Source organism: Desulfogranum mediterraneum DSM 13871 (assembly GCF_000429965.1).
GTDB classification, from domain to species: Bacteria; Desulfobacterota; Desulfobulbia; order Desulfobulbales; family Desulfobulbaceae; genus Desulfogranum; species Desulfogranum mediterraneum.
The window spans coordinates 115343-173013 of sequence record NZ_AUCW01000012.1 but is presented as its reverse complement, the minus strand read 5'-3'; the positions used below and the strand labels follow the sequence as shown (position 1 = coordinate 173013).

The following is a 57671-nucleotide window of genomic DNA, read 5'->3' as shown; positions in this document are numbered from 1 at the left end:
GGTGAAGAGGTGGCCCATGGCCACGATGGGCAGGGGGGCCTCGTTTTGGCGGCGGAGATCGAGCGCTGCCGCGCAGACCCGTTGGTAGTGGGCCTGGATCTCGTGGCGCAGGTTGGCGGCCTTGGTCTCCAGGTCCTCACCGGCCTGGGCGGTACGGATGTCACGGTCCCTTAGGAAGGGGATGGCGCAGACGATCATGGCTGGATCATCGTTTTGGTCCCTGAGCAGGAAGACCTGGTCCGCAGGTTCTTTTTCCGGGGAGCCGATCACCTGGATATTGAACTGGCGGAGGAGTTGGCTTGGGGCCTCCAGGAGGGTGGGGGAGTCGTGGTTGCCGGCAATGATCACCACCTGGCCGCAGCTGGTGGAGGCCAGCCGGTGGAGAAAGCCATAGTAGAGGGCCTGGGCTCGGTTTCCAGGGGTGGCGGTGTCAAAGATGTCGCCGGAGACCAGCAGGGCCTCGATGGCCTCTGCCTCGATGTAGTCGGCCAGCCAGTCGAGAAAGCGCTCAAATTCCTGGTAGCGTTTCTGGCCGTAGAGCCGTTGGCCGATGTGCCAGTCCGAGGTGTGGATGAATCGCATGGGTTGCTCCTGGAGCGGCTATGGCCGCCGGGTGCGGAAGGTGGTCATGACGATGCCGCTGAAGATCAGTACCATCCCCTGGAGGTGGTAGCTGGTCAGGGTCTCATCCAGAAAGAGTACTGCCAGGATGGTGCTGAATACCGGCATCAGGTGGACAAAGGGGCCGGCCTTGTTGGCGCCGATGGCGCGTACTGCCCGGTTCCAGAAGATAAAGGCCAGCACCGAGGCAAAGAGGGCCACGTAGCCCACGGTAATGACGGAGGTCTGGTTCAGGACCATGCTGCGGCCGCCGGCCAGCTCGGCCAGGTACAAGGGCAGGATCCCGACCAGGCCCACCATGACCATGGCCGAGAGGTAGGCAAGGGGGTGGAGCCCCTGGGGGTAGCGCTTGAGGTTGACAGAGTAGAGGGCCCAGAGCAGGGCAGCTGCCAGGACATAGAGGTCGCCCTGGTTGAAGTCGACCTGGAACAGGGTGACCAGCCGACCCCTGGCAATGATCAGCAGCACCCCGCAGAGGGAGAGGCCGACCCCCAGGATCTGGCGGAGAGTGAGCCTCTCCCGGTACATCAGCCAGGAGATGATCACGATCAGGATGGGCATGGAGGAGTTGACCAGCACCGCATTGATGGCCGTGGTGCTCTGCATGGCCAGGTAGATCAGGCTGTTGAAGCCGGTCACCCCCAGGAGTCCCTGGAGGGTGATGAAGCCGAGGTGTTCCCTGGCCAGCTCCCGCTGCCGCCAGAGGTGCTGGACCGCGAAGGGGGAGAGGATCAGCAGGGCCACGGCCCAGCGCCAGAACGACAACCCCATGGGCGGGATGGAGGCGTGCAGCCCCCGGCTGAGGACGAAGTTGCCCGACCAGAACAGGGTGGTGAGGATGAGGAGGAGGTAGGGCATGGAACTCGTCGCTGGTTGTGTTGGAGCCGGTGTGTGCAGCTGTGGCTGGTGCCGGAGGAAGCGCTCTCTGCCGGGCTGCCGGCCGGGATTCCATCGCCCTTGCTCGATTTTGCTCTTCTTGCTGCAAAAAGGGGGAGGGCGGAGACAGCGATTGATGCATAAGGTAATAGCACAGTGCAGAGCACAGTGCACAGTGCCATGGGCTTGCCAGTCCTGTTTAGCGCATATTGGTCTCTGCATCCACTCTTTTTCCAGCCAGGAGAGTGCCCGTGGAAGAAATTAGATTTGAACCCTTTATGGACCGGCTCAGTCGCGATATCCGCAACGATCTCTCCGAATCCCTGGTGGAGGTGCTCAGGCAGCGCCATCTCCGCCCGGCCCGGGAGGTGGCCCAGGGCTACCTGAGTCGCAACCTGGCCTCCTGCTACGGCGATTATATCATCAACCGCCTGTCCCAGTACCAGAGCTCTCTAAAGCAGATAGCCGCCGGAAATGATGACCCCCTCTGGCAGGGGCTGGTCCTCTGGGATCATGGCCTCTTCTTCGAGGTCCACGAGATCCTGGAGCATGCCTGGCTGGGGGCCGGCGGTGAGGAGAAACTCCTGCTCCAGGCCATGATCCGGGCCGCCGGGGTCTATATCAAGCTGGAGCATGGCTACGATGCTGCGGCCCGCAAGATCGCTGATAAGGCCTTGCCTGTATTAGCCCAGAACCGCGAACGCTTGGCCGCCTATATCGATCCGGAGCGTCTTCTGGAGGCCCTGGGGCGGCTTGCGCAGCCGGCCCCGAAACTGCTGCCACCTGCCTGAGAGGGTCCAGAAGGGTGGTCCTGAACCCGGGCTTCATTTTCTCGGCTGAGGATTCAAACAGGGTTGACTTCCGGTAGCTAAAAGGTAATATAGGCAGCCTGTGGAACCATGCACGAGCGACTGCTCAGTCGCCTGTTCTCTATTTTCACCGAAATCTCGCGCGCCCGTAGCTCAGCTGGATAGAGCATCGGACTTCGAATCCGAGAGTCGGGGGTTCGAATCCCTCCGGGCGTGCCAGTATTTAACGGTTTTCGAGGTTTGGAAGAAAATCGAGTTGACACAAATTGACACATATTTTTCGATAAGAGAAAAGCCCTTGACCACGACGGTCAAGGGCTTTTCTTTTGGTACCCTCAAAGATGAGGGTGCCTGCCGGAGAAAGGGGAAGCGCCGTTTACCAGCGGGCGTGACCCGATCTGGTATCGTTGTGGGCAACGGCAGGGTGCTTGCCCAGTGTCCAGGCCGTATTTCCCCTGTTTTTGCCATTAAGCAGCGTTAAGAAACAGTCAGCTGCGTCTAAAAAGTCCACCTAATCTTTGAACAAATTGTCCGGCGCTGGTATATTTAACATCTTGAACTTATAGGATAATTTCTTTTTGCCACAATGTGGCAGATTTGCTTGTGCTTTATTCGCTGGGTAAACGTGGCTTTGCAATGGCTTCAGGGCAACCATAGCTTTTTCATCCAGCGTAAATCGAAGTTCGGATTTAGTGGAAAGAGGTTGACTAGTGCAAATAAATCTGACCCCATTTTTCCTTTAAGAGTTGTCCTAAAATGTCAAAAAACTTTGAGGTGTCTATCGATCCAAGGAGCATTTAACAATAAATTCCAGGAGAGGTGTTATGACTGATGTGGCAATTTCGATTAAGGCGGCGCTCGAATCAATAAACGGGTCCAAACATATTTACCCTGCGACATTTGCAGACACAGGGCACAACCTCGTAGGCTACGACAAGGCGACCGGCAAGGCCGAGGCGGTGCAGGTAGACTCTGTCGGCTCCTTCGCGAATAGAATTGAGGCGGAACTTCATGGCCTTGATATTCTACCCTCAATCACCACCAGCGTCGGTGATCGAGTTCTCTCCGTACACGAGCTCCCACATCGGGTCTATGACGCTATCCTGAGAGACTCCCTCCTCGATGATACCTCTTGGCGACAGTCAGATATCGGTGCAAAAGTTCTGGCCAGTACGACCACTAACGCAACAGCCCTCTACAAACATGCCCCGTTGACACTGCTGCTTGGCGGATGGGATTCACACGGTGGCGACGCCGGCACTGGCTCTAAAATTGCAAGGTCGGTCTCCTGTGAGATCTGGGGCTACGGGGTCCAGACTGCAATGCATTGCACCCAGAGAATTGATCCACTTGGCATCACCGCAGATAACGAAAAACATGCGGTGATTGACGGTATACTGCAGCCTGACACTAGTGGGAAGAAACCCTCAGAACTTGGACATGGAGACGTGCCGAGTTCCGATAAGAAGGGGGTGTTCATTGACAGGATCGAGTTAAACGGGGCGATATCCCTGACTCGTCTCAGTCGGTATCACTTCCCTGACAACAACGGAGACATTGACCAGGAGAGGGATAAGGCAGGTTGTGAGGTGCTCTTCCAGTTGGCGTTGGTGGGAATCGCCAGAGTTATGGATCGGCTGGATCTCCGATCAGGCTGTGAATTGTATACCACCAGCAGGGATGCACAGCTGGTCTCTTCGGACGGCTCAAAAAAACCTGTAGATCTTGACACTGCTACAGACAAACTTCAGGGGGCCATCGCCAAGGCCGCAGAGAAGGGACTGGAGTTTGCAAGTGAACCTGTTCAGTTGAAGGCTGGACCAGCACTGGAGAGGTTGGCAGCAAAAGGAGGTGTCTGATGGATGTAGCGGTCCAGATCGAGTTTCTGGTCACACCTCAATTAGCCAGCCCTTCCGGCCCCAGATACGGTGAGTGGCCTCCAGCACCTGATCGGGTATTCCAAGCCCTTGTTGCAACTGCTGCCGAAACCGGCAAGGATATGGGTGTTCTTACCTGCCTGGAGTCTGCACCTGGGATACAGGCAAGTGAGGCTACCATGTATGCTGCCCCAGTCCGGTTCGTCCCGGAAAATTACCGGAGAAGTAACCGTTATCACCAAGGAGCCAGAAGATACCTGCCAACTGTCCACCCCCAATCCCCTGTGGTTACTTATGTCTGGAGTGACGTCCCTGCCGATGCGGTTGAGCCGTTGCGGGAAATAGTCGAACTCATTACCCACATAGGACGTGCTGCAAGTTTGGCCAGAGGGACACTAGTCGATGCCGAGTCAGTATATATTTCCTGGATCCCCGATGACCAGGGAGAGGTGCTGATGAGGGTACCGTACCAGGGTAGGCTCAACGATCTTGTAGAGTCATTCAACCGGGGAGTGAAAAGTACTCAAGCTCCTGTCTCAGGATACTCAAATACAGCAAATATCCACCCCTCGACAGAGTGGGGCGATTTAATGGTGCTTCGTCCGGAGTATCAGCTGGATCTCTCAAGGGCACCGCAATGGACAGATAAAATGCGCAGAGCAGTCATGAGCAAAGCCAGTGACGATATGCCTGCATTTATTCATGGACATGGTGATCATCGCCATGTTGCCTGGGCAGCGATCCCAGACGTCGGCCACAGGTTTGCCAGTGGCAGGATATTGGGGTTAGGGTGCTGGGTACCATCTGATGTCTCTTTGGAGGAGCGAGGTCTGCTGGGATCCTTACTGATGCGGGTCACCGAACTCAATGGTCTCAAACTCGAGATCGACCAAGTCGGCTTGAAGGGATTGAGAAGGTCTACATGGAGCCGCCCATCTCCCATCTGGTCCACGGTCACACCAATTGCCCTGGATCGATGGCCAAAGAAGACTTTTCCTCCGGAGATGGTCGTGGCGAACAGTCTGAGTGCCATGGGGTTGCCCAAGCCGGAAAGGATCATGTGCAGTAATCATTCTCAAGTAAAAGGTGCCGCCAATGCCAGGAAGTACCCATCACGACGTGGCAATCGATTCATCACCCATGCGCTGATCGAGTGGGCGGAACCGATAGTAGGTCCATTGTTGATCGGGGCCGATCGGTACTTCGGCGGTGGCCTATGTCGCCCGCTAAGTTAATTAAGGGAGGAGCAGACTTGGATTTTTTTAATTGGTATCAAGAGAATCATGGCTATCCTCCATTCCCCTGGCAGGCACATCTGGCTAATAAAATTGCCGATGGTCAATTTCCCTCATCCATATCGGTTCCCACTGGCTGTGGTAAAACGGCGATCATCGCGATATGGCATTGGGCCGCCCTGCATGAAATTGATGTGCCCAAGAGGCTGATATATATAGTCGACCGAAGACTGATTGTTGATAGTGTCACCGATTACGCTAAGGAGCTTGGGTGCAATGTGGTCAAGATGCGTGGCGGGGTGACGATCGACAACAGCTGGATGATGGAGCCGAACAAGCACTCGGTGATTGTCTCCACCGTTGATCAGGCTGGGTCGAGGTTGTTATGGCGGGGCTATGGGGTTAGCAGTCGAGTGGCGCCGATACATGCCGCCCTGATCGGGAACGATGCCCTTCTGGTCCTTGATGAAGCCCACATATCCACTCCATTTGCCAAGACGCTGGAGGCCATCATAAAGCTGCGAGTCGAAGAGGCACATTCTTGGCATGTAATTGCCATGACAGCGACGCCCATTGGAGAGGGAGAGACACTCTCTTTGTCTGATGAGGATCATGTTCATCCCGTCGTTAAGAAGCGTTTAGAGAGTAAAAAATGGGCCCGTCTCGTCAAGAGTGATAGGGCCGGTTTTGTTACCAAGATGGTAGCGGAAGCGAAAGGGCTCCAGCAGGACATTGAAGGGGTTGTGGGTGTCATCTGTAACACCACTAAATATGCTAGACAGGTGTTTGAGAGGCTGGGAGGTGATAAGGTGCTTCTCACCGGGAGAATCAGATTTGTTGATAAGGACAGGATCCTGGCTGAGTATTTGCCACGGATTTTGAGCGGTAGCCGGGAGGATCGCCGGCCCTTGTTTGTAGTTGCGACACAAACTATCGAGGTCGGAGCAGACCTGGACTTTGATGCTCTAGTTACTCAGAGTGCTACGATTGATGCCCTGAGGCAGAGATTTGGCCGTCTGGACCGGCTTGGGGAGCTTGGTAGTTCTAGTGCAGTGGTTGTTCATGAAAAACTGGCAAAGAGTGAAGAGTGTAGAGTTTATGGGAAATCCCTGCTCAACAAGACGATGGCGTGGCTGAATAAAGCTCAGACCGGCAAGGGCAAGAACAAAGGTGTCGACTTTGGTATTTCTGCTATGGACAAGGTCTTGGCGGAAACATCCCCACCGCAACGGGATGTCGAGGAGGTTAGACCTTTTACTGCTAGTGATTTGAGACAACTTCGGCAGACGAATCCACAGGTGGAAGTAGATATTGCCTCGTGGCTCCATGGTGAGAATTCGGACACGATCAGTGTCTCTGTAGTTTGGCGAGCTGATCTTGATGCTCCCGTCGACCAGTGGGTAGACATTGTCGACGCTGCCCCACCAGTCATGGCAGAGGTAATGCCTTGCCCCTATTATGAGGTCCGGCAGTGGCTAGGCAGGCGATATGTTGTGGTCGGCGAGAATGTTGTCAGAGGGCTGAATATCAAGCCAGGGGACCTGGTTGTGGTGCCTGCCGGGTATGGGGGCTATGGAGAGTGGGGGTGGAATCCTGGTAGTCGCGAACCAGTCGAGGACATTGGGAATCGAGTAGGAGCAAGGATCAGGCTCATCGGGGCAACAGAGGAGGACGATGTTGACTCCTTGCTCGACCAGTTAGATCTGGAAGTGAAGAATCCGGTAGCGACACCATACCCCAGAGGTTTGGTTATAACATCATCAAATCCACGAACCAATGGCCGGGAGGTTCAACTTGAAGAGCATCTGGCCGGTGTAGGAGATGTGGCTAGTGCACTGACGGATGAACCTGTAGTTCATGAAGCTTCTCGTCTCCACGACATCGGAAAGCAGGATCCAAGGTTTCAGGTGCTGTTAGGTTCCCGTGAGAAAGTGCTAGCTAAGTCGGGACATCCATCCCCCTGGGCAGCACGTATTGCTCGTGAGTGGTCTGGTTTACCCAAGGGGTGGCGTCATGAAGTAGCTTCGGTGACAATGTTGCCAGATAACTCTTCAGACCTGCTCAAGTACTTGGTAGCAACCCATCATGGATATGCCCGGGTAGTGTTGCCTATCGGCGGTGATGAGTCACTGTGGAATAAAGCTGGTGGACCAACCTGGGGAAACATGACGGACCGGCTAAACGAAGAATACGGTGCCTGGGGCTTGGCCTACCTCGAAGCCCTGGTTCGCCTTTCAGACTGGATTCAGAGTGAACAGGAGCAAAACAATGCAGTATGAGATGGTCGGGCTGAGAGAAGATAACACACAAGGGTGGCTGGCCGCAGTCGGGGTCATATACATACTCGACCGATCCGGTGTTGACGTCCAGATGTACTGGTGTGAAAAACATCCTATTATTCTTGGATATAATGAGCAGGAGGTGATCGACATCCTGGTTGAGTATCTAAATCAGGGTAGTGATATCTTGGATAATCTACCCACAGGGTTCAGGGGTGAAAAAGCAGCCCTTGATCGTACTGCTGGAAGGGTCAGCTTTACAGGAGTGATCAAGCAAATGCTGGGAAGCGTTGAACGGAACAATATCGAGGAGGGGCTCAATCACCCATGGGTGAACAAGGATAACGTGACCAGTCTGGGCTGGGATCCTATTTCGGTTAAATTATCTGCAAACTCTGGCGGCGATAAAGCCCCTGACTCGTCACCTCACCGTGGTGTTCTGGCTGGCCAATGGTTGGCGGCGGAGTCACTTCCGGTGACAGGGGCAGGTCCGCGCAGAGATTATTATAGCTGGGTAACGTGGTCCGTCCCATTGGATATGGGGGGAGTGAGGGCTGTGGCACAGGCCCAGACCACTGATTGGGGCGGGGTCCGCTATTCGGCCAATGTCGCTCGCAATGGCCAGATGGGCTACTTTGAACCTGCGCGAACCGATATTACCCATAAAATCCAGGGAGGATCGCGATGATGGAAAAACAACAAGTTATGTTGATATGAGCAATGGATAAGGAAATACCGAGAAGCTGTGAGATAGGTTCGCTTTCTTTCTGGTTAATTATTTGAAATAAAATACATTTATTTGATAGCAGTACCAACCACCTCGGAGGAGGTGGCTACATTGAAGCGATCCACTGCAGGGCACTGGGCGCCGTTGACGTATGTACCAACCACCTCGGAGGAGGTGGCTACATTGAAGCTTCGATCCGTAATAGCACCAACCGGTGTTTAGGGTACCAACCACCTCGGAGGAGGTGGCTACATTGAAGCAAGCAGGGCGGGATGGAGCCACCGTCGTTCACCAGTACCAACCACCTCGGAGGAGGTGGCTACATTGAAGCGAGATACTGTTTGAAGACAATACAGATACGCCCTAGTACCAACCACCTCGGAGGAGGTGGCTACATTGAAGCTTATCCGGAACGTCCATATACTTCGAGTCCCCGGTACCAACCACCTCGGAGGAGGTGGCTACATTGAAGCTGGACATCGATGCCGCAGGTGATGGCGATGGTGTTGTACCAACCACCTCGGAGGAGGTGGCACGCGAGACTGGCCACCGAGACGGGGCCGGACCATGCTATCTGTTCAATATTAAAGGGTAAAGACAGACGCGTCTTCGTGTAGCTGCTTAATTTCATTAGGGTGAGAGAGTCATTTTGGCAACAAGATAGTTTATCAACGGCCTTTACGGTTAGAATTTGGGGAAATGGTAGCGGGGAGGCAACACTTTTATACCACTGAACGTTACGGGGACAGGATACCTAACTCAACCGAATGAGGTATCCTGTCCCCGGAACTCACAAAGAGAACCCTCTATGCACCGCAAAGAGAACCTGCGTCAGAGGGTCTCCAGGCCCTGAAATAGTGCTCGGTTGAACGGTAGAAAATGTCCGGCTGTCGATTTGAGCCATGGATAAATAAGCCGAAAACGGCTAACTTTAACCCATTGCAGTCATATGCCTGGTGTCCTGAGGACCGGTAATCATAACCCCAGCCCGTAACCATTGATGAAAACCCTGGCAAGCCAACTTATCTTTTTCTTTCGCCATAAAACAGCACAGCGAAACTTTGCCGTGCTATGGAAATTTTTCACCTTTCTCTTTTTTGTCATCTGCCTCTACTCGGTACTGTTCCACGTACTGATGATCTATGAAGGTCGCGACTTCAGCTGGATCACCGGTGTCTATTGGACCATGACAGTCATGTCCACCCTCGGTTTCGGCGATATCACCTTCCACAGCGACCTTGGCCTCCTCTTTACAATGATCGTTCTTTTCTCCGGAGTGCTGTTCCTGCTGATCATGCTGCCGTTTATCTTTATCCAGTTTTTTTACACCCCTTGGCTGGAAGCCCAGGAGCGTGCAAAAATCCCCAGGGTTTTGCCGGAGCACATGAACAACCATGTCATCCTGACCAGCCATGATCCCATCTCCATAAGACTGATCGAGCGGCTGACTAAATATGAGATCCCATATGCCCTGGTGACGCCCGACCATCAGCTGGCCAACGAACTGCATGACCTTGGCTACATGGTGGTGATCGGCGAGCCCGATAAACCGAGCACCTACGAAGCGCTGCGTATCGCCGACGCCTCTCTCGTGGTGGTCACAAATGACGACCTCATCTCCACCAATATCTGTTTTACCATCAGAGAGGTGGACGGGGTGGTACCCATCGTTACCAACGCCGACAGGGAGCATTCAATCGATATCCTTGAATTTTCAGGGAACACGAGTGTTTTCCAGTTTACGAACATGCTTGGGACACAGCTGGCGAAACGAACCCAGGGCGTGAGCATGACCGCCAATATCATTGGTCGATTTGAAGAACTCATGATCACGGAAATGCCGGTCAAGGAGAGTGAGCTGGTCGGGAAGACCTTGCTTGAGGCAAACATCAGGAGCCTGACCGGCGTGACGGCGATCGGTTTAATGCAGAAAGGCATCTTCAGCCCATCGGCGCCCAACACGATCATGACAGGGGATACCATCCTGGTGCTATCCGGAACGGTACAACAACTCAAGACCTTTGAAGACCGTTTCGGCGTCGACTGCTGCGGGCCCGACGCAACCAATCATGTTCTGATCCTCGGCGGAGGACGGGTCGGGCTCTCTGCCGCCAAGACCCTGACCGAACACGGCATCAATTACCGGATAGTTGAAAAACGTCCCCTCAAGGTCACCTATCAGAACGAGGAACAGTTCACTATCGGCGATGCGGCGGACATCAACACCCTGGAAGCCGCAGGCATTAAAACAGCAAGGTCGGTTATCGTCACCACCCACAGTGATGACATGAATATCTACCTGACGTTTTATTGCCGACAGTTGCGGCCGGATATCCAGATCATCAGCCGTTCCATCCTCGAACGCAACGTCTCCAAGCTCCATTCAGCAGGTGCGGATCAGGTTATGTCCTATGCCTCCCTGGGGGCGGGAACCATCTTTCAGTTACTCAGACCAAATGAGGTCTCTCTGTTTACCGAAGGACTTATCGTGTTCAACAGGAAAGCCGGTACCTATTTCCATGGCCGTTCCATCATGGAGAGCGGGGTGAGGGACAAGACCGGCTGCAGCATCGTTGCCCTCAGGCGAAACGGCCGCCTCCAGGTCAGCCCCGAACCGGAAACCATCCTTGTTGCAAACGACGAGCTGATATTTATAGGCACTGCAGATAACGAGGAACTGTTCCTCAGGCTCACGCAATAGAGATGGGGTGGATCCTCGCTCAGCTGCCGCTTTCAGGTGGTTGGCTGACTGGGATGAACCTCGAACTGTTGAGCCAGTGCGGCCAGAGTCGTGTCACCAGCTATGGCGGCCAAGGCAACCTTTGCCTTAAAGGCTGCCGAGTGTTCCCTTTGGGTACGCTTTGTCATTGTGCTGATCCTTTTTGAGCCTGCTTCAGGGCTCTATAGGGAGCAGGTTTTCCACTTCAGGGCTTGGCCGGATTTTTGCCGCCACCTGCTTCTTTTGTAAGTGCGCACCGTTCAGCTTGCGAAGGCTGAGCAGCTAAGCGTCTTGGAGGACCGTTTTCTGAAAGCGTTTACAGATGGTGTTTTTCCGTGGCCGCCTTGCTTTCGTCCTGTTATGCCTCTATAATACGGATTGCAAGATAGAATTCGGCAAGGGCTGGCTTGGCAGGATCTATCGACGAGAAGTTGCGGCTGCCAGTTGTGGCTGCCAGTTGCTGTTGCCTTTCCCCGCTCCTTTCAGGGTGGTGAGATACAAGGTATCCTCTGATTCGAGAGAGCCAGGGTGCTGGGGGGCAACTTCTCCTGATACTTCCCTGTCAAGTTTCCTGCCTTCAGGGTAGCCTCAATGCCACCTTGAAAAATTGCTTTTTCTTCCAATCTCGGCGTTGCACTCAAAATTTTATCCTCGGAATATCAGATATATGCCTGTGGTGAAATTTATCGCGCGCCTTGACCTTGAGCGAAAAATCAAATTTTTCAGGGTAGCCTCAAGAGATTCCAGTTCAGCCTCCTTGAGAATCAGCGATTCCTGAGTCACTTTCTCTTTCATCCCGTACAACAGGGTCGACCCCGGGAAGGGGCCATAGCTTGTGGTGAAGCCATACGCTCGCACGCCGCTTATTGAGCTAAAAACGTTTTTTTAAGATGTTGTCCGGCCGGGTTTGACCTGGAGGGCCTTTTTTGCCGGTAGAGACAGGCAGAGCTGGTTTTGTGCTTTCCTCGGTCCGGTTTTTATGGTTTTGCCTGGTGTGCCATCCGCCAACAGGGGACTCGATGCCACCTCCTTTGATTGCTGTTTCAGATGGTACGCTGAACCCCGGAGAACCCTATGCTTTGGCAGGATTTGCCAACATTGCCAAGCTCTTCCGTCAGATGGAAAAGTCCAATCTTGTGTTTGATGATTCTTTCGTTACCATGTACCATGGGGGTTGGTGCCGTTAGTGTCGTCAGCGCCTAAGGTTTTATCTTATGGTTTTCCGCAGCTCCATAACTAGCATGAGGTCTTGTCCTTTCAAGAACACAACCTGCCGGGCCGGGTCTGAAGCAACCTGGATGATTCCTCCGGCGACCTTGCAAGTTGCTTTTTCTTCCAATCTCTGCGTTATGGTAAAGATTTTATCCTCGGAGTATCCGTTAGATGTCTGCGGTAAAAAAAAACATGCCTCGGCATGGCTGCGCTTATCTGATATTGATCGAAAAATTTCATTTTTCAAAGTACCCCTCTGTCTTTTTTGACATGCGGGGGTGAAGTCAACAAATTTTCAAGAGGCTGCAATGTCGGAATACCATTTGGGATTGAATTTGGGGCACGACCGGGCCGCGGCCCTGGTGCGAGACGGAAAGATTGTCGTCGCCATCCACCAGGAACGTCTGGATCGCCTTAAGCACAGCCTCGGCTTTTTACACCAGGATTGTCATGATCCGGCGAAGATTCAGTTGCCCCACGAAGCGATCCAGTACTGCCTGAAGAGTTGCGGCATTCAGCTGGCCGATGTCGCCACCATCAGCGCTAATATGCCCGGCGTTGACCAGGGTTCAGCGATTCTTCAGCGCAGCTTACCGCCTGAGTTCATGGAGAAGATCCTCACCCCGCCAAGCCATCATCGTATGCACGCCTATTCGGCCTACTGGCCTTCCGGATTTGAGGAGGCGCTGGTCTTTGTGGTGGATGCCTCTGGCAGCAGCCATGAAGGCATGACCGAATCCTACACCCTCTCCACTGCCTGCGGCGAGAAGATCAGGACCCTGCATGAGGAACGGGTACCGTCTCATCTGGCCACCCTCTCCACCCTTGGTTTCGTGTATGAGTATGTCAGCCGTAAGGCTGGTTTTGTGACCCAGGTCGGCTCCATCCATATCCCCGAGGCAGGCAAGCTGATGGGGCTGGCAGCCTACGGCGGTCCCCAGGACCACTGGCAGCGCTGGATACGACCCTGTCCCGAGAGTTATCATCTGGATATTTCGCCATACGAGATCTTTTTGGAGATCGCGGCACTGGAGAAACGCTACGACGACGGTCAGGGAGAACCCTACCTGCGACCCTACCTGGTCGATCTGGCCTGGAAGGTCCAGCACGAACTCGAGCAGGCCCTGCTGCACATTGTCGGCCGGGCCGTGAAGGAGACCGGTCTGCGCCGGCTCTGCCTCGCCGGTGGGGTCACCCTCAATTCGGTTGCCAACTATAAGCTGCTCCGCGAGCTGGACCTGGAAGACATCTTCATTTTCCCGGCAGCCGGGGATGCCGGTATCGCAGCCGGTTGCGCCCTCTGGGCCTATGCCGAGCACGAGGGGGGGCGGCGCCGCGAGCGTCTGCGCCATGCAGCCTTGGGTCATGCCTGGGACGAGGAATCCCTCGGGCAGGCGCTTGAACCTTACGCAGATCAGATCCAGGTCGAGCAGCTGCCCGAGGAGCAGGTGGTCGTCCAGACCGCAGAGGCCCTGGCCAAAGGCTACGTGGTCGCTCGGTTTGAGGGCGGCTCTGAATTCGGCCCCCGTGCCCTTGGGGCTCGCTCCATCCTTGCTGATCCGACCTTCAGACAGATGAAGGATATTCTCAATGCCCGGGTGAAGTTTCGTGAGCCTTTCCGTCCCTTTGCCCCGGTTATCCCTGCAGAAGAAATCGCCGAGGTCTTCGAGCAGGAGGTGCCTTCGCCTTTTATGCTGGTGGTCTCCCAGATCAAGTCTGAATACCATGAGCAGATTCCAGCGGTAACCCACTGTGACGGCTCGGGTCGAGTGCAGACCGTGACGGCAGAGGATAATCCTTTTTTTCATCGTCTCTGTCGGCAGATGGGTGTCTTGCGTGAAGGCCCGCCGATCATCCTGAACACGAGTTTCAATATCGCCGGCCAGCCCATTGTGGAAACCCCGGAAGAGGCCATCCAGACCTTCCTCGATACCAACATCGACTATCTTTTTCTCGAGAATTATCGGATCACCAAGCGGGATGTTCCTGTGCTCGATTACGAGCACCATCTGGCAAAGGTGAACGATGCTGTCCTTCCCCAGGGACTGCCGGGCGCCCAGGAAGCGGTCACCGGGTTGATGCGCCAGTTGGATCGAGCCCTGTTCTTTGGAGAAGCGGAGAGCTGTCCCTGGACCATGGAGGAGCTGCGTACCCTCTCCCGGGAGGGAGCCCTCTTCAAGGAAACGAGCCGAGAGTTCTCGGACAGCCCCTATGGCCGCCTCCTGCACAGCCGGCTCTCCCCGACGGTCGCGCTCCTGCTCGATCCTCTCAACGGTTCGCACCTGGTCGAGACCAGCGCCCATGACCAGGCTCTCCTCCTCTCCTGGCCCGAGGTGGGGCTCTTGCAGGCGCTGCTTAAGGGAGATCGTCCCCTGTTGGAACGTCTGCGTCTGGAGCGCCAGTGCACCACCCAGGCCTGGGCCAGGCAGATTGCCACCATGGCCGGGCAGCTGCGTGGTTTCAGCCTTGCCCCGCAGAAGGCTCATCCAGGCGATATCGGCCCGCCAGCCAGGGAGATGGAACTTCCCGGGCCGGTTCAACTGACGCTCGAACCTTTTGTTGACGAGGATTTTCAGCTCTGCTCCACCCTGGCCTTACTGCGCACCCTGCTCGATACGGCAGGATACGACGAGACCGCCATCTGCACCCTGCTCGGCCTGGACTCCCTCCAGTGCATCGAGCCCACTCATCTCCATTATTACGATCGATTCCAGCTGGCAGAGACACCTCTTGCAGACCTGGTTCGTCTCTTTCTGCTTCGGGTTGCCCTGCCAGGGGCCAGACTTCGCAGCCTGTTCGGGGAGGAACTGTTCAATACGCTTTCCAGTCTTGGTCTCTTCTATCCCTGCGGTGAACGCTGGGCCTCCCGTGTCGATCTCTACAGTGTCGAGGGGCTCTACCTGGTCACCGATCATCGCTACATGCTCGACGAGGAAGATCGCCTGACGGAAACCCCTGTGATGTACATCGGTCTGGATAGTCGAGGCCTGGTCCATGCGGCGCCGCGCAGGCCCTGCGCCAAACTGCTTGATCTCTGCACCGGTTCGGGGGTACAGGCCCTCTCGGGCAGTCGTTATGCCACAGAGGCGGTGGGGGTGGATCTGAACCCGCGTGCCGTGCGTTTCGCCCGCTTCAATGCCCAGCTCAACGGTATTCACAACGTGCGTTTTCTTCAGGGGGATCTCTACGATAGCTTCCAGCACGAGACCTTTGACATCATCCTGGCCAATCCACCCTTTGTGCCGAGCCCCTACAGTGAGCTGCGCTACCGTGACGGCGGCTGTACAGGGGAAAGGGTCCTCGGGCGGATCATCGGTGAAGCCGCCGCCTATATGAATCCCGGGGGGCAGCTGCACATCGTGAGCGACCTGGTGGATATCGATGGCTATGGGGCCAAGCTGCACCGCTGGTGGCAGGGCGGGCCAAGCCATCAGCTTGTTCTCGGCACCGCCGACCGTGATGAAATCCTGTTTTCTGTGCCGCACAGTCACGCCCCCTTTGGCCAGAGCTTTGCTGCCTACAATGCGGAGCTGGAGACATGGCTGCGCAACTACCAGGATGCAGGAATCAAGGCGGTAAATTTCGGCTATATCTTCATCAATACGCTGGCCAGCGGGGAGGATGGGAGCTACTTCTACCGGGTCATCCATAATCCCCTGCGTCCCATCCATCAGGAGGTGGCGAGTTATTTCAGACAGCGACAACGGTTTGCTGACTACAATACGGGAAAAAACACCCGGCTTTCCCTGCGACTCAGGCCCGGTCTCAGGTTTCGGGTCGAGTTCGATCCTGCCGGCGGCGGCCAACAGGTGGAGCTCTACGTCCCCGACAACCCCTATTTCACGACATACCTGGTGAACGAGGCCGTGTATCAGGAGTTACAGTACATCAATCATTACCAACCGTGTCTGGAGGTGTTCACGGACAAGGTCCAGCGTAGCCGGATCAGCGAGTTGGTTCTCAAGGGGGTGCTTGAGCTGGCAGAGCCCGGACTCCGGAGGGGGAACGTTTCGGGTGGCGGGCGAGGAATCTTTCCTGGGCCGGGCCTAGGACCCCGAGTGTTTGCTCAGCCCGATGGAGAACAGCCGCCACTGGATATCCGGGAGCTGGAGACCAAGACTACGCCGACCTGCCTGTCTTCCTATCTCACCTAATCCTTGCTCCGGAGCCTATCTCAATGATAAGCTGATTTTTTGGCGAGGCCCGGCAGGCGCCTGAAAAAATCTGGCCGAGAATAGATTCTTAAGGTATAGCAGTGGATAGCCGATAGTAAGGTACTTTTCTACAGTGTATCAAGATTGATTATGGCCTGGCAGGCCGCAGCCCTCGTCTTCTCCAGAGCTACGGGCCGCAAAGGGGCCGCAAAGGCAGGATAAACCGCCCCTGCGCTGGTAACGGGGAATAATTTTCCGGAAATGACATCGTCGTAGTTTGCGACAAAACCATCTGTTGAAAAATACAATATGGATTTAGAGAAGACGGCAATCATACTTATCGGCTATCAGAATGACTACTTTGCCGAGGACGGAATTCTTCGAGCCGTGATCGAGGAGTCCGAAAAGGCCTCGGCCGCGCTCGCAAACACCATCGCGCTGATCGAACGGCTCCGGCGCACAGCTGTGCATCTGATCTCGACACCGATCATCTTTACCCCGGAGTACAGCGAACTGGTCGATCCGGTGGGCATCCTTAAGGAGGTCCGGGAGGGTGGGGCGTTTAAGGCAGGGACCAAAGGGGCGAAAACGGTGCCTGAACTCGTACAGTTCAGCAACCGGATCATGGAGCTTCCGGGCAAGTCGGGGCTCAATGCCTTTTCCAATACCCACCTGAACGACGTGCTCCAGGCAAACGGGGTCACCGATGTGGTCTTGGCCGGAGTGGTGTCATCGATCTGCATCGATTCCACCGGTCGATCCGCGTTCGAGCGAGGGTACAGGGTCCACATCCTCAGCGACTGCACGGCCGGGCGAACAGTTGTCGAGCAATCGTTCTTTTGTGAAAAAATCTTTCCGCTCTACGCCAAGGTGATCGACAGCTCGATTTTTTTGGCGGGGATGGAGGATGGGTCGAACTCCAGCGCACAGGACCGTTATCCGGATCAACATGAACTTGATCTGCAGGCCCGCTACTGCCTTATCGAGGATCTCTCGCGTTCGAAGCAACGTTATCAAGCCCTGATCGAACGCCTGCACGAAATAGTCTTCCAGGCAGACGATTCCTTCTGCTTCACCTTTCTCAACCCCGCCTGGACCTCCCTGACAGATGTCCCGATAAGCGAGGCCACGGGCCGTTCCATGGCTGATTTTGTCGCCGAACCCAGCCGGGACGCCTGGAACGATTGTATCCGGGAACTGCAAGACGGCGCACAGAAACGTCTTATGTCGGAACTGTGCCTGCACCACCCTGACGGCGGCTATCGCTGGGTGACGCTTTTCATAGAAATGGACGAGCCGGAAAGTTGCTGGACAGGCTCGATGCACGACATAACCGACAGCAAGCGGGCAGAGGATGCACTTCGGGAAAGTGAGGAGCGCTTCCGGACTATTTTTGAAACTGCCCAGGATTCCATTTTCATCAAGGATTGCACCCTGAAGTACACCCAGGTCAATCCGGCCATGGAGAAAAGTTTCGGATTTTCCGCCTCCAGCATGATCGGAATGAGAGATGAGGAACTCTTTGGCGAGGAGAGCGCCTCAGATATCAGAGAGATAGATTCCCGTGTTTTGGAGGGCAGCATCATTGAGAGGGAGCACGCCATACCGGTGAACGGGGAGCTCTATATGTTCGACATCATCAAGGTGCCGATGAGGGACAGCTCTGGTGAGATCAGTGGTCTGTGTGGTATCGCCCGTAACATCTCCGAGCGCAAGAAGGCGGAAAAAGAACTGCTTAAGATACAGAAACTCAAGAGTATCGGTACCTTGGCCGGGGGGATTGCCCATGATTTCAACAACATCCTGACCGGGCTGTTTGGCAATATTTCCCTGGCAAAAAGCAAGCTCCTTATCAATCACCCCGCATTCCGGCCTCTTGAAAAAGCTGAAACCTCCATGAACAGGGCCTCCCATCTTGCCAGTCAGCTGCTGACCTTTGCAAAGGGCGGAGAGCCGGTCGTGGAGGATGTCAGCCTTGGCGAACTTGTAGAGGACGTCGTCCGCTTTGATCTGACAGGCAGCAACGTCATGCCCGTTTTCAAGCAGGATGAAGACCTTTGGCTGGCCAAGGTGGATAACGGTCAGATACAGCAGGTCATCTCAAATCTTACAACCAATGCCAACCAGGCAATGCCCGATGGCGGCCGCCTCTATATCACCCTGGAGAATGCAGCTCTCCAGGAGGATGCGTTATCGGGTCTGGAGCAGAGGAAATATATCAAGCTCACGGTGCAGGATGAAGGAACCGGTATCGTCCAGGAGGACCGTGAGCGGATTTTTGACCCCTACTTCAGCACCAAACAGACAGGCAGCGGCCTGGGACTGACCACGGTCTATTCCATCATCAATAAACATGGTGGCCGCATAAACGTTGAGTCAGAACCAGGAAAGGGAACAACCTTTACGCTCTATCTGCCTGTTTCAGATTTGAAACAGCTGCCCGAAGCAGAGCAGGCTGGAGCAGAGCCTTCAGCCTCAAGGCGAAGTGCCAGAATAGTCGTGATGGATGATGACCGGATGATCCGCGAAACTTCCGTCAACATGTTGCAGCTCATGGGATTTGAGGTTGAATCGGCTGTCGATGGTAATCAGTTGATAGAGATGTATAAACAGGAAATGGACATGGGCGAGTCTTTTGACGTCGTCATCATGGACCTTACCGTCCCCGGCGGGCTTGGCGGCAAGGAAGCGATCAAGGAGATTCTTGAGATTGACCCGGAAGTCAGGGCCATTGTCTCCAGTGGCTACGCCAATGATCCTGTTATGGCAAACTATTCTGAGTATGGCTTCAAAGATATCGTTGCAAAGCCCTACACCATCAGCGACCTGTCGGAGGTGTTGAATCGGGTCTTGAACAATGGGCCTTTTGCGAGCAATGAATTCTCTTGAGGCCCCAAAATGGCTTTTCCAATCCCGGAGCTGTGCTCAAGGTTTTATCCTTGGAATATCCGTTAACTGCCTGCGGTAAAATTCATCGCGCGCCTTGAGCTTGATCGAAAAAACTCATTTATCAAGGGGCCATTGAGTGATGGCCTATAGGGCTGTACGGGGCTGGCGAATATCCGGGAAATCTCTTCCAAAATACTCCGGTGCTCAAGGGAGCCATCAAGGTAGCCATCAAGGTAGCCATCAACTGATGGCGATTCCCTCTTCGATTCCCTCTTCTTTTGGCTGTACTCATAACAGCATAAGAAGAAAAAAAGCAGAGCCGGTAGGCCTCTCCTCTGCTATCCCGTTTCTCATCTGATGCGCAATTGCGACATGCTCCTTGACGCTGACCTAGCCTTGTCCTATTATACAGTTCGCGCAGGCGGAAAAGAGGCGCCAGGGGTCGCGATGAGCTGACGATGTGATCCCTGCCTTCAACGCCAACGAAAAGTGATCTTTCAGCTCAACCGGAGTAATAACATGTCAAGATACCCTACCATGGCTCTGCTCGTAGCCTCTGCCCTGCTCGTTCTTGCCGGTGCAGCCAATGCTCTCCCCATCTTTGTCGGTGATACCCAAGACCTTGTAAATGGTGGGCAGGGTAAAGCGCATCAAGACAAACTTGTGAATGTGAACTGGCTGGTGAGCGAGTACAACAGCGCCTCTGATCCTGACCTGCCCGCCCCCCTGATTTTTTTGGGGAAGTGGGAGGTTGACGAAGCTCGCTGGGATGGGGGCAAAAATCCCGGTTTCAGCGGTGACTTTTCAGGTGGTTCGGGAACCTGGTCGGCTCCCGCCGGCTGGACCGCTCCCATATACTACAGCATTAAGGCCGGGAGTTGGAAAAGCGGCGGCGGCTTTGAGTTGTACTATGCCAACGGCGACCTCTCCGGCTCCTGGAGCACCTCCGGTCTTGGGGGCAAAAAACTCTCACACATAAGTTTCTGGAGCGCTCCGGCCAGTGCTCCCTCACCCATCCCCGAACCCGGGACAAGCCTTCTCTTTGGAGTCGGCCTCGCGGTCCTTGCCGGAGTCGGCAGGAGAAAGAAGGGCTGAATCCCGCGACTGCGAAGTATCAAGGCAGGGCCAGCAGTGGTCCTGCCTTTTTTTTTGCCGGTTTACCCTTCAGCTTGGAGCCTGGGGCAAGATCCAGTCTTTCAAGGTCGTATCCTCTTGCTGTTCCACCTGAGTGATAGTTCTGCCAGGGCACAGTACAAAACCGGGACCACAAATATGGTCAGGATGGCCAGCATCATCCCGCCAAAGGTGGGGATAGCCATGGGCACCATCACATCCGAGCCGCGGCCGGTGGAGGTGAGCACCGGCAAGAGCGCAAGGATGGTGGTCGCGCTGGTCATCATGGCCGGCCGGACACGCCGCTCAGCTGCTTCCACGGTTGCCGCCCGGATGGCCGCAAGGGTGTCAGGGGTTTTATCTCTGAAGACCTGCTGCAGATAGGTACAGACAATCACGCCGTTGTCTGTGGCGATCCCAAAGAGGGCGAGAAAACCAACCCAGACCGCAACACTCAGGTTGATCGTCCCCATCTGGAACAGGGCGCGCAGGTTGTGACCGAACAGCTCAAGGTTGAGAAACCAGGGTTGCCCATAGAGCCAGATCATCACAAAGCCGCCTGACCAGGCAAAGAGGATTCCGGAAAAGACCAGCAGGGTGGTTGCATTCTGTTTGAACTGGAAATAGAGGATGAGCCAAATCGCCAACAGGGCAATGGGCAGCACCACGCGAAGTTTCTTTTCCGCACGCACCTGATTCTCATAACTGCCGGTAAAGGCGTAATTTACCCCTGCAGGAATGGAAAGCTCACCTGAGGCTATCTTTTCCCGGAGAAAGGCCTGGGCCTGCTCCACGACGTCGACTTCGGCGTAGCCGCTCTTCTTGTCAAAGATGACGTAGCCGACCAGGAAGGTATCCTCGCTTTTAATGACCTGCGGGCCGCGCAGATAGTTGATCGAGGCCAACTCGCGCAGGGGAATTTGGGTACCGTCGGGTGCGGCAACCAGAATCTCACCAATGGATTCGATGGAGTCTCTGAACTCCCTCATATAGCGTACCCGCACAGCGTATCGTTCACGTCCTTCCACGGTCTGGGTGATGGGTCTGCCGCCAATGGCAACCTCGATCACATCCTGTACCATCTTGACCTTGATCCCGTAACGGGCGATGGCATCGCGATTGATATCCACCTCCAGGTAGGGTTTGCCGACGATCCGATCGGCCAGTACGGCGTCGGCCTTGATGGAGGGAACCTGTTTCAGCAAGCCTTCGATTTCCAGGGCCGTCTTTTCGATGGTCTCCAGGTCCGGTCCGTACACCTTGAGGCCCATCGGCGCTCGCATGCCACTTTGCAGCATTACGATCCGGGCTGCAATGGGCTGCAGCTTTGGTGCAGAGGTGGTTCCCGGGATCGATGCCGCGGTGATGATAGCCTCCCAGATGTCGTCAGGGCTTTTGATCTGATCACGCCACTGGCGGAAGGGGCGACCATCCCTGTCCGGAATCAACTCCCCGGCCGCATCGCGCAAAAACACGCCCTCTGTCTGGTCGTAGGCAAAGCTCAGGATACGGCCCTTGTCGTCGGTCTTAAATTCCGAGGCATAGCTGATGATCGTCTCGATCATGGAAATGGGGGCAGGGTCCAGCGGGCTCTCCACCCGTCCGAGTTTGCCCACCGCCAATTCGACTTCAGGGATCGCATTGATCGCCATATCCTGTTTACGTAAGACATCCATGACCTCGCCGATGGAGGCATGGGGCATGGTGGTAGGCATCAAGAGGTAGGATCCTTCATCCAGGGCAGGCATGAACTCTTTTCCCAGCCCAGGGACCTGGTCCGCCATTACAGCATAGGGTCGGGAGTTTTTGACCGGCTCCGGCATCCAGGCGAAGAGCCTGTCTGCACCAAGCCAGATGGTAAAGCCAAAGAGCACCACGCAGCTGCTCAGCAGCAGGAAGACGGCCTTGAATCTGAGGATAATCGAGAGAATCCGTGCGTACCAGGAGATGAAGAGGTAGATGAACCCCAGGAGGCCGCCCACGGTGAGCAGGACAAAGATCATGTTATGAGATTGCTGTTCCGGCCCGAGCGGCTGCCAGTCTGCAGCCAGCCAGATGGCAACCAGGAGGGCGACGAGGGCGTTGAAGAGGAGCAGGAGCGTCCGCCGAAAGAGAGGCGGCAAGCTGTGCTCAAAGAGGTGAAATCCGGCAGCCGCGATCATCAGGGTGCCGAGCCACCAGGGGAACCAGGGGATGACAAGCGCTCCGCCCAGTCCGGCCAGGGCTATCCCGCCCCAAAGTCCCCGTTTTGACCAGCTGGAGGAGTGGCCACCGGCGATCAGCCAATGGGCCAGCGGAGGCAGAATGGTGAGGGCAACAACAATCGAACCGATCAGGGCAAAGGTCTTGGTATAGGCCAGCGGCCGGAACAACTTGCCCTCTGCCGCCTCCATGGTAAAGACCGGCAGAAAACTGATTACCGTGGTTAGGACCGCGGTGACCACCGCGCCGGCCACCTCGGTGCAGGAGCGGTAAACGACCTCCAGACGATCTTCGTCCGGGTGCGCCTCGTCAAGGTGCCTGAGGATGTTTTCCGTCAGGACGACCCCCATATCGACTATGGTGCCGATGGCAATGGCGATCCCGGAGAGGGCGACGACATTGGCATCAACCTTGAAAAGCCGCATGCCTATAAAGGCAAAGAGGACGGCCAGCGGCAGGACAGCTGAAATCAAGGAGGCGCTGCGCAGATGAAGGACCATGACCACCACCACGATGATGGTCACCAGGATCTGTTGACGAACGGCATCCTCCAGGGTTCCCAGGGTCTCATAGATCAAGCCGGTACGGTCATAGAAGGGGACGATCTCCAGCTGACTGACGGTGCCGTCTGCCAGGGTTTTCTTCGGCAGACCGGGAGAGATGGCTGCAACCTTCTCCTTTATCCGCTTGATCACCGCCAGCGGATTTTCGCCATACCGGGTGACCACAACCCCGCCGACCGCCTCAGCCCCTCCCTTATCAAGGGCGCCGCGCCGCAGGGCTGGCCCGTAGGCGATCTGGGCAACCTGATCAAGGGTTATCGGGATATTATCGCGCTGGGTGATAACCGTCTTGCGCAGATCATCGAGATTTTTGATGAAGCCCAGGCCGCGAATCACATACTCGGCACGGTTGACCTCGATGGTACGGGCGCCGACATCGAGATTGCTCGCGCGTACCGCATTGAAGACCTGGTGCAGGGGGATCTTGTAGGTGCGCAGGGCATCAGGGTCAACATCGACCTGATACTCTTTGACAAACCCGCCGATGGAGGCCACTTCGGCCACCCCGTCCACAGCCTGCAGCCCGTAACGGACGTACCAGTCCTGGGCGCTACGCAGTTCATCCAGGTCCCAGCCGCCGGTGGGCTTACCTGTACGATCCATGCCCTCCAGAGTATACCAGAATATCTGGCCCAGGGCCGTTGCATCCGGTCCCAACTGTGGTGTAACCCCCAGTGGCAGCGTACCGGAGGGCAAACTGTTGAGTTTTTCCAGGATACGGCTGCGTGTCCAGTAAAACTCGACCTCTTCTTTGAAGATGATGTAGATGGAAGAAAAACCAAACATGGAGTAGCTGCGTATGGTTTTCACCTGGGGCAGTCCGAGCAATGCTGTTGTCAGCGGATAGGTGATCTGGTCCTCGATATCCTGGGGCGAGCGGCCCATCCACTGGCTGAAGACAATCTGCTGATTCTCGCCAATATCCGGGATTGCGTCCACCGGTACCGGGTCACGGGGCAGGGTCTCAAATTCCCAGTCAAAGGGGGCGACCATGACGCCCCAGAGCAGCAGGGCAAGAGTGAACAGCAGTACTACAAGCTTGTTTTCCAGGCAAAAACGAACAAGCCTGTTGATGGGATTGGGGGAGTGGTCAGTGATCATGCCCTTGGTGTCCCGTTTGAGGTGGGGTCAAGCGTTCCTTTACATCGCCGCAACCAAGCATCACGCTGCCGAAATAGGGATTCTTGAGGGGTTCTGACAGCTGCAGCCAATCCGCGCCCCGGTCGCCAAATGCCATGGGGCAATGCATGATCAGGAGTTCGCCGTCATAGGAGTCCGGACTGGCCTTGAATGCCGCAATCAGGGCGTTGGAAAGCGTTTCGAAGTGAGGCCTGCGGAGGTCATCCAGCGATTCGGCGGCAAGCATGGTATGCAGCAGGTCCGGAAGCCCCCCGGCGTGAGCTGTTCGAGCGGTCATCGTCTTGAGGCTTGCCTTGGCTGCGTCCAGGTTATCTGCAGCCAGGGCCTCCTGGAGGGCGAGATAGGAGGGGATCAACTGGGCAGCAAGATTGCCGCTCACTTTAAGCTGGGCTGTTTGCTCCTCCTGGCTGGGCACCGCCGCTGCAGAACCCTTTGCCTGGCCGTGATCATGGCCAGGTGGAGCTCCGCCCCCTTCAGGGTTCATCATGCTTGGTCTGGCCTGAATCTGGAGGGCACTGTCAATCTTGAAGGCGCCGTTGCTCACCACTCGCTCGCCTTCTTCAAGACCACTTTTGACAATAAAAAAGTTACCGCTTCGGGGTCCGAGAATAATCTCTCTGCCCTCATAGGTTGGGCGTTTGGCATCCTGCTGCTCCACATAAACGACGGCGCGTTTTCCGGTGCGTAAGACCGCTGAACCCGGAATGATCAGGGGCATGGAGGTGTCGAGATCTTCCACATAACCGAGTTCTTCAGCAGGAACGAGATCCATGCCGCAGACATCGCACTTTCCCGGCCCATCTTTAACGACCTCAGGGTGCATGGGGCTGATCCATTTGCCGGCAAACTCTGGGGCATACACCTGGCCCTCTTCTGCCATCGTAACCACGACCTTGCCGCGTGCAAACATGCCCGGTTTGAGGCGGCCGTCCTGGTTGGGGACATTTACCCGGACAGCAACCGTGCGTGTCTTTCGGTTCACCTCCGGTTCAATAAAGGCAATCCGGCCCTGAAAGGGTTCTCCAGGCAGGGCCTCCACCGTGAAGTGTACCTCCTGGCCATAGCGGAGCCAGCTGAGATCTGATTCGTAGGCATCCAGAAAGAGCCACAGCTCGCTGAGATCGACAATCCGGAAGAATGGTTTGCCTATGGTTACGTAGTCCCCCTCTTTGACATTTTTAGAAACGACAATACCGCCTATCGGTGCCCGTAATACAAAGTGATCACGGGCTGTTCCCTTTTTGATGATACTCTCGATCTGAGCTGGCAACAGCCCCCAGAGGCGAAGCTTTTCACGGGCAATTCTGGTGATGGAGCTGTTCGGATCCCTCTTGTAGGCGGTCAACAACTCCCGCTGGGCAGTGAGCAGCTCCGGGCTGTAGACCTTGGCCAGGTGTTCGCCGGATTGTACCTGCACCCCGGTAAAGTTGACGTACAGCTCATCGATCCGGGCAGGAAAGCGAGCCGTGAGCGACTTGACTCGAGTTTCATCGTAGTCCAGCTTGCCGACCAGGCGCACCTGCACTTCAGGAAACGCCCGCTGCACAGGGCTTGTCTGGATCTCGGCGAGCGCTCGTGAACTTTCACTCATGCTCATGGTGCGAGGGGTGTCCTCATCACCGTTATCCCTTACCAGCGGTATCAAGGCCATGCCGCAGATCGGACAGTTACCAGGCTCTGGTTGTTGAATCTGTGGGTGCATGGAGCAGGTCCAGATCCTTGCCTCCTCTCCTTCACGGTCGTCACTCAGGGTAAACTGAAGCTGAGCCGGGGCTTCCTGAACAGGGCTTGAGGGGATAAGGTAGCGTCCTATGCCCAGGCCGGCAAGAAAGAGAGCTCCGCAGAGCAGAATCGCTGCTGTCTTATTCATTGTTGTTCTCCGCAGTGGCGAGGTCGAGGAGCGACTGATTGGCCAGCGTCTGGATGATTACCCGTTGTTTCCAGGCATCGGCTGCCGCCCGCCAGGAAAGAAGCTGCAGGTCAAGCAGTGATCGTTCACTGTCGATCACTTCCAGTATACCTGTTCGGCCGGTCTCATAGCTGGCCTGGCTGTTTTCAACAGCCTGTTCAGCCAAGCCAAGCAGTTCATCTCCATACAGCTTTAACCGACGCGTTGCATCTTCTAAAAGGGCTATGCTTGCACGCATGTCGGCTTTAAGTGCATTCGCCCGATGTTCATATTCCTTGACAGTAGCCAATCTGCCTGCAAGCGCCTCTGCCCGGGCAGCCTTATTTTTATCAAACCAGAGAGGGATCTTGAGCGATGCCGTGATCCCCCAGGGGTCGTTACCTGCATCAGGTGTTGTTGGATTGACTGCGGGGTCGCCGATCTGGATGTAATTGATCCCCAGGGTGAGATCAGGGTAGCTCACCAGTCTGGCAACTTCTTGACGTGCTTCGGCGCTCTCTATCCTGCGGCTAAGCATTTGCAGCTCGGGGTTGTTTTGGTCGATGGCATCCATGAGTGCATCGTCGTTGAAGGTGAGCGGCGGAGTAGGGGCAAGTGTCGGCAGCGGCAGGATGGTGTCGTCAGGGAGGGCAAGCAATGCATTGAGCCGGGCAGACTGGGCACGTCTTCTCTGTTTGAGCGACGCCAGTCTGTCAGCAACCCTGCCCACCTCAACCTTGAGCCGCAGCAGTGGGTTTATGTCGCCGCCTCCCCGAACTTTTTCCTCAATGATGGGTTCCAGGTTTACAAGCCAGTCGAGGTTTTTAGCGGTTAAGGTGATCGCCTCTCCGGTAAATCCGTAGTCAAAAAAATGGACTGCCACCGTCTTTGCCAAGAGGAGTTCTCGGTCCTGGTAGGTGTACCAGAGTGCTTCCGCCTCTGCAGAGGCAAGGTCCTCTCGACTGCGTAACTTTCCGAACCAGGGGATCCGCTGGCTGAGCATAAAAATATTTTCCTGGGGCCCGGTTCGTGTCTGCACAGACTCTACAAAATGGGTGACCTGCAACATCGGCTCAGGCAGTGAGGCTGCCTGGGGGATCCGTTGAATTGCCGCTTCGTACCGTGCCTTAAAGGCCTTCAGCTCAGGGTTGGCTGTTTGGGCCTGGCGAAGATAGACATCCAGGGTGGTTGCTGCGAAAACCGTCTCCTCGGCCTCTGCGTTCATGCAGGCGGCAGAGAAATGAAACATGAAGCAAAGTGTAACAATGACAGCATGTTTACGCTTCAGCACCTTCATATACACCTCATGGATTGGGTTTGAGGAAAGAGTCTGCCAAGGCTCACCTGTTCATTGTACCCGTGTATACTCATTTGAATTGATAGCAGAAAGTTGCATTTCTCTGCCGCTAACGAACAGGTTCCCTTAACAGTTCACTGTAATTATATTTTACCCTTATTCATCATTTTCTTTAAAGAATTTTCAAATCAACAGCTAGGGGCAATAACGGGGAAAATAGTTGGAAGTACGCTGTGTTTAATAGATTGACTTAGATAACAGGCAGTTGTCTGCCTGAGCGTTCGTGAGGCGCTTCTCTCCGCTCCTTGACGGAATATTTGTCCGGATTTCCATGTTGCAATATTCTGTTATTGTTGAAAATGGTGTTTGCGCCCACGTGGAATCTATCCAGCGAACTGGCCCTGTGGAATGATCGTCACTATTGTTAACTGAGTTGCTCGTGTTTTTCCGGAGAGATCCAAGGGGCGAATAGTCACCTCAGGCTGTTCATTCTTGAGGCTACCTTGAGGGGGTAACAGGTTGTTTGCCAAGCTGCAGCAACAGGCAGAGATGGCAACGTCGGTCATTTTTTTTAAAATATTATCAAAAAATCGATGATGGAGTGTTTGAAGCAAGGGATAGGGAAAAGAGAATGTAAAGGGTGCTACATTATGGGGAGCAAGCTGGTCTGGTAAAGAGTCATAAGCCGGTAGGTATGTGAGCCGGATAGGATCCTAAAAAAGAAATGTAAAAAATGAAGGGAGAACGATAATGGCAACTATCACAACGCTATATAGAGTACTCGTATGTTGCAGTGTGGTCCTGATTGCAACCTCATCCATGGCCATGAAAGGGGGCGGGCACGAAGGGCATGGTATCTCAGAGGGGAAAATGGGTCATTCCTCCATGACGCATGGTGATCAAGCCGGAAAAGATCATTTTGTTCATTCAACAGGGGCAGCTGGGGTTCAGGCAACCTTTCAGGTGATGAGTCTTGCCAGTATGAAAATGAAAGATCCTCACGGTAACACCCATCACATAATGGTGTCCTTTTCTCGAAACGAAAAGAAGATGAAACAGGTTGTGGGGCGCATTGAGGCGATTTCACCAAGCGGCAAAAAACAGAGTGGGGCCTTGCAGCATTTTGGCGGCGGTCTCTATGCCGCCAACTTCAGCTTTAACGAGTCCGGGCCGTGGGAGATTGTCTGTCTGTTTAAGGAACAGGGAGCCGAGCAAAAGATGAGTTTTGTCTACCCCCATCACGAGATGTAAGCGGCAACATCTCTTCGGCAAGGGAGCATGCCTGTCACCCCTGTTCGCCATGGGCGAACCTGCCCTGCAGAAGATTGGGGCCAATCCTGAAGATGCCCTAAGGTTGAGGCCGTACATTGGGGCGGGATAGGCTGAAAAACGGCAATAGCCCTGAGCGTAGATTGCGCTCAGGGCTATTGCCGTTTTAGGGGCAGAGGAGGGAATGTTTTTCCGGATTTCAGAAGATTATTTACCGTTTTTCCGGATAAAACCCAGCAGGCCGACCAGTCCGGTGGAAAAAAGCAACATGGTGGTCGGCTCGGGTATCGGGATGCCGGGGCTTCCGCCTATGGTCTCGGAATCGTCCCCAAAGATCGCTGTCTCCTGAAAGTGGACGGCCATGGTCACAGGTCCGGTGTTGTTGGGATCAGAGGTCTCCAGCAGGTGGCTGATGAACAGGTCGACGCTGGCAGATAAGGTAAAGGCCACTGAGGTGAAGCGGTAGGCTGGGCCGCCACCATTGCCAAAGTTGATTCCGTATTCAAACAGGTCATTTGGCGCACCGGCGATGGTCAGCGGAGTCTCTACGGAAGATATCGGCCCAAGGGTCGTGGGCGTGAAATCCGAAACCAGCAGATCTGTGGCTGGGACGTCATTGAGCAGGTTGAAATAGAGCTCATGGATATCTGCCAGTGGGCTTCCCAGGGCAGTGGGTTCTGCAGTGATCTCAAAGCGTAAGTCTCCTCCACCGATCTCGGTGACTGTGATGGTGCCATAACTGACCGAACCATCGGAGTTGCCATCGAGTTCATGGACCAAGTCGATGAAGAGGGCATGGGAGATACTGCTACCGATCAGGACAAGAAGAAGGGGGAGAAAAATTTTTTTAATCATGATCTCACCTTTTTGTTGCTAGGGGTGTCATTTAAAAACTATGCAACAATTATTCCTATTTATGTTAACAGTAAAAGTGCCTTGGATGGGGCCAGCTTGTCCTGGCGGGAGGATGAGAGTTGGTTTTTTCCGAGTTGTATCTTCCGGAAGAGAAGGCGGGAATCTGTGGGATGCCTGGGAACCCCGGCAGTTTGCCGGGAAGGCCTACCTTGACTCATCGTTTTTTCGCTTAATCCAGAGGGGTATACGGCCTGGGATTTATGGTTCCTGGCTTCAATTTCGCTGAAGCCATTGTTTTTGTTTGCTGACATGCCTACATTCTTATGAGTCGTAATGCCTCGATAGTAGGTTGTTATGGCGGGTATTTGCTCTTTGTCTTGGCAGCGCCTGGGGGGCTAAGATACTGGTGATGTTGCACCTCTTCCCCCACAGAGGAGTGCTGTTTCAGGCCCAGGTTGAATTCGTCATTCAGGTGTTCATTATGATCCATGATATAGCAAGATATGCTCTTCTCCGGGATAAACGTAAGGTTGCTGAAGGGTTGAAAGACTATTTCGTCCAAAAGAATAAGCAGGAGAGGGTGTCCTCCGTCGTATCAGCTTTCCTCAACAGGCTGCGGCAGAGAGACTTTGCCGACAGCGAAGCCAGAGATATGGTCACCTTTCTCTCCAGAACGTTTGAGATCAGGCGTCCCGGCGTGGAGTATGCGCAAGCCTTTCAGTTTTCCAGGTCACCTGCCGGGTCCACGTCCACGCCAAGGGTAGTCTCAAGGGCCAGAGGGGGGAGAGAACTCTTCAGTCAGCTCTTCCTCAGGCTGCAGGCAACGGTCCAGGATAAACTGCTGGAGTATCATCAGGCCCGCTCTCTGGTTCAGGAAGCTGTTCTCAGCTATCCGCAGCTGATACAACATCTCCCGCGGTAAAGGTTCATCCGGTTCATCCGGCTCCCCCTCCAGCGCCGATACGCTGCGACCCGGGCAGGGGCAAGAGAAAGAAATGGAGAAAAAGAATGTGGTGAGTGGGGGCCGGGAAGCACCCTCTTGTCTCTTTTCAATCCACGGAAAAACAGGCGGCTGACCTGCAAGGATCTCTGCTTGAGCTACAGGAGGTGTATCCATGTCGGGAGTAAGGTCTCATCAGATAGATGCATTGAGGGAGCGTTTCAGAGGGACACTCATAACCCCGGAGGACAGCAGTTATGAAGATTGTCGAAAAGTATGGAACGGTATCTTTGATAAATGCCCTGCGCTGATAGCACGGTGTATCAGCACCGGTGACGTTATCCAGGCCGTCAACTTTGCCAGAGAGAACGGGTTGCTCGTAGCCGTTCGTGGGGGGGGGCATAACTCTGCCGGCAAAGCCACCTGCGACCATGGAATCATGATCGATCTCTCTCTCATGAGAAGGGTCCATGTGGATAGGGAGAGGCAGTTGGCCCGTGTCGATGGCGGGGCTCTGCTTGGTGATGTTGACAGTGAGACCCAACTCCATGGCTTAGCCGTGCCAGCGGGTATTGTTTCCCACACAGGCCTTGGCGGCTTAGCCCTTGGCGGTGGTTTTGGCTGGATCAGTCGCAAGTATGGTTTAACCGTAGATAATCTGGTCTCTGCCGAGGTGGTAACAGCAGATGGAGCCTTGCTCACTGCGAGCCAGGATGAAAACCAAGACCTCTTTTGGGGGATTCGGGGAGGGGGAGGCAACTTTGGGATTGTCACCTCTTTTGAATTGAGATGTGCTGAAATAGGCACAGAGGTCTTTGCCGGTGTTATTGCCAAAAAATTTGAGCATGCCGAGCAATATATCCGGTTCCATCAAGAGTATGTAAGAACCTTGCCCGATGAAATGACCGTGTGGATGGTTATCAGGAAAGCCCCGCCACTTCCCTTTCTGGCAAAAGAGGTGCATGGGCAGACCGTAATCCTCATCCCTTTTGTCTGGCTTGGCGACCAGGCTGAAGGAGAGCGGCTGATTAAACCAATACGAAATGCCGCAGAATCTCACGGTGCCTTCAGCGGCATGACCCCGTGGTCTTCCTGGCAGGCAGGATTTGACGGCTTGGTTGCTCACGGTGCCAGGAATTATTGGAAATCGCATTATTTAAAAGAACTTTCCAGCGATTGCATTGCCCAGATTACAGCATTTGCCCGGACTTTGCCCAGCGATGAGTGCGAAATTTTTATTCCCCATATGGAGGGTGCTCCGAGCCGTATTGCAGGAGATGCGACCGCATTTGCGCATCGGACTCCCCCTTTTGTCCTCAATATTCACACCCGCTGGCAGGATCCTGCTGACGACCAGCGCTGCTTAGGATGGGTAAAGGCGTTTCATCGGGCAACAGAACCTTTTGCACAGGGGGTTTATGTCAACTTTCTCAGTGATGAAGGCGCTGCCCGGGTCAGGGATGCCTATACAGAGGAGGTCTGGGACAGACTGGTCCAACTTAAAAACAGGTATGATCCGAAAAACCTGTTCAGCCTGAATCAGAATATTGCACCCACCGTACCTTAAGCCTAGATATCTGGAGATCCTGTATGGACGATCCGAAACGTGCCACCCAGCGACTTGCCAAGCGCTATGCCGACAAGGGGGACCCGGATGGATGGTTTGACGAGTTTTACACCCGTGCAGGGGGTGATGTCAGCAAGATATATTGGGCTGACCTCAAGCCGAACCCCCTGCTCTTGGCCTGGATTCAGGCGCATCCCTCATCGGCAGAGTGCAGTGCGCTGACCATTGGTTGTGGCCTGGGTGACGATGCAGAGGCCTTGTCGGAGCAGGGCTACCAGGTTACGGCCTTTGATATATCTCGCTCGGCCATCGGTATGTGTCGGCAGAGATACCCAGACAGTCGTGTCGATTATCAGGTTGTAGATCTGTTTTCTCCGCCTAGGGACTGGTACGGTTCCTTTGATCTGGTCTACGAGTGTAATACCATTCAGATTCTTAGCGGTGAAAACCGCGTTCGGGCTGTTAAGGCTATTGCCGCACTGCTTGCTCCTGGAGGAAGCCTGCTCGTTTCCTGTCGCAGCAGGGAGGGCGATGATCAGGCGGATGGTTTTCCCGTGCCACTGGACCGGCAGGAAATTAATGGTTTTCGAGCTGAGGGCTTGATTGAACTCCACTTCAGCGCCTATGACGATGATCAGGATCCCCCGGTTCCCCACTTTTTTGCAGTCTATCAGCGTCCTGCCTGAGAGGATGGCATGTTCTTGCCGCCGGGTAAGTGCGGTGAAGCCGTGAGAACAGTTTTTCTGAAAAGGGTCGGGTCGCTTGTTTCTGGCCGGTCTTTCCCTGCTGATTCCTGCCGTCTGAATGGCCCGGAAAATTGGCTACGGCTCTTTACTTCTCGTTGCTGTTTCGCCTGGCTTGCGGCAGTTCAGAGGGCGGCCGGCAGAATATACGGCAGAGCCCCCTGATCCTGGGGTATCGTGCCCTGGCTGCGGCCCTGATCATTCTGCTGGTTACCGGCACTGCAGCAATGGTGGGGCCTCGCTGGTCAGAACTGTTCTCCGCCTTTCCCACCACCATCCTGGCCACGGCCGTAATCCTCCACCTGCACTATGGCTCGGCGGTCATTGCTCCCCTCTTTCGGGAGCTTCCCCAGTGGATGTCGGGCCTGATCCTCTCTTCCTGCTCTCCTCTCTGGCCGTGGGCTGTTACCTCCTTTGCTATGAAACCTTCCCCAGGCAGTGGCTTAATCGCACCCTGGCCAAGGTGGTGATTCCGGAGCAGCCATAGAGCAGGGTTCACCTCTGATCACTTTGCTGTTGAGAAGGTGGGCGAGATACCCTGCAGGGAACTCTGCCCCTGTCCGGAGAAGATTGAATTGGAGCGCAAGAATCAGAGTGTTTCTTTCTGGGGATTTTCTATACTCTGTTCATCAATTCGATCAAGAGAGGAGGAGTGATGAACCCTGAAGTCCAATCCATGACCCCGTATGAGTGGCTGTTGCTGATAGTGCTCTCCATTTTTTTGGGGGGCTCTTTTTTCTTTGTCGGGGTGGCCGTGGAAGCCTTGCCCCCATTGACCATCGTGGCGCTGCGCGTCGGTTTGGCTGCCCTTGCCCTGCTGGTGGTGGTGCAGTGCTCCGGTTTGCGCCTACCCAGGAGCAGAAGCGTTTGGTTGGCTTTTTTTGGGATGGGGCTGTTGAACAATGTGCTGCCCTTTACCCTGATTGTCTGGGGACAGACCCAGATTGCCAGCGGCCTGGCTGCAATCCTCAATGCCACCACCCCGCTTTTTACGGTGATCGCCGCCCACTTCCTGACCCGGGATGAACGGCTGAGCCGCTTAAAATTCTTTGGGGTGGCGATCGGTCTGGGCGGGGTGATCATCATGATCGGCCAGGAAACCCTGTTGGGGATAGGGGAACACGGTTCTGCCCAACTGGCCGTACTGGCAGCGGCCGTTTCCTATGCCCTGGCAGGGATCTATGGCCGCCGTTTCAAGCGACTGGGAGTACAACCTCTGGTTACTGCCAGCGGTCAGGTTACGGCCTCCACGATCATGCTGTTTCCCGTGGCCCTGGTGATAGATACTCCCTTCAGTCTGCCGATGCCCGGGGGCCAGGTATGGGCCGCCCTCGCCGGCCTGGCCATGGTCTCCACTGCCCTGGCGTATCTGATTTACTTCCGTATCCTTGCCGGCGCCGGTGCAACCAACGTACTGCTGGTGACCCTCCTTGTTCCGGTAAGTGCGATCCTGCTGGGCGGTGTATTCCTTGGAGAACAGCTGGAACCGCAGCATTATCTGGGGATGGGTTTGATCAGCATCGGTTTGCTGGCCATTGATGGCAGGCTTTGGACCAGGCTGATGGCCATCCGGCCAGGCCAAAGCGTCGGCTAGTGGATTGTTTGCGGGGCAAAGACAAGCGTTGAGGAGCTGATGATGGACACCAAGCAGCCATACCCTGATGATGAGCGTCGCTGGCAGGCCGTGGTCGAGCGGGACCGGGGCGCTGACGGCCGGTTTTACTATGGGGTGAAAACCACCGGTATCTTCTGCCGGCCAAGTTGCTCCTCCAGGCTGCCGAAGCGGCACAATGTGGAATTTTTCCGCACCATTGAGGCCGCAGAAACCGGCGGATATCGGGCCTGCAGGAGATGCCGCCCAGGGACTGCCTCCAAAGAGCAGCAGCTGGAGAAGAAGATCGTCGCTGCCTGCAGGCGCATCGAGGCCAGTGAGGGGCCACTCACCTTGGCGGAATTGGCGCAGGGGGCCGGCTTGAGCCCGTCCTACTTTCAACGCCTCTTTAAGCGCCTGGTGGGCGTGAGTCCCAAACAGTACGCAGCAGCCCACCGCTCACGGCGTTTTAAGGAACAGCTGCAGACAGGTAGTCCGGTGACAGAGGCGATCTATGCGGCCGGCTTTTCTTCTACCAGTGGCGCCTATGATAAAGAGAAGGATCAGCTGGCCATGTTGCCCAAGGAGTATCGGGCAGGTGGTGCAGGTGTCTCCATCCACTACGGGATCGCCCAGAGTTTTCTGGGCTGGGTCATTGTCGCGAGCACCGAAAAGGGGGTCTGTGCCATTGAATTTGGAGAGGAGCCGAGCAGCCTTCCCGGGCAACTCCGGCGCAGGTTTCCCCAGGCCAGATTGCAGCAGGGGGAGGCAGGCTTTGCGGTCCTGCTCCAGGAGGTGATTGCCGGGATCAATGCCCCGGCCAGGGGGATCGACCTTCCCCTGGATATCCAGGGTACAGTCTTTCAACAGCAGGTCTGGGAGAGTTTGCGCCGGATTCAACCCGGTGAAACCCGGAGCTACAGTGAGGTGGCCCGGGAGATCGGTCGTCCCAGGGCAGTGCGGGCCGTGGCCTCGGCCTGCGCTGCCAACAAACTGGCCGTGGCCATCCCCTGTCACCGGGTAGTCGCCAAGGGGGGTGGTTTGGGCGGCTATCGCTGGGGGGTGGAGCGCAAGGCGCAGCTGCTTGCCGCGGAACACGACCAGGGCAGTGAATGATCACTCGGTCCAGGTCAGCTTCTTTTCCGGTTTTTGGAGGGGATGTCAGGGGCGTACACAAGGACCGGTCTGGCCGAGGTAGGGGATGTTTGCAGGAACTTGGTTCCGCGGGGTGGCCCGGCCCAGGATCACTGTCCCTGAATGGTCTGCAGCGGGTCACGGGTGGATATCCTGAGGATGGGGATCAGGGCCCCGGTGAAGCAGACCAGGACTCCGATCAGCAGGGCCATTGCGCTGACCAGCAGGCTGGCCAAAGAAAAGACCGATTCAGCGTCGAGTCTGCTGAGCAGATGAAAGTCGCTGCCAACGAAAAAGGTCAGCCAGTGGCCCAGGGCCACGCCGATAATCCCGCCACAGAGGGCAATGATCCCGGCCTCGATCAGAAACAGCCTGATGATCTGGACCTTGCGGGCACCCAGGGCCCGGAGGACCCCTATCTCCCGTCGGCGTTCGTTGGCAATGGCGGTGAAGGTGGACCAGGCCATCAGGGCAGCCAGGATTGCTGCGATCAGGATGGTGATGGCAAAGATTTTGATCATGTCGGCCAGGGTCGAGCGTACATCGGCACCGATGGAGCCACGGGTCATGATTCCCACCTTCGGATTGATGTCCCTGATCTTGGCAACCATCTCGGTGAGCTCATATCCCGGTTCCAGCTTGAGAAAGAGGATGGAGGTGGTTCCCGGTCTGTAGTTGGCCAGGATGGCCGGTGAAATTTCAGCAAAGGAGGAGCGGTCCAGAAAGAGGCCGTGGTCCAGCCCGGTTCCGGTCTCCTTGAGATGGCCGACCACCTTGACGTCCTGACCAAAGAGGGCGGCCGTATTCATCAGTCCCAGATACTCATAGACGTAGCTGCCCACCAGGATCTCGTTTCTGCCCAGGATTGCGGGACTGTTTTCCGCCAGCCAGGGGGCCACCACAAAATCCTTTCCGGAGTCAAAGACAATCACCTGACCGGCATCGATGGAGCAGCACTCGGCATCCAGGGTGTCGAGATAGATATGGCTGTTCAACTGCCTGATTCCCTCCAGGTCGGTCAGGGCCGTGATCAGAAAGTCATCCATATAAAAGGTCTTCTCCTTGCTCTCCAGGATAAACTCCTCAGCCATGGTCTGGGCCTTGGCCGGCACAATCACGATGTCCGCCCCCAGCCGTTGGCCGGCCCGCTGGATATCATCGGTCACGGTCTTCTTAAAGAGCAGGGCAAAGACCAGCAGGCAGACCAGGCCGGAGACGGTGAGGATCAGAACGATATTTCTGAAAATTTTTCTGGAAACGCTTTTCCAGGCAAACTGGAGGAGGGAGATCTGGGAAGTTGCCATGGCAGGTCGGCCCGCAGGAGTTGGGGAGCGCAAGCGCAGGGGATATACCCGGAGGCCTGAAGGCCTCCGGGATATGGAGTGTAATTTTTTTCACCGGGCGAACGTTCAGTCCCAGTTGGTATCCAGCCCACAGAGCACCGCATGGGGGGCATCTTCGTCGGTTCCCAGTTCCTCATCGTGGCAGGAGAGACAGACCGAGGCTGATTTACCGACAAACTTGCCCTGGCTGACATCATAGAGCTTGAGTTCCCCATCCATCAGGAATTCATCCCCACTGGGCTTTTTCGGATTCTTGGGAGTTACCCCGGCCCTGACCCGCTTGGTCCGGGAGGTGGCGACAACGTACTTGTCATCCGGAGTAAAGATGGCATCGTGGAGCTGCTCCAGCGGCGAGACCGTCTCTGCGTCGATCACCTCCAGGGTCTGGGCGTCGATGATAAAGAGGATGTCCCCGGTGGCATTGGCAATATACTTGCCGTCATTGGAGTAGTATTGACGGAAGGAGATGGATGACTTGGGGTTGGCCGTTATCACGCCCTTGCGCAGGACCTTGACCTTGCCTTCACCCAGGGCCTCGGTATCCAGGACGATCAGGTGCAGCTTGCCCACGGTGGTGCCATAGCCCTTGCCCTCGGTATCCGACTCGTTGAGGGTGACCAGGAACTCTTTCATGTCCGGGGAGCTGATCCCATGCATGTACTTGTAAGGTTTCTTGATGTCTGCCTCGGTCCCTTCCAGAAAGACCTGGTGTTTCAGGGACATGTCAGCCTTGTTGATCACCGAGATATAACCGGGCTTGGTCATGGCGATCGGGAAAAAATATTTTTCGCTCTGGCCGGAGGCGCAGTAATTTTTCGCGGCATTGAGTACGCCCTTGGGGACCGCCAGGGCGGTGTCCTGAAGCACTTCCCCGGTCTTCAGATCGGTCTTGCCCACATGGGTCTTGTTGTCGGCCTCAGGATCGAGTTTGTAGGTGGACCAGTAGAGGATATTGCGATTCTTGTTGTCGATCCGGGCATCGTGGGTGGGGTGGGTGGTGCCATCCCCGATATCCAGTTTATCCAGATTGGTCACCGTGATAGGGGTCTCTTTGCCCGGCTCGATAACCACGGTGGCATCGGCAAAGTGGCCGCCCATGCCGGCAACATACATGCTGCCTTGGTACTTTTCCGCCAGGGCCGTGTCCACTCCGGCACCTCCCAAGAAAATCGCCGTCGCTGCCAGTGCACTCAAGACACCTCTTTTTCCTGCCATCATACTTGTTTCCTCGTTAAAAGAGTTTCATCTTTTTGTTGCCGGGAACCCTCTCCGGGGAGGGGCTGCCCGGCAAACGTTATGTAGACCGGTCACTGCGGTTGCAGTGCCGGAACAACGCTGAGCCAGGTTGTTTTTTCGGGGGGAAGATGGTTCCGCAGTGCCTCCCAAAAAAAAGAATTCAGGGCATGAGAAATACCACATAGTGGTATCTTGTACCACGAAAGCATGGTATAGACAACAGGAGAACCACGCTGTGGCACTTTTCCGGGTGGTGGTCAGTCCCTATTTCTGACCTGCACTCAGTCCGATAACCCAAGACAGCACCTTCGAGCACCTTTGCCATGGAAAGCAAACCCTTTCTCCACTGTCGTCAACTCTCCAAGCGCTATACCGTTGAGCAACAGACCTTCAAGGCCGTTGCCCAGGTTGAGCTTCAGGTTCAGGCAGGTGAGTTCATCACCATTCTCGGTCACTCTGGTTCCGGGAAAACCACCCTGCTCAGCCTGATCGGCGGCCTGACCTCTGCCGATCAGGGCGAGGTCGTGTTGAGCGGTGTCAATCCCTGGCAGGGAAATGATCGGGAGATCTCGGCAATAAGAAACCGGCAGATTGGTTTTATCTTTCAGTTTGCCAGCCTGATCTCCACCTTGACGGCTCTGGAAAATGTGCTCTTACCCCTGAGCTTTGCCTGCGGCAGCAGCGAGGGCTTGGCTGGTAACCAGGGGCTAGGGGGAGGGCAGGGGCGACAGAAGGCCATCCAACTGCTGGAGCAGGTCGGTCTGGGCGATAAACTGCGTTGCTATCCGGGCCAGCTGTCCGGAGGCCAACAGCGAAGGGTGGCCATTGCCCGTGCCTTTATCACGGAGCCACGGCTCATCCTGGCCGACGAGCCCACCGGTGACCTGGATGAGGCCACCGAAGCTGAGATCCTCGCCTTTTTTCGGACCAAGAACCAGGAGGGAACCACCTTTGTGGTGGTGACCCATAACCGGGAGTTGTACCGGAGTCAGCCTGGGGCGCGGGTCTTCCAGATGAAGAATGGAGCACTGGCCGAAGAGCTTGAGCCTCGCTGACTCCCCTGCCTGGCGGGTTTGAAAGGGGTTCTGCCAGCTCTCTCTGAGAAGGCCTCGCTTTTAACCAAAAAAAGGGGCAGTATTGCTCTGCCCCTCCTTGGTGTCCTCTGCCGGTGACCGTGCTAACTGGTCATCGCGCCCTCTCTGCTGCTGAGGGCCAGCTTTTCCTTGGCTGTCACCGTATTAAAGGCCATCTCCCCAAAGACCACTGCTGTGAAGAAAAAGAAGACCGCGCCCATGGTGATCATGTACTCATGCAGGCTTGGGCTGTAGGAGTAGTACTGGGGCAGGTCGATGATATTATACTGGTGGAAGTGGGGAATGAGCTGACCGACAATCACCAGGTCATAGTAGGTGACGGCCATCCCGGCCAGGCAGCAGATCCCGCCAGCAACCAACAGGCCGATACTCTGCCTCCTGATGTTGATCAGCAGCAGGGCCAGGGGGAGGAGAACGGCCAGGAAGACCTCGCCGCCCCAGAAGTTGAGGGCAAAGTCACCTCGGACCAGCAGGTGCATGGCTTCAGGATTCTGGGTGTATTGGGTCCAGGTGCCGCCGATTATCTTGACGATCACAAAGCAGAGGCTTCCCACCAGCAGGGCCAGGGTCATCTTGCCGAGTACCAGGATGGCGCTGCGGGTGCCACGATCCATCTTCCTGCCGTGGATGACGTCGCTGAGCCAGGTGAAGACCATGGCCGTGCAACAGGCGGTCAGGGTGGAGACCAGCAGGAAGAACAGGGGCATATAGTTTTCCGCCCAGAAACCGCGGGAGCCCAGCAGGGCCATATCCGAGTTCATGTTGAGATTGCCGCCGGTGACTGCGATCAGGGCGACGATCGCAAACACCCTGGCCAGGGAGGCCCGGTGCAGGATCAGGAAGAGAAAGTTAAAGGTCATGCTGATCAGGTAGATGGTATAGATCGAACTCTTCCACCAGATATTGGAGAGGGGGTTGGGTGAGAGCAGACCAAAGATCCCCATGCGCCAGGGGCTCTCCAACTCCAGGGCAATGGAGAGCAGGCCGGTGGCCATGGCGATCAGGGCCAGGAAGACGGTGCGGTTGACGATGGGCTCAAAGACCTTGATCCGAAAGATCTGACCCAAGGAGGAGACGATGCATAGCCCGGTGGAGAGGCAGGCAAAGAATACGTAGGGCGTGATCAGGATACCCCAGGGTACCTCCCTGGAGGTGCCGAAGACATGGTCATGGCCGACGTAGAGTGCGTGGAGACCAAAGGAGATCCCGGTCGCCATCAGAATGGCAAAGAGAATAAAGAGCGGAATAAAGTTCCTGCTCGGAGTGTTGGGGTCGCTCACTTTTGTAAAGAGTATCATCGTTCATCCTTTAGCTGTTGCTCGTGTAAGATAGATGTCATGATTTCTCCTGAAGAGAGGATCTTCTCCAGGATGGGTACTTTTTCGGCAGCCGCGGCCCCCTGCCGCTCTTCATCTATCAGGAGTTGGGTGTAGTTGATTATGCCGTTGAGTTGATTGCTGAAGTTGTTGATTTTGTCCGGGGAAAATCCAGGGCCGTTGGCCACAACCTGGCCCTGTTCACCGGCCAGGATCACCCTGTTGAGCTGCTGGGTCAGTTCCCGTATCTCCCGACAGGCCCGGGGATCTGGCGGCAGTGGCTGTAACTTTTTCTGGCTGTGCAGCTGGCTGGAGAGCTTGATCAGCGGGGCGAAACCCTTCTGGTAGAGCACCAGCAGCAGCAGGGAGATGACGGCAACGATGACGGTGAGCACCCCGATGGCCAGGTTTTGAAAGCGGACCAGTTGAGTCTTCATCTCCGCTGCCAGCACCCGGTCAAAGCGGATCAACTGATCCGACATCAGGCGGAGTTGATCGTGGAGCTTGAAGCTCCACTGCTCCTTATCCGCCTCGCCGACTAACCGCCGGTTCAGGAGGATGATGCCCGGAAGGTCCACCTGATTAATTAGGGCAATCTTGTATTCCTTAGGGATCAGGCTGCTGTCCAGGAGGGTGCTCAGGTCACTGTTCAGGGCCTCTATTCCCCTGGTGCTGCTCTCCAGAGCCTGCCAGTTCTCTTCAAGCATGGAGCGGGTGATCTGCTCTCGGACCAGGTTGAACTGAAACAGGATATTTCCTCCCTGGGCAATCACCCGATTGTAATCGTCGGTCAGGCGGAACTGCATTACCCCGAGCATGCCGACCAAGATCAGCAGCATAAAGATCCCGCAGAAAACACTGAAGATGATTCTTCGTACGGAGATCATTGCCAACTACTCCTGCTGTTTGCTCTGTACAGTCCTCTTGAGGACAGAGTCTGTCCGAAAAAGTCTGTTTTTCCTGTTCGTTCCGGCCTCCCCAAGGGGGTTACATCCCGGTGACGGCTTTGAACCAGTTGCCGACAAAGGCCAGGGGCCCGCCGCTGTGGATAATGCCGCCAACGATACAGGCAAGTCCCCATAAGCCGATCAGGGCACCCATGACTCCCACGGCATAGATGACGGTTTTGCCTTCGGCTCCCTCTGAGACGTTGACATCTGAGTTGGTCTCTTCAACTGATCTGGTTTTGACATGTTCTTTCATTTTCGTTCTCCCGATGTTGTGATGCTCTGGCGCAACCCTTGAATCTGGTACCCGTCTGCAGCGCTCCTCGTTCTCTATGTGGCTCTCTGGCCAGGCTGAGGCTGTGGAAAGGTGCCACGGTGTGATGGTTCTTGTAGAGCAACGGGTGTACCACAATGTGGGATAGGGTCAGATAAAAAGTTTCTTCTGGATATTGGCTTGATATTGCAGTAATTTCTAGGTGGTGAGAGGGCGGGTCACAGTGGAAAAGAGGGGAGGAGGGCGGAGCTGACAGCCAACGGGGTGTTGCCCTGGTGTTGCGCATCGGCCTCAATGTGCAACACCGGGGCAGCACCTGTGCAACACCTGCTGCAGCGCTAGGAGCCTTGGCGGTTGTGGTTTCCGGCTCGGTTTGGAGGGGGCTGACGATTCATCGCCAGGCGCTGCATGCGGCGATAGAGGGTGGTGCGATTGATGCCCAGGATCCGGGCTGCTTCGGCCTTGTTGCCCTTGGCGCGTTGGAGCGCCTCGAAGATGGCAGCGCTGCTTTCTGCCTGTTGGGCCTTTTTGATACCAGCGGCAAGGGTCTCCAGGGGGCTCGAAGCTGGGGGGGGATCCTCTGGGCCATGATCCCAGTTGCAGATCTCTTCGGGGAGGTGCTTGAGGGCAATGGTCTCCCCGTTGCAGAGAACACAGGCCCGCTCAATGACATGCTCCAACTCGCGGACATTGCCGGGCCAGGTGTAATGGGCCAGGGCTTCGGCTGCCTGGTCTGAGATGCCGGTGATGTGCCGTCCCGGCATCTGCTGGTGGCGCTGGAGAAAGTGGGTGACCAGCAGGGGGATCTCCTCCCTGCGGGCCCTCAGCGGCGGCAGGCTCAGCTCCACCACCCGCAGCCGGTAATAGAGGTCTTCCCGAAAAGCGCCATCAGTCACCTTCTGCTTCAAGTCCGCATTGGTGGCGGTGATGATCCGAACATCCACCTTCATGGGCGAGTCCTGGCCAACAGGATAGAAGGTCTTTTCCTGGAGAAAGCGGAGCAGGCGGAGCTGCATCCGGGGTGAGATGTCACCGATCTCATCGAGAAAGAGCGTGCCGCCGTCGGCCTGCATGATCAGGCCGCTGCGGTGCTTATGGGCACCGGTAAAGGAGCCCTTGACGTGACCGAACAGTTCGCTCTCCAGCAGGTCCTCGGCTATGGAGGCGCAGTCTACCTTGATCAGTTGCCTGTCTCGGCGGGTACTCTCCCTGTGGACCGCCTCTGCGGTCAACTCCTTGCCGGTGCCCGATTCTCCGGTTATCAAGACCGTAGCATCGGTTTTGCCGACATTTTCAATCAGTCTGTAGACCTCCTGCATGGCGGTGCTGTTGCCGATAAATCCATGGAAATGGATGCGCTGATTGGGCTCTCTCGAGGGTTGGGTCAGGGTGATGTCTCTGGCCACCAGGACCACGCCGTGAAATTCCCCTGCTGTATCCTCCAGGGGTGCGGCATTGAGGCTGAGCACCGCGGTGCTGCCGTCATCCTTGCTGTATTCGAAGCGGTGTTCCCGAACCTCTTTGCGGCTGTTTAATACCAGGCGGGCATCCTCGAGGCAGGCCTTGATGATGGTGCCGGGATGACTCTGCCGGCCCCTGTGCAGGGCGACCTCGCCGCCCTCCTGCCGGATCAACTCTTTGGCAGTATCATTGAGCTGGACGATCTGCAACTGTGAATCCACGGTGATGATGGCGTCCTGGACCGAACGGAATATGGCCTCCAGATAACGCCTGAACTGTTCGTTCTCCTCCTGCAGCCGATCTTTTTCCTGTTGCAGGGCCCTGTGCTGCAAGGCCTGTCGGGTGAAGTGGAGCAGTGCCTCTTTCTTGACCGGCTTGGGAATATAGTCAAAGGCCCCCAGACGGACGGCCTCGGAGGCGGATTCAAGATTAGGATAGCCGGTGATCATCACCACCGGGCAGTCCATGCCGCCCTCCCGCATCTTGCGCAACAGCTCGGTGCCCCGGTCCCTGCCCAGGACAATGTCACTGATCACCAGGTCAAAGTCCCCATGCTTAAAGGCTTCCAGGGCTGCCTGCAGCGAAGAGACGGCAACTACCCGGCTGTAGCCTGCCCGGGTGAGGAAGCGTTCGAAGGTCAACCTGATGGATTCTTCATCGTCAACAATGAGGATCTGTGCGTCAGAGATCATAGGCGTTCAGAGCTGGGCCGCATCTCGCTGTTGCCCTGTTGCCTGTTGACAAAGGGTGGCCATGGAGCCTAGCTCTCGCTTGGCGGCACGACGGCCGGCAGGTCAATGGTGATGGCAGTATACTCGTGGAGGACACTCTCGATCTTCATGGTGCCGCCATGCTCCTTGACGATCCCGTGGGAGATGCTCAGACCCAGGCCGGTTCCCTCTCCGCAGGGCTTGGTGGTAAAGAAGGGGTCACAGACCCGGTCCAAAAGCCCCTGGGGGATGCCGCAGCCCCAATCCTTGATCAGGATCCGGGCATAGACGCCGTTGTTGTTTTCAAAGGGGAGCTGTTGGCAACGGATCAGGATTCTCTTCTTGGGGTCGTGCTGCTGGTAGCGTTGGTTGAGGGCATAGCGGCTGTTGCTGAGCAGGTTGAAAAAGACCTGCTGGAGCACGTTGCTGTTGGCCCGCACCTGACAGGGATGGTCAAGGTATTCACAGACCACCTCAATGCCGTCCTTGTGCAACTGGTGGCGCATCAGGTTGAGGCAGTCGTCGATGCTCTCCTTGAGTGTGAGGATCACCTTCTCCTCCTGGTCCTCCTTGGCAAAGCAGAGCAGCTTGTGGGTGATGGCGGCGATCCGTTCCCCTTCGCTGACCACCCGGGTCAACAGATCCCGGTCCTCATCGCTGCGGGCATCATCCAGCATCAGCTGGGCCAGGTTGATGATGCCGTTGATGGGGTTGTTGACCTCATGGGCTACCCCTGCGGCCAGTTCGCCGATGGCTGCCAGCTGGGCGGTGCGATGGTACTCCACCTTGCGGGCCTCCTCTCTGGAGAGTTCCCTGGCCAGCAGCAGCAGCAGTCTGCGATCATCCTCCCGATGGGAAGTGGTGGAGATGGTCAGCAGGTAGTCTCCGTACAGTCCAGGCAGGTGGGTCTCCATGACCCGGCTGGAAAAGGTCTGGAGGAACTGTTCCAGTGGACAGGCAATATGGGGCAGCTTGCCGCCGTGGATAATGGTGCAGATGGCCTGTCCCAGGACCTCTTGCCGACGCTTCCGGCAGGCGGCCAGGGCTGCCTGGTTGACGTTGACAATGGTGCCTTCGGTGGAGACGATGAAGACCGGGTCTTCGAGCAGCTCACAGGAACGGGCCCAGATGTCAACCATGATGGCCTCCATTGCAGTTGTTCTTGTCGCTGCAGGGGGCGCCCTGCTCCAGGCCCCTGTCTGGGAGGCATACTGGCGCCCTGCCATTCCTGCTCACTGTTGGTCCGGAGGCCAGGGGGGCCATGATCAGGCCACCTGCTGGGCACATTGACCGACTGCCGGACAGCCAGCGCACTCGTCGGGTATATGGGCGTCCATGTTGACGGTGGCTTCCGCCTCCTTGGCCAGGCTGCAGTCAAAGATAATCTGGATCTCCTCCTCATCCAGGGTTTCGGTCTGGAGGAGGATGTCGGCCAGATAGGTCAGGAAGTTCTTATGGCTGCTGAGCAGGTTGAAGGCCTGTTCATAGCTGGTCTCCACCAGCCGGCGGACCTCCATGTCGATATGCTTGCTGGTGATATCGCTGTGCACCATCTTCTCCGAGTTGCCGCCCAGAAATCCTCCGACGCTGCGGGCCAGGGCCAGGGGGCCCAGGCGTTCGTTCATCCCCCATTGGCAGACCATCTTGGTGGCGATCTCGGTGGCCCTGAGCAGGTCATCCTCACTGCCGGTGGATTGCTGGAGCAGGCAGAGCTGCTCTGCTGCCCGTCCTCCCATGAGGATGGTGATCCGGTCCTTGAGGTACTCCTTGGTGTAGGTATGGCGGTCGGACAGGGGCTGTTGCTGGATGTGGCCCATGGCCTTGCCCCTGGGGATGATGGTGATCTTCTGGATGGGATCGGCATGGGGCAGGAATTTTGCCAGGATGGCATGGCCTGCCTCATGGTAGGCAATGGTGCGTTTGTCATCCTGGGAGAGCATGAAACCCTTGCGCTCAACCCCGATGACGATTCGATCCCTGGCCTCCAGAAAATCATCCTCTTTCACCCTGTCCCGGTCTTTTCTGGCCGCGATCAGGGCTGCCTCGTTGACCAGGTTGGCCAACTCGGCCCCGGTAAAGCCAGGGGTGTTTCTGGCCACCTCGTCCAGCTCAAGCTGTTCATCGATGAGAATCTTGCGGGCGTGAACATCGAGGATCTTGCGTCGCCCCTTGACGTCGGGCGCCAGGATGTTGACCATCCGGTCAAAGCGACCCGGACGCATCAGGGCAGGGTCCAGGATGTCGGGTCGGTTGGTGGCTGCCAGGATGATGATGGTGTCATCCCGGGAAAAACCATCCATCTCCACCAACAGGGCATTGAGGGTCTGGCCCCGTTCTTCCTGGCCCCCCATGCCGGCGCCGGAGCCGCGATGGGCGCCCACGGCATCGATCTCATCGATAAAGATGATGCAGGGAGTGTTCTTCTTGGCCTCCTGGAACAGGTCCCGAACCCTGGAGGCACCGACGCCGACGAACATCTCCACAAAGTCAGAGCCTGAAAAGGAGTAGAAGGGAACCATGGCCTCGCCGGCAATGGCCTTGGCAAGCAGGGTCTTACCGGTTCCCGGTGGTCCCTGGAGCAGCACCCCTTTGGGGATCGAGGCCCCCAGTCGACTGAATTTGCCGGTATTTTTTAGAAAATCAACGATCTCACGCAGTTCGTCCAGCACCTCCGGGATGCCGGCCACATCGGCAAAGGTGATGCGGTTGTCCTTACTGAGCTGGACGACCCGCTTGCTGGTAAATGCTGAATCTTCCTGGTCTTTATCCTTCTTTCGTTGCCTGGTCAGGTAGAAGCCGCAGAAGAAGAGCAGAATGATGGGCAGGGTGATGATGTAAAAGGGGATGTAGGGCGAGTGGCGATGGTCTTCAGCCGTGATGGCGATCTCTTTCTGTTCCAGGCGCTTGAGCAGTCCGGCCGGATCAGGGGCAAAGGTGGCGTAGCTGCGGAGAAAGGTATCGGTGAAGCGGACTTCGCCGCCGCGCAGGGTCACACTCTGGATCTCGTTGTTGTTGAGGCTGGCGAGGAACTGGTCATAGCGGAGGCTGGGCAGGGCCGTCTCCAGGGTATAGAGTTGGTAGATCACCGCCCCTGCAAAGCTGGTAACGAACAGGAAAAGAGCCAGATAGAAGAGTTTTTTCATGGCAAGGGCTGCCTCCATGGTTGAGGAAAGCTTCCAGTGAGTTGAGGCGGACAGGCCCGGCGGCGTGGCTCCCTGGTCACCATGATCAACCCGTGAGCAGGCGTAACAGCCCGCTGATCATTGCAGTGAGGCTGAGGCCTCCGACCACAATACCTATCAGGAACAGCAGCAGGATTCCGAGTTTGCCCGTCTCTTTCTTCAGCTGGAGATCATCTTTGAGGATCTCCAGATTCTGTTGCTGTTCCTTCACCCGCACAGCCGAGGCTGCCTGTTGTTCCTTCATCTTTTTTATCCTTTTTGAATGCTTTGCCTGGATGTAAGCTGTTGTCTTTTAGTCCATTATAATAAGCACTGCCCCCAAGAGTGCAATCGGGATGGCACGGAGTGCTCTCCTACGGGGTGGTATCTGCGAGAGGCCGGCTGCGGCAGGGGCATGACGCTCTAGGCTGCTGCTCATGGTCGGCAGGTAGACCTGCGCAAGTGCCACATTGTGTCACTCCTGCCCCCAGTGTAGCAGATTGGCGGCAACAGATAAATCAAGAAATAAGGGAAAGCGACAGGCGTCTGGGGGGCTGGGCTGAGATGGGGCCTGAAAGAGTGGCTGTTGGCAGCCGCCGAGTCTCTGTTTATGAAGGAGCTTTTGGGGAGAAATGGGGCTTAAGCGGGAAAACGGCACAGGGTATAAGGGCCGTAATGGCCATGGGGGCTGGAAGAGCTGCGCCAAGCCGGGGGATGCGAGGAAACAGCCGGCTGGAGAGTCTTGTTGCGCAGGCTGGTGCTGCTGGTCACGGTGTATGGCGGTCCTCGCTGCCGGCGATATCCAGCTGGCTGAGGGAGCTGAATTCTTCGGCCAGGTCAGGTTCACCCACCAAGCGGAGGATCTCCTGGCGGACGGCATGGCGCAGCTTAAGCGCAGCCTGCCAGTCCCGGCCCTCAGGGGCAATAGCTTGGGAAAAACGGACCTGGGCATGACCGGGTCTGGGAAACCAGGAGCCTGCCCGCAGCTTATTCCTGGTGCCGGTCAGGGCCACCGGGATAATGGCCAGCCCCTTTTCCGCGGCCGCCACAAAGGCGCCCATCTGGAAGGGCAGGAGGCCGGGCATGCGTTGGAGGGTGCCCTCGGCAAAGAAGATCACCCGCCTGCCGCTGCCCGCGAGCTGGATTATTCGGTCAAGATCTTCTCTGCCCTGCTCGGCATCAAAGCGTTCGACAAAGAGGGTGTCCAGTTGTTCCAGGGCCCTGCGCAGGATCGGGTTGCCGGCCAGTTCGGCCTTGGCCACAAAGGCACAGGGGGCGGGCATGGCAGCTGCCAGGACCAGGGCGTCCAGGTAGCTCATGTGGTTTGCCACCAGCAGGGCCGGGGTGTTCTGGCAAAGATGTTCTTCACCGCTGATGGTCAGTCTGGTGCCGGTCAGACGCGCCAGGGTGCGGAGGCAGTGGTGGGCCACCGACCAGGAGAGGCGGCGAGGCAGGGGCAGGGTGAGCAGGGCCAGGGCCGGCAGCATCAGGGCTGCGGCCATCAGCCAGCAGTATGCGGCAAAACAGTAGCCGCCGACCAGGCGACCGGTCCGACGGGTCAGGGGGACCAGGCCCAGCAGGGCCAGACGGCTCAGCTGCAGCCAGACGGCCCGTTTTTTTCGGCCGATCAGGCCCTGTTCGTAGAACTGGCGGGTAGAGGAGCGCCGGATCTTGCCGCTGGAGGTCTTGAGCACCGCTCCCGGCGGTACAATCACCACCTCGTCCGGAGGCAGACCCAAGAGGTCGACGCCTATCTGGTTGATCTTTTGGGTGAGCTGTTGGTGGGCCTCATGTCCCTGTTTTCTGGATTCGGCCAGGACCACCACCCGCTCGGTACCGTCCTGGCCATGCTGGCTGCCGAAGACGGCGACACAGCCCTTGCGAATGCCGGTGATTTCGCCGATGGCCTCCTCATACTCATGGGGATAGATGTTTCTGCCTCCACGGATGATGATATCCTTGACCCGTCCGGTGAGATAGACGTCGCCCCCGGCTATATAGGCCAGGTCTCCGGTATCGAGCCAGTCATCATGAAAGAGGCGCCTGGTCTGCTCCGGGGCGTGGAGGTAGCCGCTGGTTGCAGAGGGACCTTTAAATTCCAGGCGGCCCTGGCTGCGTTCCGGCAGCTCTCGCCCGGCCGTATCCACCACCCGAACCTGGTGACCGGGCAGGGGGCGACCGCAGGCGACAAAAGAGAGCGCCTCTTCAGCCTCCTCAACCGCTCCGGGAGGAGAGGGGACCGCCCTGCCGGTGCGGACAAAGAGCTCGCGTTGGATCCGGTCGACCAGGGGGGGGCGGCCCACCGGCGGAAAGGCAAGGCCCACCGAAGATTCCGCCAGACCATAGACCGGGGCATAGCTCTCCCGTGCAAAGCCGTAGGGTCCGAATTTGGTGATAAATTGGTCAACGGTGTGGTGGCTGATGGCCTCGGCCCCGTTAAAGGCCAGTCGCCAGCTGGAGAGGTCCAGACCCTGGATGGCCTCCTCGTTGATCCGGCGACAGCAGAGCTCGTAGCCGAAGTTGGGGGATGCCGAGAGGGTCCCCCGGTACTTGTGGATGGCCCAGAGCCACCGTTCGGGTCGGGAGATAAAGCTCAGGGGCGACATCACCACCAGGCGACAGCCGAAGTAGAGGCTGCCCAGCCAGGCCCCGATCAGGCCCATGTCATGGTAGAGGGGCAGCCAGGAGACAAAGGTATCGTCCCCCCGTACCTGGGTCACCTCGCCCATGGCTCGAATATTGGCCAGGAGATTGGCGTGGCTGAGGATGACGCCTTTGGGGTCACCGGTACTGCCCGAGGTGTACTGGAGGAAGGCGGTATCCTGGCCGTGCCTGGGTACCGGTTCCAACTGCTCGCCTCTGCCCTGGTCCTGGAGCTCTGTAACGGTCACCACCTTGGCCAGGGCGGGCAGTTGTGACTGCAGCAAGCGGCCGATCAGGCGTACCTCCGGGATGGTGATCAGTACCCTGGCCCGGGCGTTTTTCAGGATGCGCTGGTGACGGCGGAGATGTTCTTCGATCTGGGAAGGTCTGGTCGGGGGGTAGAGGGGCACGGGTACGCAACCTGCCAGAAGGATGGCGCTGAAGGCAGCAAAGTACTCCTTGCCCGTGGGCAGCATGATGGCCACCCTGTCGCCGGGCTCAAGCGCGGTTTGCTGCAGGCCGCCGGCTGTGTGTCGGGCCAGCTCGTAGAGCGCGCCAAAGGTGATGGCCTCGGCCTCGTCTTTGAACGTTTCAATGAAGATATGGGCCTGCTCTGGCTGCTTACGGGCATGGAGAGCCAACACCTCGGTCAGGGTGGTGGCCTGGTGCACCGCCTGGTCGAGTTCCACCACGCTCTGCTGGGCCACGGTTTCTTCCGGGGCAAAGTCGGACGGTCGGCTGAGATGCCCTGCTGCCAGGGCTCGGATGATGTCACGGGGGGTTTCAGCGCTGGTCAGCACTTTTTCCGGCAGGGTGACGGAGCATCGTTGTTCCAGGCGGGCGAGCAGTTCCACCCTGGCCAGGCTGTCCAGGCCCAGCTCGCGATCCAGGACGCTGTCCAGGGTGACCGTTGGCTGGCGTCGAAGTTCAGGATGCAACTCTCCCATCAGCTTCCGTATCTCTTCGAGAACAAGTTGCGAGTTCTCAGGATGTGTCATGGCAGATGCCTCCCTGTTCATCCTCCAGTTGATGATGATCCCTGATGAAGTATCTCAAGATATCATTATTCTGGCAAAGGGAAATCTTTTTTCCGCTTGGCCTGCCAGCGGCTGATGTTCGTACCTTCGCTCGTCGAAGGGGAAGAGGGGGGATCTTGCCCTTCATCGCTCCCCCATGGATGAGCTCTTCCCGGAGAGTCGGAGTGGGGGGAGCCATCGGCGGAGGAGAGTGTGGGCTCAGCCTTGTAGTACCCGCTTGAGCAGCTTGGCCAGGACGCCTCTGGTGAGAGGTTTGGCGGCAAACTCGCGGATACCGATATCCTTAGCCGACTGTTCGTCGATCAGGCTGCTGTAGCCGGTGCAAAGGATAATGGGGATCCCGGGCTTAAGCTCCAGGGCTCGTCGGGCAAGTTCGGCACCGGTCATTCCCGGCATGGTCTGGTCGGTAAGGATGAGGTCATACTGCTCCGGGTCGTGGCTGAAGGCGAAGAGGGCGTCAAAACCATTATCCCGGATCGTGACCGTGTAGCCCAGCCGGACCAGGATCTCTTCGGTCATCTCTGCCAGCACCTTCTCATCATCCACCAGCAGGATATGACCCTGACCCTGGGGCAGTTCTTCCGTCTCCTGGCTCGGGGAGACTGCCCTCTCCTCGACCACCGGGAGGTAGACGGAAAAGGTGCTTCCTTGGCCCGGCGTGCTCTCCACGGTGATGAAGCCGTCCGAGTCGGTGACAATACCGTGGACAATGGCCAACCCCATGCCCGTCCCCTTGTCCAGGGTCTTGGTGGTAAAGAAGGGGTCATATATCCGGTCAAGAATCTCCGGGGGGATGCCGACTCCGGTGTCCGAGACGGTGAGTACCACATAGGTAGCGGGCCTGTTCCTGAGCTTGAGGAGACTCGCCTGCTCCTCCTGTCTGACCGGATCCAGGGTGATCCGGAGGGTCCCTCCGCTGGCCTCCATGGCCTGGTAGGCGTTGGTGCAGAGGTTCATCAGGACCTGGTGGATCTGGGTGGGGTCCACCTTGACCCTGCCGCAGCTTGCGTCTATCTTATCCCGGATCTGGATGGTGGTGGGGATGGAGGCGCGGAGCATCTTCAGGGTCTCTTTGACCAGGGATTGCAGCTGGAGTGGAATCCGCTCGATCTGGGCCTGGCGGCTGAAGGCCAGGATCTGCTTGACCAACTCCTTGGCCCGGTTACCGGCGCCCAGGATGTGATCAAAATAGCTGCCCAGTTTGGAATCAGGCTCGGCCATATCCTTGGCCAGCTCTGCATAGCCCAGGATCACGGAGAGCAGGTTGTTGAAGTCATGGGCGATGCCGCCGGCCAGGGTGCCGATGGCCTCCATCTTCTGGGACTGACGGAGCTGCGCCTCGATCTTGGCCCTGGCCTCCTCGGTGGCCTTACGTTCGCTGACATCCCGCATGATCGCCCGCACAGAGACCACGCTCCCCTCTTCCAGGTAGGGGGAGGCACTGACCTCAACAAAGACCTTTTTTCCCTGCCTGGTGATCAGGGCAGTTTCAAAGCTATCGACACCCCTGCCTGCCATTACGGCTGCGATAGCAGGGCTTGCCTCATCCTGGTGGTCCGGATGGATCAGCTCTTTGAGCGACAGCCCGAGGTACTCCTCTCGCTGATAGCCCATGATCTCCAGCTCCCTGGAGTTGACGTCGATGATCCGTTGGTTGGGGTCGATGATATGGATCATGTCACGGGCATTGTTGAACAGGCTTCGGTAGCGCTCTTCGCTCCGGCGTAACCGTTCTGCTGCCATCTCTCTGTGGGCAACCATCTCGTTGAAGGCTGTGGCCACCTGGGCAAACTCATCGCGGTTTGGGACCGAGACCTGCAGGTTCTGCTCTCCGTCCCGGAGCCGATGGATGCCGGCGGTCAGGGCGCTTAGGGGGACGGTGACCATTCGGTTGAGCTTGTAGATCAGAAAGAGGCAAGCGACGATCAGGATCCAGGAGATTGCCATGAGCTGTTGCTGGACCCTTGTATAGGGGGCAAGCACCTCGTTCAACTGGTGGGAGATGATCAGGATCCAGTCAAAACCCTGAAGGTAGTGCACCCCCTGGGAGGCGGAGGCCGCGTAGATACGGGTTTGGCGGCCATCTTTGAGGGTAAAGGGCTCCTGGTCGCTGAGGGCGTGCTGGAAAAAGGGGATTTTGCTGAGATCGGCCAGAAAACGGTAGGGGCTGGTGGAGTAGATCAGCTGTCCGGCCCTGGTGATGATCTGGATTCTGCTGGTGCGGTACTTGCGGATACCCACCTCCGCCGCCCTGATGATATCCCTGACATTCAACACCGCCATGATCACCCCGGCAAACTGACCATTGGGGTCATCGATCCGGAGGGCCAGCTTAATCCCGTATTCTCCAGCGCTTTTATCAAGGAGCAGTCGTCCCAGGTAGATACCCTGCTTCCTGGCCGCCAGCCACCACGATTCATCTGTCTGGAGGTAAGCGCTGGTCTGAGCGCTGGCAGCCACGGTTGCACCGTAGCTGTTGGTGATAATGATCTCCTGGATCAGGGAGGAGTTGTGGGGGCGGTCCAGGTCGAGAATGAACATCTCCCTGAACTGCCGGGCAAGGGGGGTGTTGATGGCCTCTGCCATCATAGGGGGAATCATCTCCCCGGAGGAGGTGGTCCAGATCTTGTCTTGTTCCCGGAGATGGGCCTGGATATCGGGGAGCTGGGTAAAGTTTTGGTTAGAGGCGCTGAGCAGCTGCTGCGCCATCTCTGTGGACATCTGGAGCTCAAGTTGCCTGGCCAACTCAAAGAGGCGTTGATCCATCCTCTTAAACATCTCTTCGGCAAGCAGCTGGGAACTCCTGCCGATCTCTTCAATATAGATCTCTCGGTTGCTCTTGAAGGCATGGCCGACCAGCAGCACCATGGTGAGCAGGATCACCGCATAGGCCCCTGTCATCTTTGAGCGAAGAGAGAGCTTCATCCTGCCAGGCACGGCCCTGTCCGGGGGCGGTTATGGTTGTCAGTAGAACAGCTCATGGTCACGTTTCTCCTTATCCAGGGCGTGCTAACGCAGGTAGTGGAGTTCGTGGTCAACGATCCTGGCTGGAAAGAGGGGGAAGATGAGGTCATGGCTGCCCTGTTGTTTTTCAATGGCGCCGAACAGGCCGGGATAATTGAATTCATCCTCCAGCAGCTCTCGTACCCGTTCCCGGCTCAGCTCCTCACCCTCCAGCAGTCCTGCCAGGAGATTGATGAAATCGTAGCCATTGGCAGCCTGGTGGATAAAGGGTTTGTCATATCTGGCTTCATAACGCTCCTTGGCGGCCCTGGCATAGGCGTAGTGGGGATTGTAGACTGCCGGGGCGGTCAGGTAGACGCCCTGAAGCTCGGCCAGGGTAGGGGGCAGGCTGGAGGCCCCGGAATCGGTGAGGATCAGACCTGGGTAGCCGATGGTTCGCAGCCGGCTGATGGCCTGGCGGACGAGTTGAACAAAGCCGGTGACATAGACGGCCTCGTTCTTGTCAACTGCGGCGGAGATGGCAGAGAAGTCAGGGCTACGGGGAGAAAAGGGGGTACCGGTCACCGCTATATCCTTGGCTCTGCAGGCGGTGTTCAACAGTTTAAAATGGGAACGACCAAAGGGGTCGTCCTGGTAGAGGACACCGAGGGAACGGATCTGCTGTTTCTTTAAGATGTAGAGGGTGGGCGATAGTTCATGGCTTGCGGTCACATAGTAGCGGAACACCCAGCTGCGCTCCCGGGTGAAGACCGGATTGGACACCACCAGCCCCATCAACACCACCTGCTTCTCCTCGGCCAGGGGGGCCAGGGCCATGGAGATCAGGCTGGTGGTCGAGACATAGAGCAGGGGCTGATGCCTCTCTTCAAGTTCGGCAAACAGTCGCTTGGCCTCTTCCGGGTCGGTCCGGTTGTCGACCACCAGCAGTTCCAGCCTGGAACCGTTGACTCCCCCCACCTCATTGATCTCGTCCACGGCCAGCTGCATGCCTTCCTCCACCACCCTATGTTGGGAGGCTGAACCGGAGAGGGGGAGGATCGCTCCGATGGTCACGCTATCCTGGGGAGGGGAACAGGCGGTCATGCTTGGGAGCAGCCAACAGAGTCCAAGGAGGAGGATCAAGGCAGTAGGTGCTATTTTTGGTGACATCATCTGGTACCCCGCAGAGGACGCGATCGCTCCAACGGCTCTGTTCGCTGCAGCGATGTCTGGCAGAGGAGAGAAGCTTGTTTCAGCTGACCATGGTTAAATATCAATATATGAGACCAATATATACACCGGTGGAGGAGATTGCCCGTGGATGTTTCCTCTTTGTCCCCATGGGAAGAGTATACCTCAGGCCCTGCTTTGCCCCAAAGAGTTTAGGATAAGGGGGCGCATCTCGCCACAGGTTTTCCGCAGTTGGCCGCGACGGTCATAGCTCCTCTCCTTTTTTTCACGGTGGCCTATAGTTGAGCCAGGTCAGCGAGGGCCGGGGGAAAGCTTTTTCCGGAGGAGCCCATGGTGAGCCTGCCAGTCCGGTCTCTTCTTGATCCGTGTCTTGGCCCGTTCAATGGCGCTGCCCACGGTGCTGTAGTTTTCGATCTTGAGGTGGCTGCCGATGGAGGAGAGGGTTTCAGCGGTATATTGACGGAGGAAGTAGAGTGCCAGGTCCCGGGCCATGTTTTCCTGTCCTCTTCTGGAGACAGAGAGGGCTTCCCTGCTGGTCTGAAAGTGGGTACAGATTGTCTCCAGGATCCTTGCAGATGGCGGGGACAGGAGCCGGGCCTCTGGGATATCTTTTTGGGAGCGGAGGTGGGCAAAGTCTTCACGAATCCACTCCTTAAAGGCCTCACTGCCCAGCAGGGATGGCAGGTTTTTCAGGGCGTAAAAACGGTTGATCTCCTCAGGCTCTTCCTTTTCCATAAACTGCTGATAGAGCCGTTTTGCAGTACTCTTTTTGGGAGAGAACCGGAAGAGGATGGACTCCTTGAAGAGCCAGTCCCACTTCTTGGCCCGGGAGAGGTAACCCTGATGGCTGCTCCAGGGGAAGTCGCGAAGATCACCCGCCAGCTTGGCTCGGAGCGGGTTGTTGTGGATATGGCGGACGACCTCCGGGAGGTAGCTCCCCTCCTCCACCAGCACCGCCTTGTAGCGTCCCCGGAACAGCTGGCCGTCAAAGCGGTGACTGCGGTTGAAGCGCTGGGTATAGATTCCGTTGAGGTGGCGCATCCCCCGGGCAAGGTTGCCGTCCGGGGTATGCACCAGCAGCTGATAGTGGGTGGGCATCAGACAGTAGGCGGCAACCTGGAGCTTCCAATGGTCTCTGCACTCCTGGAGTAGGGTGATGAATTGATGATAATCCTGAACAGAGAGGAAGATCTCCTCCTGCCGTCGTCCCTGATTCATCACATGGTACCAGCCACCGGGATACTCTATGCGTAATGGTCTGCTCATGGCCCATGAGGGTAGGATAATCTGTTGAAGAGGTCAAGGAGAGAGCTGATCCGTAGGCCGGTCCTGTATATCCATGGTATTTCACCAGGGTGGCTTGGATCGCATCAAGGCCACCTTGAAAAGTTGCCTTTTCTTCCAATCTTGGCGTTGCGCTCAAAAATTTATCCCCGGAATATCAGGCATATGCCTACGGTAAAATGTATCGCGCGCCTTAACCTTGATCGAAAAAACTCATTTTTCAAGGTGCCCTCAAGGGGGGCAGGGTGAAAAAAGCTCCTTATCCACCTTGAATGAAAGTAAAAATCGGAATACTGCCTGTTTGCGCTGAAAAAAGTAAAGTTTTGGCCCCAAGCTGTCGAATCATAAAGGTAAAGATTGTTTTCCCATAGATGCTGTTGGCACAGTGAGGTCACGATGACCTCTCCTCGAAAATACCAGGACGGTGCATATGCTGACGATCAAGACCAATATCAATGCGCAGTTTGCTGCCAGAAGCCTGCTCTCCAAACAGGGACACCTGGAGAAGAGCATGGAGCGTCTCTCCTCCGGGCTTCGGATCAACTCTGCCGCCGACGATGCCGCTGGTCTCTCCATCTCCAACCGAATGACCGCCCAGATCCGTGGTCTCAATCAGGCCTCACGAAACATGAATGATGGTATCTCCCTGCTGCAGACCGCAGAGGGGGCCATGCAGGAGGCGGTCAACCTGCTCCAGCGCGGCAGGGAGTTGGCGGTGCAGGCCGGCAACGATACCAACAGTGCGAGTGACCGGAGCTCTCTCCAGGATGAAGTCGAGCAGATCCTGGCCGAGATAGACCGGATTGGAGATAACACCTCCTTTAACGGCCAGTTTATCCTCCAATCCGACGCCAGTGGATCCCAGGGGAGCCTGAACCAGGATAAACAGGATGTGGAGGACGGGCTGCGGAGCGGTTGGCTGAGAAATACTGAGCAGATGATCATCGACGGCTACGGCCTGACCGGCATCGGCGGTGATCTTGAGATCATCTATGAAACCGATTCCGGAAACGATTTTGTCGCCTGGGTCAGCAATGCCTACAACACCACCACCAAGGAAGCCGTTAGCCAGGAACTCCATATCGATCTCTCTGATTTTACTCCAGTGACGACTCCGGACGGCGGTACAGCCCCCTACTATAACGACCGGATCATTGCCCACGAGATGGTGCATGCCGTCATGGGGGTGACCATGAACAGTTATGGGATGAGTACCTGGTTTCAGGAGGGCGCGGCAGAACTCATCCAGGGGGCTGACGAGCGGTTGTCCGGGGCCATAAATGCCCGTCTCGGCGGAGGCGAGACCATCGACCAGGCGGTGAACGGGCTGA

The 57671-nt window shown here is 56.5% G+C and carries 37 protein-coding genes, 1 tRNA gene, 1 pseudogene and 1 CRISPR repeat array (2 of these 40 running past the window's edge); of the genes and pseudogenes, 19 read left to right on the top strand and 20 right to left on the bottom strand.

All coding sequences use genetic code 11. The features are described from left to right. Together G494_RS0105380 and G494_RS0105375 are read right to left on the bottom strand one after the other, a co-directional pair. Positions 1–582: the 5' portion of an exonuclease SbcCD subunit D C-terminal domain-containing protein gene (locus G494_RS0105380; protein WP_028583708.1), read on the bottom strand. The gene continues 648 nt to the left of window position 1, outside the view; the window shows 582 of its 1230 coding nt (coding positions 1–582); its start codon is at positions 580–582; its stop codon lies beyond the left edge, outside the window. An 18-nt stretch (positions 583–600) separates the two neighbouring features. Next, positions 601–1479, bottom strand: coding sequence for a DMT family transporter (locus tag G494_RS0105375; RefSeq protein ID WP_028583741.1), 879 nt, complete (start codon positions 1477–1479; stop codon positions 601–603). Positions 1480–1748: 269 nt separating this feature from the next. On the opposite strand from G494_RS0105375, the gene G494_RS22040 reads away from it, so the two are divergent. The 7 genes from G494_RS22040 to G494_RS0105335 all read left to right on the top strand — a co-directional run bounded on the left by G494_RS22040 (position 1749) and on the right by G494_RS0105335 (position 11125). Further along, complete coding sequence (locus G494_RS22040; protein WP_035245522.1) at positions 1749–2288, top strand: DUF309 domain-containing protein; 540 nt, start codon at positions 1749–1751, stop codon at positions 2286–2288. Between the two features lie 160 nt (positions 2289–2448). After that, a tRNA-Arg gene (locus G494_RS0105360) sits at positions 2449–2525 on the top strand. A gap of 605 nt (positions 2526–3130) precedes the next feature. Beyond that, positions 3131–4165: a type I-G CRISPR-associated RAMP protein Csb1/Cas7g gene (gene cas7g, locus G494_RS0105355; protein WP_028583707.1), complete on the top strand. Its 1035-nt coding sequence runs from the start codon at positions 3131–3133 to the stop codon at positions 4163–4165. Beyond that, positions 4165–5418, top strand: coding sequence for a type I-G CRISPR-associated protein Csb2 (gene csb2, locus G494_RS0105350; RefSeq protein WP_028583706.1), 1254 nt, complete (start codon positions 4165–4167; stop codon positions 5416–5418). Before cas7g ends, csb2 begins: the two co-directional genes overlap by 1 nt. A 17-nt stretch (positions 5419–5435) precedes the next feature. Further along, on the top strand, positions 5436–7697 hold the full coding sequence (gene cas3g, locus G494_RS0105345; protein ID WP_028583705.1) for a type I-G CRISPR-associated helicase/endonuclease Cas3g: 2262 nt from the start codon (positions 5436–5438) through the stop codon (positions 7695–7697). Then, positions 7687–8385 carry a hypothetical protein gene (locus G494_RS0105340; protein WP_028583704.1) on the top strand — a complete coding sequence of 233 codons (699 nt, stop codon included), beginning with the start codon at positions 7687–7689 and terminating at the stop codon, positions 8383–8385. The genes cas3g and G494_RS0105340 overlap by 11 nt, the downstream gene beginning before the upstream one ends. Positions 8386–8505: 120 nt before the next feature. Continuing rightward, positions 8506–8897: a CRISPR direct-repeat array (repeat unit 37 nt; unit sequence GTACCAACCACCTCGGAGGAGGTGGCTACATTGAAGC). A 527-nt stretch (positions 8898–9424) separates the two neighbouring features. Further along, positions 9425–11125, top strand: coding sequence for a potassium channel family protein (locus G494_RS0105335; RefSeq protein ID WP_028583703.1), 1701 nt, complete (start codon positions 9425–9427; stop codon positions 11123–11125). Positions 11126–11163: 38 nt separating this feature from the next. On the opposite strand, the pseudogene G494_RS27135 reads toward G494_RS0105335, so the two are convergent. After that, positions 11164–11292: pseudogene (locus tag G494_RS27135) on the bottom strand (IS3 family transposase); the annotation flags it as partial. 1371 nt (positions 11293–12663) lie between these two features. On the opposite strand from G494_RS27135, the gene G494_RS0105320 reads away from it, so the two are divergent. From G494_RS0105320 to G494_RS0105310, 3 genes are all read left to right on the top strand, one after another. Further along, on the top strand, positions 12664–16509 hold the full coding sequence (locus G494_RS0105320; RefSeq protein WP_028583701.1) for a carbamoyltransferase C-terminal domain-containing protein: 3846 nt from the start codon (positions 12664–12666) through the stop codon (positions 16507–16509). A 309-nt stretch (positions 16510–16818) separates the two neighbouring features. Further along, a complete protein-coding gene (locus tag G494_RS25165) occupies positions 16819–19398 on the top strand; it encodes an isochorismatase family protein (protein ID WP_051305411.1) in 2580 nt (859 codons plus the stop codon). A 519-nt stretch (positions 19399–19917) separates the two neighbouring features. Further along, positions 19918–20493 carry a PEP-CTERM sorting domain-containing protein gene (locus G494_RS0105310; RefSeq protein WP_084456440.1) on the top strand — a complete coding sequence of 192 codons (576 nt, stop codon included), beginning with the start codon at positions 19918–19920 and terminating at the stop codon, positions 20491–20493. A gap of 101 nt (positions 20494–20594) precedes the next feature. On the opposite strand, the gene G494_RS0105305 is transcribed toward G494_RS0105310, so the two are convergent. The 3 genes from G494_RS0105305 to G494_RS0105295 are packed head-to-tail and all read right to left on the bottom strand — an operon-like array spanning position 20595 to position 27601. Then, on the bottom strand, positions 20595–24377 hold the full coding sequence (locus G494_RS0105305) for an efflux RND transporter permease subunit (protein ID WP_028583699.1): 3783 nt from the start codon (positions 24375–24377) through the stop codon (positions 20595–20597). Continuing rightward, positions 24367–26286, bottom strand: coding sequence for an efflux RND transporter periplasmic adaptor subunit (locus G494_RS0105300; protein WP_028583698.1), 1920 nt, complete (start codon positions 26284–26286; stop codon positions 24367–24369). The genes G494_RS0105305 and G494_RS0105300 overlap by 11 nt, the downstream gene beginning before the upstream one ends. After that, positions 26279–27601 (bottom strand): TolC family protein, encoded by a 1323-nt coding sequence (locus G494_RS0105295; RefSeq protein WP_028583697.1) that lies wholly within the window; start codon positions 27599–27601, stop codon positions 26279–26281. Before G494_RS0105295 ends, G494_RS0105300 begins: the two co-directional genes overlap by 8 nt. 750 nt (positions 27602–28351) lie before the next feature. On the opposite strand from G494_RS0105295, the gene G494_RS0105290 reads away from it, so the two are divergent. Continuing rightward, on the top strand, positions 28352–28852 hold the full coding sequence (locus G494_RS0105290; RefSeq protein WP_028583696.1) for a hypothetical protein: 501 nt from the start codon (positions 28352–28354) through the stop codon (positions 28850–28852). A gap of 225 nt (positions 28853–29077) precedes the next feature. Here the strand turns inward: G494_RS0105290 and G494_RS0105285 are convergent, their stop codons facing one another. Beyond that, on the bottom strand, positions 29078–29725 hold the full coding sequence (locus tag G494_RS0105285) for a PEP-CTERM sorting domain-containing protein (RefSeq protein ID WP_028583695.1): 648 nt from the start codon (positions 29723–29725) through the stop codon (positions 29078–29080). A gap of 409 nt (positions 29726–30134) precedes the next feature. Between G494_RS0105285 and G494_RS0105280 the strand changes: the two genes are divergently transcribed. The 6 genes from G494_RS0105280 (at position 30135) to ada (ending at position 35682) form a co-directional block, all read left to right on the top strand. Continuing rightward, positions 30135–30647, top strand: coding sequence for a PDDEXK family nuclease (locus G494_RS0105280; protein ID WP_028583694.1), 513 nt, complete (start codon positions 30135–30137; stop codon positions 30645–30647). Between the two features lie 193 nt (positions 30648–30840). Beyond that, positions 30841–32232, top strand: coding sequence for an FAD-binding oxidoreductase (locus G494_RS0105275; protein WP_028583693.1), 1392 nt, complete (start codon positions 30841–30843; stop codon positions 32230–32232). Positions 32233–32255: 23 nt separating this feature from the next. After that, complete coding sequence (locus tag G494_RS0105270; RefSeq protein WP_028583692.1) at positions 32256–32918, top strand: class I SAM-dependent methyltransferase; 663 nt, start codon at positions 32256–32258, stop codon at positions 32916–32918. 131 nt (positions 32919–33049) lie between these two features. Beyond that, positions 33050–33445, top strand: a complete 396-nt coding sequence (locus G494_RS0105265; RefSeq protein WP_153305767.1) for a hypothetical protein — start codon at positions 33050–33052, stop codon at positions 33443–33445. Positions 33446–33630: 185 nt separating this feature from the next. Further along, positions 33631–34569 carry a DMT family transporter gene (locus G494_RS0105260; protein ID WP_028583690.1) on the top strand — a complete coding sequence of 313 codons (939 nt, stop codon included), beginning with the start codon at positions 33631–33633 and terminating at the stop codon, positions 34567–34569. A 39-nt stretch (positions 34570–34608) separates the two neighbouring features. Continuing rightward, positions 34609–35682 (top strand): bifunctional DNA-binding transcriptional regulator/O6-methylguanine-DNA methyltransferase Ada, encoded by a 1074-nt coding sequence (gene ada / locus G494_RS0105255; protein ID WP_028583689.1) that lies wholly within the window; start codon positions 34609–34611, stop codon positions 35680–35682. Between the two features lie 128 nt (positions 35683–35810). Here ada and G494_RS0105250 read toward each other — a convergent pair whose 3' ends face one another. Together G494_RS0105250 and G494_RS0105245 are read right to left on the bottom strand one after the other, a co-directional pair. Then, the gene (locus tag G494_RS0105250) at positions 35811–37004 is read right to left on the bottom strand and encodes an ABC transporter permease (protein ID WP_028583688.1); all 1194 of its coding nucleotides are present in this window, start codon (positions 37002–37004) and stop codon (positions 35811–35813) included. Positions 37005–37109: 105 nt separating this feature from the next. Next, entirely contained in the window at positions 37110–38261 is a 1152-nt protein-coding gene (locus tag G494_RS0105245) for a YncE family protein (protein ID WP_028583687.1), read from the bottom strand. 341 nt (positions 38262–38602) lie between these two features. Here G494_RS0105245 and G494_RS0105240 point away from each other — a divergent pair, with 341 nt between their 5' ends. Continuing rightward, the gene (locus G494_RS0105240; RefSeq protein ID WP_028583686.1) at positions 38603–39334 is read left to right on the top strand and encodes an ABC transporter ATP-binding protein; all 732 of its coding nucleotides are present in this window, start codon (positions 38603–38605) and stop codon (positions 39332–39334) included. 122 nt (positions 39335–39456) lie between these two features. On the opposite strand, the gene nrfD is transcribed toward G494_RS0105240, so the two are convergent. The 11 genes from nrfD to G494_RS0105180 form a co-directional block, all read right to left on the bottom strand. Next, on the bottom strand, positions 39457–40671 hold the full coding sequence (nrfD, locus tag G494_RS22025; protein WP_051305410.1) for an NrfD/PsrC family molybdoenzyme membrane anchor subunit: 1215 nt from the start codon (positions 40669–40671) through the stop codon (positions 39457–39459). Continuing rightward, positions 40668–41576 carry a hypothetical protein gene (locus tag G494_RS0105230; protein WP_028583685.1) on the bottom strand — a complete coding sequence of 303 codons (909 nt, stop codon included), beginning with the start codon at positions 41574–41576 and terminating at the stop codon, positions 40668–40670. Before G494_RS0105230 ends, nrfD begins: the two co-directional genes overlap by 4 nt. 100 nt (positions 41577–41676) lie before the next feature. After that, entirely contained in the window at positions 41677–41892 is a 216-nt protein-coding gene (locus G494_RS0105225; protein ID WP_028583684.1) for a hypothetical protein, read from the bottom strand. A gap of 356 nt (positions 41893–42248) precedes the next feature. Continuing rightward, positions 42249–44063 carry a sigma 54-interacting transcriptional regulator gene (locus tag G494_RS22020; protein WP_051305409.1) on the bottom strand — a complete coding sequence of 605 codons (1815 nt, stop codon included), beginning with the start codon at positions 44061–44063 and terminating at the stop codon, positions 42249–42251. Between the two features lie 68 nt (positions 44064–44131). Further along, the gene (locus G494_RS22015) at positions 44132–45220 is read right to left on the bottom strand and encodes a sensor histidine kinase (protein ID WP_161629939.1); all 1089 of its coding nucleotides are present in this window, start codon (positions 45218–45220) and stop codon (positions 44132–44134) included. A 126-nt stretch (positions 45221–45346) separates the two neighbouring features. Further along, positions 45347–47224: an ATP-dependent zinc metalloprotease FtsH gene (gene ftsH, locus G494_RS0105210; protein ID WP_028583683.1), complete on the bottom strand. Its 1878-nt coding sequence runs from the start codon at positions 47222–47224 to the stop codon at positions 45347–45349. An 85-nt stretch (positions 47225–47309) separates the two neighbouring features. After that, positions 47310–47507, bottom strand: a complete 198-nt coding sequence (locus G494_RS0105205) for a hypothetical protein (protein ID WP_028583682.1) — start codon at positions 47505–47507, stop codon at positions 47310–47312. A gap of 502 nt (positions 47508–48009) precedes the next feature. Then, entirely contained in the window at positions 48010–50883 is a 2874-nt protein-coding gene (locus tag G494_RS22010; protein ID WP_051305406.1) for an AMP-binding protein, read from the bottom strand. 237 nt (positions 50884–51120) lie between these two features. Then, entirely contained in the window at positions 51121–53847 is a 2727-nt protein-coding gene (locus tag G494_RS25160) for a hybrid sensor histidine kinase/response regulator (RefSeq protein ID WP_084456436.1), read from the bottom strand. An 84-nt stretch (positions 53848–53931) separates the two neighbouring features. Further along, positions 53932–55038 carry an ABC transporter substrate-binding protein gene (locus G494_RS0105190; protein WP_084456434.1) on the bottom strand — a complete coding sequence of 369 codons (1107 nt, stop codon included), beginning with the start codon at positions 55036–55038 and terminating at the stop codon, positions 53932–53934. A gap of 309 nt (positions 55039–55347) precedes the next feature. Then, on the bottom strand, positions 55348–56322 hold the full coding sequence (locus tag G494_RS0105180) for a helix-turn-helix domain-containing protein (RefSeq protein ID WP_028583679.1): 975 nt from the start codon (positions 56320–56322) through the stop codon (positions 55348–55350). 448 nt (positions 56323–56770) lie between these two features. Here G494_RS0105180 and G494_RS0105175 point away from each other — a divergent pair, with 448 nt between their 5' ends. Further along, a protein-coding gene (locus tag G494_RS0105175; protein ID WP_035245515.1) for a flagellinolysin crosses the window boundary here: on the top strand, positions 56771–57671 show its 5' portion. The gene runs 872 nt beyond the window's last position; only the first 901 of its 1773 coding nucleotides appear in the window; its start codon is at positions 56771–56773; its stop codon lies beyond the right edge, outside the window.

What these genes read in the sequence shown, in the direction of transcription:
- G494_RS0105375 (WP_028583741.1), bottom strand. Translation starts at nt 1,479, where the DNA reads ATGCCCTACCTCCTCCTCATCCTCACCACCCTGTTCTGGTCGGGCAAC.
- cas7g (WP_028583707.1), top strand. Translation starts at nt 3,131, where the DNA reads ATGACTGATGTGGCAATTTCGATTAAGGCGGCGCTCGAATCAATAAAC.
- csb2 (WP_028583706.1), top strand. Translation starts at nt 4,165, where the DNA reads ATGGATGTAGCGGTCCAGATCGAGTTTCTGGTCACACCTCAATTAGCC.
- G494_RS0105340 (WP_028583704.1), top strand. Translation starts at nt 7,687, where the DNA reads ATGCAGTATGAGATGGTCGGGCTGAGAGAAGATAACACACAAGGGTGG.
- G494_RS0105335 (WP_028583703.1), top strand. Translation starts at nt 9,425, where the DNA reads ATGAAAACCCTGGCAAGCCAACTTATCTTTTTCTTTCGCCATAAAACA.
- G494_RS0105320 (WP_028583701.1), top strand. Translation starts at nt 12,664, where the DNA reads ATGTCGGAATACCATTTGGGATTGAATTTGGGGCACGACCGGGCCGCG.
- G494_RS25165 (WP_051305411.1), top strand. Translation starts at nt 16,819, where the DNA reads ATGGATTTAGAGAAGACGGCAATCATACTTATCGGCTATCAGAATGAC.
- G494_RS0105310 (WP_084456440.1), top strand. Translation starts at nt 19,918, where the DNA reads ATGTCAAGATACCCTACCATGGCTCTGCTCGTAGCCTCTGCCCTGCTC.
- G494_RS0105305 (WP_028583699.1), bottom strand. Translation starts at nt 24,377, where the DNA reads ATGATCACTGACCACTCCCCCAATCCCATCAACAGGCTTGTTCGTTTT.
- G494_RS0105300 (WP_028583698.1), bottom strand. Translation starts at nt 26,286, where the DNA reads ATGAATAAGACAGCAGCGATTCTGCTCTGCGGAGCTCTCTTTCTTGCC.
- G494_RS0105295 (WP_028583697.1), bottom strand. Translation starts at nt 27,601, where the DNA reads ATGAAGGTGCTGAAGCGTAAACATGCTGTCATTGTTACACTTTGCTTC.
- G494_RS0105290 (WP_028583696.1), top strand. Translation starts at nt 28,352, where the DNA reads ATGGCAACTATCACAACGCTATATAGAGTACTCGTATGTTGCAGTGTG.
- G494_RS0105285 (WP_028583695.1), bottom strand. Translation starts at nt 29,725, where the DNA reads ATGATTAAAAAAATTTTTCTCCCCCTTCTTCTTGTCCTGATCGGTAGC.
- G494_RS0105280 (WP_028583694.1), top strand. Translation starts at nt 30,135, where the DNA reads ATGTTGCACCTCTTCCCCCACAGAGGAGTGCTGTTTCAGGCCCAGGTT.
- G494_RS0105275 (WP_028583693.1), top strand. Translation starts at nt 30,841, where the DNA reads ATGTCGGGAGTAAGGTCTCATCAGATAGATGCATTGAGGGAGCGTTTC.
- G494_RS0105270 (WP_028583692.1), top strand. Translation starts at nt 32,256, where the DNA reads ATGGACGATCCGAAACGTGCCACCCAGCGACTTGCCAAGCGCTATGCC.
- G494_RS0105260 (WP_028583690.1), top strand. Translation starts at nt 33,631, where the DNA reads ATGAACCCTGAAGTCCAATCCATGACCCCGTATGAGTGGCTGTTGCTG.
- ada (WP_028583689.1), top strand. Translation starts at nt 34,609, where the DNA reads ATGATGGACACCAAGCAGCCATACCCTGATGATGAGCGTCGCTGGCAG.
- G494_RS0105250 (WP_028583688.1), bottom strand. Translation starts at nt 37,004, where the DNA reads ATGGCAACTTCCCAGATCTCCCTCCTCCAGTTTGCCTGGAAAAGCGTT.
- G494_RS0105245 (WP_028583687.1), bottom strand. Translation starts at nt 38,261, where the DNA reads ATGATGGCAGGAAAAAGAGGTGTCTTGAGTGCACTGGCAGCGACGGCG.
- G494_RS0105240 (WP_028583686.1), top strand. Translation starts at nt 38,603, where the DNA reads ATGGAAAGCAAACCCTTTCTCCACTGTCGTCAACTCTCCAAGCGCTAT.
- nrfD (WP_051305410.1), bottom strand. Translation starts at nt 40,671, where the DNA reads ATGATACTCTTTACAAAAGTGAGCGACCCCAACACTCCGAGCAGGAAC.
- G494_RS0105230 (WP_028583685.1), bottom strand. Translation starts at nt 41,576, where the DNA reads ATGATCTCCGTACGAAGAATCATCTTCAGTGTTTTCTGCGGGATCTTT.
- G494_RS0105225 (WP_028583684.1), bottom strand. Translation starts at nt 41,892, where the DNA reads ATGAAAGAACATGTCAAAACCAGATCAGTTGAAGAGACCAACTCAGAT.
- G494_RS22020 (WP_051305409.1), bottom strand. Translation starts at nt 44,063, where the DNA reads ATGATCTCTGACGCACAGATCCTCATTGTTGACGATGAAGAATCCATC.
- G494_RS22015 (WP_161629939.1), bottom strand. Translation starts at nt 45,220, where the DNA reads ATGGTTGACATCTGGGCCCGTTCCTGTGAGCTGCTCGAAGACCCGGTC.
- ftsH (WP_028583683.1), bottom strand. Translation starts at nt 47,224, where the DNA reads ATGAAAAAACTCTTCTATCTGGCTCTTTTCCTGTTCGTTACCAGCTTT.
- G494_RS0105205 (WP_028583682.1), bottom strand. Translation starts at nt 47,507, where the DNA reads ATGAAGGAACAACAGGCAGCCTCGGCTGTGCGGGTGAAGGAACAGCAA.
- G494_RS22010 (WP_051305406.1), bottom strand. Translation starts at nt 50,883, where the DNA reads ATGACACATCCTGAGAACTCGCAACTTGTTCTCGAAGAGATACGGAAG.
- G494_RS25160 (WP_084456436.1), bottom strand. Translation starts at nt 53,847, where the DNA reads ATGAAGCTCTCTCTTCGCTCAAAGATGACAGGGGCCTATGCGGTGATC.
- G494_RS0105190 (WP_084456434.1), bottom strand. Translation starts at nt 55,038, where the DNA reads ATGATGTCACCAAAAATAGCACCTACTGCCTTGATCCTCCTCCTTGGA.
- G494_RS0105180 (WP_028583679.1), bottom strand. Translation starts at nt 56,322, where the DNA reads ATGAGCAGACCATTACGCATAGAGTATCCCGGTGGCTGGTACCATGTG.